This window comes from Klebsiella sp. EMBS2024 (assembly GCF_036233805.1).
Lineage (GTDB): Bacteria > Pseudomonadota > Gammaproteobacteria > Enterobacterales > Enterobacteriaceae > Klebsiella > Klebsiella pneumoniae.
Genome location: NZ_JAZARW010000001.1, coordinates 3,347,207 through 3,403,642 on the forward strand (window position 1 = coordinate 3,347,207; position 56,436 = coordinate 3,403,642).

Below are 56,436 nucleotides of genomic sequence, written 5' to 3' on the forward strand. Positions count from 1 at the left end.
CATGGTATCGCCCAGCGATGCGGGGCGGTGGCAGATCAGTACCCTATTGATAAACAGGATAAAATCCGATGTCGAAAAATTATGCAGCCCTGGCGCAACAGATAGTCGCGGCAATCGGCGGGGTCGACAACGTCGCCGCCGTTACCCACTGTATGACCCGTCTGCGCTTCGTGGTTAAAGACGACGTACAGGTCGATAGCTCTACCCTGAAAGGCCTGGCCGGGGTGCTCGGCGTCGTGCGCAGCGATAACCAGTGCCAGGTGATCATCGGCAACACTGTCTCCCAGGCCTACCGCGAGGTGGTGAATCTGCTGCCAGGCGACCTGCGCCCGGCTGAGCCGCAGGGCAAAGCGCCGCTGACCCTGAAACGCATCGGCGCCGGGATCCTCGACGCGCTGATCGGCACCATGTCTCCGCTGATCCCGGCGATTATCGGCGGATCGATGGTCAAGCTGCTGGCGATGATCCTCGAGATGAGCGGCGCGTTGCCGAAAGGCTCGCCGACGCTGACCCTGCTGGCGCTTATCGGCGACGGCGCATTTTTCTTCCTGCCGCTGATGGTGGCCGCCTCCGCGGCGGTGAAATTCAAAACTAATATGTCGCTGGCTATCGCCATCGCCGGGGTGCTGGTGCATCCTGGGTTTATCGAATTGATGGCCAAAGCCGCCCAGGGAGAACACGTTGAATTCGCCTTTATTCCGGTTACCGCGGTGAAATACACCTACACGGTGATCCCGGCGCTGGTGATGACCTGGTGCCTGTCGTATATCGAGCGCTGGGTGGATCGCATTACCCCGGCGGTGACGAAAAACTTTCTGAAGCCGATGCTGATCGTGCTGATCGCCGCCCCGCTGGCGATCCTGCTGATTGGCCCGCTGGGCATCTGGATCGGCAGCGCCATTTCCGCGCTGGTGTATACGATCCACAGCTATCTCGGCTGGCTGTCGGTGGCGATCATGGGCGGGCTGTGGCCGCTGTTGGTGATGACCGGTATGCACCGCGTCTTTACGCCGACCATCATTCAGACCATCGCCGAAACCGGCAAAGAGGGTATGGTGATGCCGTCGGAGATCGGCGCCAACCTGTCGCTCGGCGGCTCTTCGCTGGCGGTAGCGTGGAAAACCAAAAACCCGGAGCTGCGCCAGACGGCGCTGGCCGCCGCGGCATCGGCGATTCTGGCCGGGATTTCCGAACCGGCGCTGTACGGCGTGGCGGTGCGCCTGAAGCGCCCGCTGATCGCCAGCTTAATCAGCGGCTTTATCTGCGGCGCGGTGGCAGGCATTGCCGGACTGGCCAGCCATTCGATGGCGGCGCCGGGGCTGTTTACCAGCGTGCAGTTTTTCGATCCGGCCAATCCAATGACCATCGTCTGGGTGTTTGGCGTGATGGCGCTGTCGGTGGTGCTGTCGTTTGCCCTGACGCTGATCCTTGGCTTTGAGGACATTCCCGTTGAGCAGGCCGCTGCCGACGCCAGAGCGCGCCAGGCCCGGGCCCAGGCATCCCACGCCTGAATACACTATTGATAATGAGGTAATGCATGGCGAGTTTCCCACAGGGATTTTTATGGGGCGGCGCACTGGCCGCCAACCAGTCTGAAGGCGCTTATCTTGAAGGCGGTAAGGGGCTGACCACCGTGGATACCCTTCCCCACGGCGCCCATCGCCTGCCGGTAAAATTAGGCCTGGAGAAGCGCTTTACGCTGCGTGAAGACGAATTTTACCCCAGCCACCAGGCGATCGATTTTTACCATCGCTATAAAGAAGATATCGCCCTGATGGCCGAGATGGGGTTCAGCGTCTTTCGCACCTCCATCGCCTGGAGCCGCCTGTTCCCACGCGGCGACGAACAGCAGCCGAATCCGCAGGGCATCGCCTTCTATCGCTCACTGTTCGAGGAGTGCAAAAAGCACGGTATCGAGCCGCTGGTCACCCTGTGTCATTTCGACGTGCCGATGCATCTGGTGATGGAGTACGGCTCCTGGCGCAACCGCAAAATGGTGGATTTTTTCAGCCACTACGCCCGCACCTGCTTTGAAGCTTTTGACGGCCTGGTGAAATACTGGCTCACCTTCAATGAAATCAACATCATGCTGCACAGCCCCTACTCCGGCGCCGGTCTGGTGTTTGAAGAGGGTGAAAACCAGGAGCAGGTGAAGTATCAGGCCGCGCATCACGAGCTGGTGGCCAGCGCGCTGGCGACGAAAATCGCCCATGAGATTAACCCGCAAAATCAGGTCGGCTGTATGCTGGCCGGCGGTAATTTCTACCCTTACTCCTGCAAGCCGGAAGATGTATGGATGGCGCTGGAGAAGGACCGCGAAAACCTGTTCTTTATCGATGTCCAGGCCCGCGGCGCCTATCCGGGGTGGGCCGCACGGGTGTTCCGGGAAAAAGGGGTCACGATTGCGAAACAGCCGGGCGATGACGAGATCCTCAAAAACACCGTCGATTTCGTCTCCTTTAGCTACTACGCGTCGCGCTGCGCCTCGGCGGAGATGAACGCCAGCAACACCAATGCCGCCAACATCGTCAAGTCGCTGAAGAACCCGCACATTCCGGCCAGCGAATGGGGCTGGGGCATCGACCCGCTGGGCCTGCGCATCACCATGAACATGATGTACGACCGCTATCAGAAACCGCTGTTCCTGGTGGAAAACGGGCTTGGCGCCCGCGATGAGATCGATGCCAATGGGGACATCAATGACGACTATCGCATCAGCTACCTGCGCGAGCACATCAGGGCGATGCGCGATGCTATCGGCGACGGCATTCCGGTGATGGGCTACACCAGCTGGGGCTGCATCGATCTGGTCTCGGCGTCCACCGGCGAGATGAGCAAGCGCTACGGCTTTGTCTATGTCGATCGCGACGATGCCGGCAACGGCACCCTGGCGCGTAAGCGTAAAAAGTCATTCTTCTGGTACCAGAAGGTGATAGCCAGTAACGGCGCCGATCTCGACTAAGCACCCTCGCCCACGCGCGCCCGTTCCCCGCGATAACCGGGGGACGGACGTCGGCTATCTGTTGCATCCATTACATGCTTTTTTCTCGAGCCTGATTCCAGTTTCTGGTTTGCCACCTGTTTACAATAACTGGTATTTTATCCAGTACTTTTACAGGGGTATCTTCAGCAAGGAGCACATCATGAGCGCACAGCACCCTACCGCAGCCAGAGGGATAGCCAGGGCCATTCGCCAGTTAACCGTGGGATATGTCAGAAAACGCCATGAGGATCGCAAAACGCGGGAGACGCGGCGCTACACCCGCCACGCGGCATTAAGCTTAAACGGCGACTGGCTGGAGCAGGCGGGGTTTCCGGTCGGCACGCAGGTCAGAGTCTCGGTGTCGCCCGGTAAATTAGTGATAGAGAATCTTGAGCTGGCAGCGCCGGGAACGGGGCTCCCTTCCGGCCAGTCGTGCGCCGGCGGAGAGCCCGGTTCGCCGCAGGGCTAGTCGTCCGCGGCCTCCAGCTGAGTAAAGCCGCCCTTGCCCTGCCAGCCTGCCAGCTGCTGATACACCCGGGCAACGGCCTCTTTCACCGGCTGGGTCATCGGATAATAAAAACCGACGATATCCGGCTGAATGCCGAGGAAAATCACCTCGCCGACGTCTTCTTTCAGCTGATCGACCAGATAGTTGAGCGGCATGTTATGGGTGGTCATCATAAACATCTCGGCGATGTCGTCGGGATCGATGATGCGAATGTCGCCGGGGTTTAGGCCCATATCGGTGGCATCGACAATCAGCAGGCGTTCGGGGCGTAATTCGCGGATCGCCACGATGTCGTTTTCCGGCGCGCTGCCGCCGTCGATGACCACCCACTGGCCGGCCGGGTTCGCCGCGCACATCTCCGCCAGCAGCGGGCCGGCGCCGTCGTCGCCCATCATGCTGTTGCCGACACAGAGTAAAACGTCAGTCACGTAATCTCCTCACCATCAGGTAGATGGCGCTCTCCTGGTGAATATCATGCAGCATGCTGAGCAGGGTTTTGCTCCACGCCTGCTGCTGCGGGGTCTGCGCGGACTGCGCTTTATCAAAGGCATTGGCCAGCATCGCCACATGACTGCTGTCGATGACGATTTCGCCATACTTCGGCACGCCCTCCATTTTGCGCCGCGCGGCGCTTCCGGCCTCAAGGGTGGCGATCCATGCCAGATACGCGTCCCATGGGCAGCTCAGCGCCGCCTCCAGACAGTCGATGACGCCGAGGTGGTGGCCAATCGCCAGGCTGTAATAGACCACCTGCTGCGCCTGATCCGGCGTGGCGTCGTTCTCATCAATAAATTTACGGCTCAGCTGACTGAACACCACCGTCTCGCTCATCGGATACGCGCCCCCTCGACCACCTGGTTGAGATGGGTGACGATCTCGGTCAGACGCGGATCTTTCTCCGCCTCCAGCCAGCGCAGCACCTGGCTGTCGCCCTGGCCAAGCAGACGCATATAGTCATCGGCAATCTGCCGTCCATAGCGATAGCCCGCCAGACGCCGCGCTTCGCGATCGATGCGCACCCGCAGAGGCTGCACCATATCGGCATGCAGCAGCTCGGTCGGCTGTTCGTCGAGCTCACCCGGCAGACGGGCATGAATTTTCTGCTCCAGCAGGCCAAGCGCCATGGCGAAGCCGTACAGCGTGGCGGCTGGCGTCGGCGGGCAGCCCGGAATATAGACGTCGACCGGTACGATTTTATCGGTACCGCCCCAGACGCAGTACAGGTCGTGGAAGATGCCGCCGCTGTTGCCGCAGGCGCCGTAGGAGATACAGATCTTCGGATCCGGCGCCGACTGCCAGGCGCGCAGCGCCGGGGAGCGCATCGCGCGAGTCACTGCCCCGGTAAACAACAGAATATCGGCATGGCGCGGCGAAGGCACCACCTTAATCCCGAAGCGTTCAGCGTCGAACAGCGGCGAAAGGGTGGCGAAAATTTCGATTTCGCAGCCGTTGCAGCCGCCACAGTCGACGCGGTAGACGTAGGCCGAACGTTTAATCTTCTTCAGTAGCGAGGCCTTCATGCTGGCGATGGATTCATCCACCGTCATCGGCACGGGAATGCCGTTTTCATCGCGCGGGCCAAGTAAAGTACTCATCAGCTGGCCTCCCTCATATGGCGGGTCAGTTCAATACGATCGGACGGCACCAGGCATTTCTGGCGCTTGCATTCCGGGCAGGTTTCGAAGCTTTCGCGGTGCAGCTCGGCGCGGGTATCGCCGTTATGCTTGAGCAGCGCGATGGCGTAGTCGATCTCCTTCTGCACCGCGAACGGACGCTGGCACTCCCGGCAGTGGCAGATAGCGAAGCGCGACTGCTGGAGGAAATCCTCTTTCTTCCACACCGCCAGCTCATACTCCGGCGACAGCTTAATGGCCGCCGTCGGGCAGACCTCTTCACAGCGACCGCAGAAGATGCAGCGCCCGAGGTTAAACTGCCACGCCAGCTGGTTAGTGGCCAGATCGATCTCGACCGTCAGGGCGTTCGACGGGCAGGCGTTCACGCAGGCCGCGCAGCCGATACACTGCTGTGGCGTATGCTCCGGCTTGCCGCGAAAGTTTTTGTCCACCGGCATCGGCTCCAGCGGGTAGGCGTGCGTCGCGGTGCCGGTCTTAATAACTTTTTTAATAAAGGTAAACATGGCGATTCCTTATTTCAGCGGCGAGTTTTTACGCTCGATGCTGTAGCGCTCCAGCTCTTTGTATGGCACCACTTTGCTCTTCTTCTTGCGTACATCGACCACGGTCATGCGGTCAGTACAGGAGTAGCACGGGTCGAGGCTGCCGATGATCAGCGGCGCATCGGAAACGGTGTTGCCGCGCAGCATATAGCGCAGGGTCGGCCAGTTGGCGTAAGTCGCCGCCCGGCAACGCCAGCGGTACAGTTTCTGGTTGTCGCCGGTCATGCTCCAGTGGATATCGTCGCCGCGCGGCGCCTCGGAGAAGCCCAGCGCGAAGCGGTGCGGAATATAGGTGAACCCCTCCACCATCAGCGGGCCGCCCGGCAGGTTATCGAGACCGAAATCAATCATATTCAGCGCGGTGTAAACCTCGTTGATCCGCACCTTGAGGCGAGATATCACGTCGCAGCCCTGCTCGCTGTGGACTTCCATCGGCAGCAGGCCGTAACCGACAAACGGGTGGTCGGCGCGGGTGTCACGGGCGTGACCGCTGGCGCGCACCATCGGGCCGACGTTGCTGAAGTCGCGGGCGATTTCCGGGTCCAGACGGCCAATACCGACGGTACGCTGTTCCATATTCGGCGTGCTGAGCAGCATATCCACCAGCTCCTGCACGTCGCGACGCATCTGCTGCGCCAGCTGACGGGTCTGGATCATGTCCTCTTTCAGCAGGTCGCGGCGGATCCCGCCGATCAGGTTCAGGCCGTAGGTTTTACGCGCGCCGGTAAGGATCTCTGCCATCTTCATCGAGGTTTCGCGCACGCGGAAGAACTGCATAAAGCCGGAGTCAAAGCCGGTAAAGTGGCAGGCCAGACCGAGGTTCAGCAGGTGCGAGTGCAGGCGTTCCACCTCCAGCAGAATGGCGCGGATCATCTGCGCCCGCTCCGGCACCACGATGCCCATCGCGTTCTCCACCGAGGTGGTGTAAGCGGTGCTGTGGGCGAAGCCGCAGATGCCGCACACCCGGTCCGACAGGAAGGTCACTTCGTTATAACCCATGCGGGTTTCCGCCAGCTTTTCCATCCCGCGATGGACGTAGAACAGGCGGTAGTCGGCGTCGATAATGTTCTCGCCGTCAACGAACAGGCGGAAGTGGCCAGGTTCATCAGAGGTGACGTGCAGCGGGCCAATCGGCACCACGTTGTTTTTCTTGCTGCCGAGCTCGTTAATAAACTCGTAGGTTTCGGCGTCGGTGGTCGGCGCCGGACGCTGGCGATAATCCATGCTGTCTTTGCGCAGCGGATAGAGTTCGTCCGGCCAGTCGTCCGGCAGCACCAGCCGGCGTTCGTCCGGCAGGCCGACCGGCACCAGGCCGTACATATCACGCACTTCGCGCTCGCCCCATACCGCCGCCGGGACGCGCGGCGTCACCGACGGGTATTCCGGTTTGTTGGCGTCCACTTCCACGCGCACGGTGATCCAGCATTTGGTGCCCTGCTCCATCGACAGCACGTAATAGACCGCGTAGTGGCCGTTGAGCTTACGTTCATCGTTGCCGAACAGCACCGACAGCCAGCCGCCCTGCTGGTAGTAGAGAAACTCCACCACTTCCGGCAGGTAGTTGACCTTCACGGTGATGGTTAACTGGTCTTTGGTCTGCCAGGCTTCGTCCAGCACCACGCCGGGAAAGGCCTGGTGCAGCGCCGCAAGGTAGTGTTGACCGATTTTTTCTTCAGACATGCTCAAACTCTCTTAATCACGCCACCAGCAAGGAGACGAAAGCTAAAAAGGCGAAACCAAACCCGGCCCAGGTGACGCGGGAGGTGGCACAAAAACGCAGACGCGCCATGCTGTTTTCAAACAGCGCGATAATTAGCACCCCAACCACCAGCTTAACGATGGCGACCACCAGCGCCAGCAGCAGGCCGCNGACGCTGAAGCTGGTCATCTGGCCCCACGGAAAGAAGACCCCGACAAACATCTGCAGCACCACCAGCTGTTTGAGGCTGATGCCCCACTTCAGGATGCCAAAGCCGCTACCGCTGTATTCCGACAGCGGCCCTTCCTGCAGCTCCTGCTCCGCTTCCGCCAGATCGAACGGCAGTTTGCCCATCTCGATAAAGGTGGCGAAGGCGCAGGCGCATAACGCCAGAATCAGTGGAATGCTGCGCGCCGCCGGCCAGTGGTAAAGGGTATCGGTGATGGCGCTGATATGGGTCGAGCCGGCGACCTGCGCCGCCACCCACAGGCCCAACAGCAGGATCGGCTCCACCAGCACGCCGAGCATCGCTTCGCGACTGCTGCCCAGCGCGGTAAACGGGCTGCCGGTGTCCAGACCGGAAATGGCAAAGAAGAAACGGGCGATGGCGAACAGGTAGATCAGGGTGATGAGATCCCCCAGCACCGGCAGCGGGGAGTCTACCGTCACCACCGGCAGCGCGGTGGCGATGGTCAGCATCACGCCCACCATGACGTACGGCGTCAGGCGAAACACCCAGCCCGAGGCGTCAGGACCGACGCTCTGGCGGCCCAGCAGTTTCAGGATATCGCGATACTCCTGCAGTACCCCCGGTCCACGGCGGTTATGCAGCCGCGCGCGGGCGACGCGAACGATCCCGGACAACAGCGGCGCGACGGCAAACAGCACCAGCGCCTGTAGCAATGCAATTAACAGACTCATTCTCAGGCTCCTCGCGAAATGACAATCACCACCAGCACCGCCAGCTCAACCAGCGCGATCCCGCGTAGCAGCGCCGGCGCCGAGGCCGATTGCCAGCCCGGCACCAGACGCACCGGGTTCAGCCAGTGACGCAGCTTCAGCAACGGCGCAAAGGCCTCTTTCACCGGCATGGCAAAGCCGTGGGCCGTTACCACCATCGACTGCTCGTGGTCGTAACCGCAGACCCACGCCGCGCCGCGCGAGCGCGCCGCCAGGCGATCGCCTTTAAAGAAGATCATCAGCAGGAACGGCAGCAGCGGGCAGGCAATAAGCAGCAGCGCGATCATCGGCTGCGACACCACGCTCGATACCTGAGCCTGCACCGGGAAGGCGCCGCTCACCAGCGGCAGCAGCCACGGCGCGGCGATGCCGCCAACGAGGCAGAAGACCGCCGCCAGCACCACGCTCAGGGTCATCAGCCAGGGGGCGCAGGTGGCGTTTTCCGCCTCTTTCGTCCGCGGCGCGCCGAGGAAGGTCACGCCGTAGACTTTCGCCATACACATCACCGCCAGTGCGCCAGTGATCGCCAGGCCAACGGCCAGTAGCGGCCCCAGCAAACGGCCGATAAACAGGTCGCCAGTGCTCATTTTGAAGAAGGATTGATAGATAACCCACTCGCCGGCGAAGCCGTTCAGCGGCGGCAGGGCAGCCATTGCCATCAGCCCCACCAGCATGGCGAGGGAGATCAGCGGCATTTTTTTACCGATGCCGCCCAGCTTCTCGATATCGCGATGACCGGTGCGGAACCACACCGCTCCGGCACCGAGGAACAGCGTGGTTTTGAACAGGCTGTGGTTAATCAGGTGATACATGCCGCCGATAAAGCCCAGCACCATCAGCGTGCTGTTGCGGGTCGCCACGCCGGTGACGAAGGCGCCCAGCCCCAGCAGGATAATGCCGATATTCTCCAGGGTGTGATAGGCCAGCAGGCGCTGAATGTTATGCTCCATCAGCGCATACAGTCCGCCGATAAAGGCGGTGATCATCCCCAGCGCCAGCAGCATCACGCCCCACCACAGCGGCGGCACGCCGCCGGCCAGCGAAACGGTCAGCATGCCGTACAGACCAACCTTCATCACCACCGTGGAAAACAGCGCGGCGGCCGGCGCGCTGGCCCCGGCGTGGGCCTGCGGCGCCCAGCCGTGCAGCGGGATCGCCCCGGCCAGCAGGGCGAACCCCACCAGACCCGGCAGCCAGAGCAGCGGGTTCTGCATCATATCCACCGCCTGAAGGTTGATCTGCGCCAGCTCGAGGGTGCCGTAGGTTGACCACACCAGCCAGCAGGTCCAGGCCATCAGCAAAGTACCGAGACGCCCCAGGGCAAACCACAGCTTACCGGAGGCGGCGCAGCCGGTGAGAAACGCCGCGCAGAGCGCCATGATCTCCGCCATCACCACCAGTGAACCGATATTGGTCACCACCACCGCGCAGGTCGCGGCGGCCAGCAGCAGGTTGACCAGCGGGCCGTTGGCCTTCACCTGCGGGTGGCGATGCCAGCTAATATTAAACAGCGACACCGGCAGCGCCGACAGGCCGATGGCCAGCAGCCACAGCGCGTTGACGCCCCCTACCCGTATCGTCAGGTGGAGAAACTGCAGCATGCCGCCGTGGATCCGCTCCGGCATCAGCAGCGCGGCGCCGCCGGCGACCACCAGCATGGCGCTGGCCACCGCGCCGCCGATCCCGGCAATGGCGCCGCTGAGCGGTTTGCGCATGGCAAACAGAAAGGCCAGTACGGCGCTGGCGGCATACCACGCCACCGCCTGATTCACTAATCCAATTACACTCATTCCCTCTCCCCCTGTTGCGCCTGGAACAGCGACAAGTCGCCAAGGTCGGTATTAAAGGTCAGCTGACGTTTACGCTTGCTGGCCTGGGCGATATCACGGCTATCCACCAGCATCAGCGCGTTGGTCGGACAGGTCCGCACGCAGGCCGGGCCCTGGTCATCGAAGTGGCAGAGGTCGCATTTCACGGCAATAGCGCGCACGCCCGGTACCCAGTCGAGCAGCGAGCTGACGCGCGCCGGCGCCGGCGGCGCGGGGGGCGCCAGCCGGGTATTGGCATTCGCCGGGATATCCAGCGGGCGGCTGCCGGAAAATTCAATGGCGCCGAACGGGCAGGCAATGCCGCACAGTTTGCAGCTTACGCACAGGCTCTCGTTGAGCTGGACCGCGCCATCGACGCGCTGGATGGCGTTAACCGGGCAGACGGTGGCGCAGGGAGCATCTTCACAGTGGTGGCACATCTGCGGTGCCGATTCTTTTTCATTACGCATCACCTGCAGCCGCGGCATAGCCTGCAGGCCGTGCTGGCGATGCGTCTCAGAGCAGGCGGCTTCGCAGGTGCGGCAGCCGATACAGACAGTGGAGTCAGCAATTACAAAACGGTTCACCGGGTCATCCTCGGGTGAAAGTCATTTTTGACGAAATCAGGTTGCGCAGGTGTCATTTTCGACACGTGTCGACACCTTACGATCAGTGGGTCAGCGCCAGATGGCTTAAATCCACCGGTTGGTCTTGTTCCATGGCGTCATACAGACGGTCATAGACGGTGGCGATAATCGCCAGATAGTGCTCCAGCACCTGGTCGCGGGAGCGGTTGCTGATGCGGCCGTCCACCGTGCCATCCATTGCGAGGGTGGCCTGAGCAATCAGATACTTATCACCGCCGTTTTTGTTTTCGACGTAGTACTCGATGGTGTGGCTGTTGAAGCCTTCCGCGAGGGCGACGAACACCTGAAAATGGCCGAACAGCACGAAGCACAGCTCTTTGTCCGGCGCGCAGCTCATCGCGTGATGCAGGCGGGCCTTCGACAAGGTGATCCCCTGAACCAGCGAGTTACAGTAGATGTGCCACTGCTCCTGCTGCTGCCGGTGACGGTCGGCGATGTAATCCGCCTTTTCACTTATTTCCCAAATAGTCATATCGGTTTCTCCGTAGCATGAGATGCACCCTCTAAGCATTTTTCATGCCAGATTTTATTTAATTGATTTAACTATGTTTTTATATCGCCCTCTGCCGATACGACATGTCGATGACAGCCCCGGGGCGTCGACATCGACATTGACTGCCACGACGATTTCATTCTGGCATCGTTATTGCATAGAAGGCGCATCGCGATACGGAGGCGACTATGCACGAAATCACCCTCAGCCAGCGGGCGCTGGAAATTATTGAACAACAGGCGCAGCAGGCCGGCGCGCGGCGGGTTACCGGCGTGTGGCTCAAGGTCGGCGCATTTTCCTGCGTGGAAGCCAGCGCCCTGACCTTCTGCTTTGAGCTGGTCTGCCGCGGCACGCTGGCGGAGGGGTGCGAACTGCATATCGCCGAACAACAGGCTGAATGCTGGTGCGATCGCTGTCAGCAGTACGTCCATCTTGTCTCGCAGCACGTTCGCCGCTGCCCGCACTGCAATAACGACCAGCTGCAGATCGTGGCGGATGATGGCTTACAGATTCAGCGTTTAGAATTGGAGTAAATTATGTGTACAACATGCGGCTGTGGCGAAGGCAACCTCTATATTGAAGGAGACGAACGAAACCCGCATTCCGCGTTCCGCAGCGCCCCCTTCGCGCCCGCCCCACGCCAGACGATGACCATCACCGGTGTCAAAATCGACCACTTCGCCCCCACCCGCACGCCAGAGGGCGACCTGCATTACGGCCACGGCGAAGCGGGTACCCACGCCCCGGGGCAGAGCCAGCGGCGGATGCTGGAAGTGGAGATCGACGTGCTGGATAAAAACAACCGCCTGGCGGCACGCAACCGCGCACGCTTCGCAGCAAAACAGCAGCTGGTGCTGAATCTGGTTTCCAGCCCCGGCTCCGGCAAAACCACCCTGCTCACCGAAACCCTCACCCGGCTGAAAGGACGCGCCGACTGCGCGGTGATTGAAGGCGATCAGCAAACGGTCAATGACGCCGCCCGCATTCGCGCCACCGGCACCCCGGCGATTCAGGTCAATACCGGGAAAGGCTGCCATCTCGACGCCCAGATGATCGCCGACGCCGCCCCGCGCCTGCCGCTGGCTGACCGCGGCATTCTGTTTATCGAAAACGTCGGCAACCTGGTCTGCCCGGCCAGCTTTGATCTCGGCGAGCGCCATAAGGTGGCGGTGCTGTCGGTCACCGAAGGCGAAGACAAACCGCTGAAGTATCCGCATATGTTCGCCGCCGCCAGCCTGATGCTGCTCAACAAAGTCGACCTGCTGCCGTATCTCAATTTCGACGTTGAGCGGTGCCTGGCCTGCGCCCGCGAGGTCAATCCGCATATTGAAATTATTCTTGTCTCCGCCACCAGCGGCGAAGGCATGGAGCAATGGCTCACCTGGCTGGAGACGCAGCGATGTGCATAGGCATTCCGGGACAAATTTGCGCCATCGACGGCGTGCTGGCGAAGGTGGAAGTTTGCGGTATTCAGCGCGACGTCGACCTGACGCTGGTCGGCGCCGTTGATGAGCAGGGCCAGCCGCGGCTCGGCCAGTGGGTGCTGGTGCACGTCGGCTTCGCCATGAGCGTCATTAATGAAGCCGAAGCCCGCGACACCCTCGAGGCGCTGCAAAATATGTTTGACGTGGAGCCGGACGTCGGCGCGCTGCTGTACGGCGAGGAGCGATAATGCGTTACGTAGATGAATACCGCGCCCCCGAACAGGTGATGCAGCTGGTGGCCCATCTTCAGCAGCGTGCTCGTCTGCTGCCGCACACCGCCGCGCGACCGCTGCGCATCATGGAGGTCTGCGGCGGCCATACCCATGCCATTTTTAAATTCGGGCTCGACCAGCTGTTGCCGGAGAACATCGAATTTATTCATGGTCCCGGCTGCCCGGTGTGCGTCCTGCCGATGGGGCGCATCGACGCCTGCATTGAGATTGCCAGCCGCCCGGGAGTGATCTTCTGCACCTTCGGCGACGCCATGCGCGTGCCGGGTAAAAACGGCTCGCTTCTGCAGGCGAAAGCCCGCGGCGCCGATGTCCGCATCGTTTACTCGCCGATGGACGCTCTGCGGCTGGCGCAGCAAAATCCGCAGCGCGAGGTGGTCTTTTTTGGTCTTGGTTTCGAAACCACCATGCCCGCTACCGCCCTGACCCTGCGTCAGGCGCGAGAGCGCAACGTCGATAACTTCTACTTTTTCTGCCAGCACATCACCCTGCTGCCGACCCTGCGCAGCCTGCTGGACCAGCCGGACAACAGTATCGACGCCTTTCTCGCCCCGGGCCACGTCAGTATGGTGATCGGCACCGAGGCCTACGGCTTTATCGCCAGCGACTATCACCGTCCTTTAGTGGTCGCCGGTTTCGAACCGCTTGATCTACTGCAAGGCGCGGTGATGCTGGTTGAGCAGACAATAGCGCAGCGCAGCGATGTGGAAAATCAGTACCGTCGCGTGGTGCCGGATGCCGGCAACCCGCTGGCGCAGGCGGCGATGGCCGACGTCTTCCGCCTGGATGGCGACAGCGAATGGCGCGGCCTGGGGGTCATCAGCGACTCCGGCGTGCAGCTTACGCCAGCCTATCAGCGCTTCGATGCCGAGGCGCATTTTCGCCCGGCGCCGCAGCGCGTGTGCGACGACCCGCGCGCCCGCTGCGGCGAGGTGCTGACCGGCCGCTGTAAACCGCACCAGTGCCCGCTCTTCGCCAGCACCTGCAATCCGCAAAGCGCCTTTGGCGCGCTAATGGTCTCCTCTGAAGGGGCCTGCGCCGCCTGGTATCAATATCGCAGTCAGGAAAATGAAGTATGAAAAGCGTCCAGTTAGCCCACGGTAGCGGGGGACAGGCAATGCAGCAGCTGATCGGCGACCTGTTTATGCAGGCCTTCGCCAACCCCTGGCTGGCGGAGCAGGAGGATCAGGCGCGCCTCGATCTGGCGGCGCTCGCCGCCCAGGGGGACCGCCTCGCCTTCTCCACCGACAGCTACGTGATTGACCCGCTGTTCTTTCCCGGCGGCAATATCGGCAAGCTGGCCGTCTGCGGTACCGCCAACGATGTGGCGGTCAGCGGCGCCATCCCGCGCTATCTTTCCTGCGGCTTTATTCTCGAAGAGGGGCTGGAGATGGCCACCCTGGAAGCGGTGGTCGCCAGCATGGCCGACACCGCCCGGGCGGCAGGGATCGCCATCGTCACCGGCGACACTAAAGTGGTGCCGCGCGGCGCGGCGGATAAGCTGTTTATTAACACCGCCGGCATCGGCGCCATCCCGGCGGACGTTCACTGGGGGACGCAGCAGATTAGCGCCGGTGATGTGCTGCTGGTCAGCGGCACGCTGGGGGATCATGGCGCCACCATCCTTAACCTGCGCGAGCAGATGGGGCTGGACGGCGCGCTGTCCAGCGACTGCGCGGTGCTGACGCCGCTTATCCAGACCCTGCGCCCGCTGAGCGGAGTGAAAGCCCTGCGCGACGCCACCCGCGGCGGGGTTAACGCGGTCGCCCATGAGTTCGCCGCCGCCAGNGGCTGCGGCATCGAACTGCAGGAGGCAACGCTGCCGGTCAACGACACGGTGCGCGGCGTCTGCGAGCTGCTTGGTCTGGACGCCCTGAACTTCGCCAATGAAGGCAAGCTGGTGCTCGCCGTCGCCCGCGACGAGGCGGAAAACGTGCTGGCGCATTTGCGGTCTCACGCGTTAGGACGCGATGCGGCGATAATCGGCGAAGTGGTCGTCCGCCCGGGCGTACGTTCCGTTGGGCTGTACGGCGTGAAGCGGACGCTCGATCTTCCCCACGCCGAACCGCTGCCGAGAATTTGTTAACGACGGCGTCGGGTCCCGGATAGCGGCTGGCGCCTTTTCCGGGCTACAAAACTGCGCGCACATGTAGCCCGGCTAAGCGCAGCGCGAGCCGGGAAAAAGCCAGCGTAATTATTTTGCCCAAACCAGCGGGCGCCCATGGATGGGTTAAAGCGGCAATAACCGCTTTATTAACATACTATTATTTGTACCATCATTTTCTTATGCGCCGCGTTGTCGGCGCGTTTTGGACGTAAGCAATGTCGTATACACCGATGAGCGATCTCGGCCAGCAGGGGCTGTTCGATATCACCCGGCTTTTATTACAGCAGCCCGATCTGGCCGCGCTAAGCGAAACCCTGACCCGTCTGGTGCAACAGTCCGCGCTGGCCGATGAGGCGGCCATCATCCTGTGGAACGCGGGTAATCACCGCGCGGCCAGGTACGCCTGCGATGAGGCCGGCCATCCGGTAAGCTACGAGGATGAAACCGTCCTGGCCCACGGTCCGGTGCGTCGCTTACTCTCCCGGCCGGATGCCCTGCATTGCGATCATGAAACCTTTGCCGACACCTGGCCGCAGCTTATCCGCAGCGGACTGTATCGTCCGTTCGGTTACTACTCGCTGCTGCCGCTGGCGGCGGACGGGCGGATCTTCGGCGGCTGCGAATTCCTCCGCCGTGACAACCGGCCGTGGAGCGAGAAAGAGTTCCAGCGGCTGCATACCTTCGCGCAGATCGTCGCCGTCGTCACCGAACAGATTCAGAACCGGGTCAGCAATAACGTCGATTACGATCTGCTGTGCCACGAGCGCGACAACTTTCGCATCCTGGTGGCGATCACCAACGCGGTGCTCTCGCGACTGGATATCGACGAGCTGGTCAGCGAGGTGGCGAAAGAGATCCATCGCTACTTCCGGATCGACGCCATCAGCGTGGTGCTGCGCAGCGACCGCAAGGGGAAGCTCAACATCTATTCCACGCATTATCTTGACGCCAGCCACCCGGTTCACGACCAGAGCGAGGTGGATGAAGCCGGCACCCTCACCGAGCGCGTGTTCAAAAGCAAAGAGATGCTGCTGCTTAATCTGCACGAACATGACACTCTCGCGCCGTATGAGAAAATGCTCTTCGAGATGTGGGGCAATAAGATCCAGACCCTGTGCCTGCTGCCGCTGATGTCCGGCAATACCCTGCTCGGGGTGCTTAAGCTGGCGCAGTGCGACGAACAGGTTTTCACCACCACCAATCTCAAGCTGCTGCGGCAGATCGCCGAGCGGGTGTCGATCGCTATCGATAACGCCCTCGCCTACCGCGAAATTCAGCGCCTGAAAGAGCGGCTGGTGGATGAGAACCTCGCGCTCACCGAGCAGCTCAATAATGTCGAGAGCGAATTCGGCGAGATTATCGGCCGCAGCGAGGCGATGAACAATGTGCTCAAGCAGGTCGAGATGGTGGCGCAGAGCGACAGCACCGTGCTGATCCTCGGCGAAACCGGCACCGGCAAAGAGCTTATCGCCCGCGCTATCCACAACCTCAGCGGACGCAACGGTCGGCGGATGGTGAAGATGAACTGCGCGGCGATGCCCGCCGGGCTGCTGGAGAGCGATCTGTTCGGCCACGAACGCGGCGCGTTCACCGGGGCCAGCGCCCAGCGTATCGGCCGCTTCGAACTGGCGGACAAAAGCTCCCTGTTCCTCGATGAAGTGGGCGATATGCCGCTGGAACTGCAGCCCAAACTGCTGCGCGTCCTCCAGGAGCAGGAGTTCGAACGTCTGGGGAGCAACAAGCTGATTCAGACCGACGTTCGATTGATCGCCGCCACCAACCGCGATCTCAAGCAGATGGTTATCGACAGGGAATTCCGTAGCGATCTCTACTACCGGCTCAACGTGTTCCCGATCCATCTGCCGCCGCTGCGTGAACGTCCCGACGATATCCCGCTGCTGGTGAAGGCGTTTACCTTTAAAATCGCCCGCCGCATGGGGCGCAATATCGACAGCATTCCGGCGGAAACCCTGCGCACTCTGACGCGTATGGAGTGGCCGGGCAACGTGCGCGAGCTGGAAAACGTTATCGAACGGGCGGTATTGCTCACCCGCGGCAACGTACTGCAGCTCTCCCTGCCGGAGCGGGATATCGTGGAAGCCCCGCGGACGCCGGCGGTCCTGCCTGAGGAAGGTGAGGATGAATATCAGCTGATCGTCCGGGTGCTGAAGGAGAGCAACGGCGTGGTGGCCGGGCCGAAAGGCGCCGCCCAGCGGCTGGGGCTCAAGCGCACCACGCTCCTGTCACGCATGAAGCGGCTGGGTATTAATAAAGACGAACTGGTGTAACCTCGCGCGCTCCCCCTTTCCGCGCCGGTGAGAGGGAGCGCTGGCGCAGCGCGCTATTTATCGCTGGTAAAACCGTTGCTGGTCGCCAGTTCGGCAAACCACAGCGCATTGCGTTTTATCTGTCGCTCGCCGGTCTCCAGATCCAGTCGCCAGAAGCCGTAGCGCCGTTTGAAGGCATTGATCCACGACCAGTTGTCGATAAACGTCCACTGGTGCACGCCAAAGCAGTTCGCGCCGTCGGCTATCGCCCGATGCAGCTGCACCAGATGCTCCTCCATCAGCTGGATGCGGAAAGTATCGTCTATCACCCCGTCCGCCCCGGGCTCGCCCTCTGATTGTCGATCCATCGCGATGCCGATTTCCGCGAGATACCACTTAATATTGCCGTAGTTATCGCGAATATTGGCGGCAATGTCATAGATCGCCTGCGGCAGGATCTCGTTGTTATCACGATAAGGATTAAAGCGGCCCTGCGGGTTCACCGCGTTTTCGAAATAGTATTCCGGGGTGAAATAATCGAGGTCATATTCGCTCTCACGCGCTTTTACCCGCCGCGGCACATAATAGTTTACCCCAAGAAAATCGATATCCGCGCTGAGGATCAACGCCGCGTCGTCTTTGCTGGTCGTCGGCAGGCAGTCGTGGGCGGCAAGGATCTCGCACAGCGCTTTGGGGAATTCATGTTTTACCAGCGGGTCAAGGAAGCTGCGGTTAAAAAACAGGTCGGCATACCCGGCGGCTTTTTTATCCGCGTCGCTGTCGGTGAGGGTATAGCTCGGGGTCAGGTTGAGCACCACGCCGATCTCGCCCGCCAGCGCCAGTTCACGATAAGCCGTTACCGCTTTGGCGTGCGCCAGCATAATGTTAAACGCCACCTGCGCCGCCAGCCGGCCATCTTTCTTACATGGATAGTGGAAGTCGTACAGGTAGCCTCCCTCAACCGGCACAATCGGCTCGTTGAAGGTTATCCAGTATTTAACCTTATGGCCAAACAGGCTAAAGGCGGTGCGGGCAAAGCGGGCAAACAGCTCGGCTACGTGCGCCGATTCAAAGCCGCCGTACTGTTTCTGCAGCGCTTCCGGCATATCAAAGTGGTAGAGATTGATCATCGGCTCAATGCCGTTGGCGATCATCTCATCCAGATAGGCGTGATAAAAACGCACCGCGTCCGGGTCCGGCGCGCCGGTTTCCAAATCAGCGATCAGTCGTGACCACTGTATCGAGGTACGAAATGAGTTGAAGCCGGTCTGTTTCATCAGCGCTACGTCCTGCGGATACTGATGATAAGTATCACACACGGTCTGCGGCCCTACCTGCTGATAAAATCGCTCCGGCTGTTCGGCAAACCAACTGTCCCAGATGGAACGATGGCGCTTATTGGTGACCCCTTCCGTTTGCGGGCCGGACGCCGCCGCCCCCCACAGGAACCCTTGCGGAAACTGATACTGCTGCATAACCTCTCCTTCGAAAAAAGGCTGCGCCCGTCTGGCGCAGCCTGAACGTACTACTCAGCGACCACTTCGATCGATTTAATGAACATATAGCCCCAGTCGCCGGTGAAGCGGCCGAAGTCAATCTGATTAGTCCCCGCGTTAAGCGTCACCGGTATCCGCAGCTGCTGGCCCTGCTCATCCGTCTGCGGGAAGGCCACCGCCTGCGGAGCGCCCCCGTTGACGACAAACGAGTTCTGCTTACCGCCCCATTTGCCGTTGAAGGTCACATTGAGCAGGAACTGACCGCTCCACGGCGCCTGCACCTGCCAGCCGATCTTATCCCCCTCGTTGGCGAATGGGCCAAGGAAGCCGTCCTCGCCAACTGCCAGCGCGTCTTTATCACTCTTCATCACCGTCAGCCGCCCCTCAGCCACGCCATAAACTTCGCCGTGATAACGACAAAAATCCGCTGGCGCTTTCCCCGTCGCCTCGCCCACCGTCACGGTCACGGTTTTGCTGCTTTTCAGCAGCCCATCGTCCGCCGTGAACGTCAGCGCATAGGTGCCTGGCGCCGTAAACCAGGCCCGGGTTTGAGCCCGATCGGCATGGCAGAAATGCACCTGGCCATCGCCGGCGTGCTGCCAGCCCACCTTAACCTCTCGCGACGGCAGGCCATCGTCCTGCCAGCTGGCCGTAAGCTCGACGCCCTGGTCCTGCGTGGTGGTTAGGGCCGGCTCCAGCGTGACAACCGGTGGCTGATTCTCCTCGCTATGCTGCACGCTAATCACATTGGAATGAGCCGAACGACCACTCTCGTTTTTCGCCGTCACCCGGTAGTAATACGTGTGCCCGAGCTGAAGCTGACGATAATCGTCGCGGAACAGAACCATGGTTTCTGGATTCCATTCGTTAACGCCATCGGAGATATCCCGGCCCACCACCGTCCACGGCCCGGTCGGTGAGGCGGCGCGTTCGACATCGTAGCTGCGTCCTACCGCAGCGCCCATCCAGTTGATCGCGAAGGGCGAGGTGGTCTCGCGCAGCAAAGGCGCGTCCGGCTTCGGCAGCGGCGCCATCGTCTGCTGCCCGGCCATCTGCGCCGCGGCGGTGCGCACCAGATCGACCACCGCCTGCTCCTGGTTCGCTTCGCCTTCTTTGGCAAACCCCGGCAGGTGGTAACTGTAGTGCCCGGTCGACTCCTTATGCCAGTAGAAGCCGCCGTCGTGACGATGGCCGCGGAAGCCCCAGATAAGCCCGCCGGCGGCTTGCGCCCCGTTGACGTCGCTGTGAACAATCGACTGCATAATGGCGTTCAGTTGATCCGCCGGCAGCAGGCCAAACTCGCCGACGAGATAGACTTTTTGTCCGCCGACGGCGCGCAGATCCTGCGTCACCTGCCCGGGATGGTTATTATCGGCATTGGTGTAATAGTGATTGCTGACGATATCCACATTGGGGTCGGTCAGCGCAAAGGAATTGATTTTCTTATAGGTACCATCCACCACCAGCTGATGAGGGGCCCATTTTTTAATCCACGCCGCGGTCTGATGCAGGAAATCGGCGTTGGTATCCTCCAGCTCGTTACCGGTTTCCCAGGCCATGATCGCCTTTTCATCATAATAGGCGCGGCCGGTGACAGTATTTGTCCGGGTGATAACCTGGCGGATCACATCCAGATAGGCTTTGAAGGTCTTGCTATCGGTCCGATAAAAGTCTTCCGCTTTTTCATGATAGAACGCCGCCAGCTGCTCGCGCCCGCCCCACCACCACCAGTGGTCGATAAACGGCAGGATCAGACGCAATCCCTGTTTATCCGCTTCGGCAATCATGTTGTCATACACCCGCATGGCTTTCTCATTCAGCCGCGGCATGCCGTCCGCCGTTTCCGGCGCCAGAATATGGGTCTCGCGCCCGCAGGCCTTATCAAATTCCTGCTGCACCGACAGCACGTAGACGCGCTGGGCTTTCGCCCCGGTTTGCACCATCGCCTGGATCCAGTTTTGCTGCTCCTGGGCCGTTGGCCATTTAAAGTATTGCCCCCAGCCGCGCGGGTCTGCCCTGCAGGGGCCGCGGGCGTCGTCTTCAATGCGGTGTAGCTCCGGCGCGTGGATCCCGGCGAAACGAAACACCTTGTCGCCGTCCTTGAGGGTGGCGCCGTCGCGAGTGATAAAGTGCGTAAAGTGCGAGCGCTCGGCGGCCAGCGCCCCGCCGGCCGCCAGCGCGGACAGCAGCCCCATCAGCAGCAGGTTTTTCATCGGCTTCATCGTTCTCTCTCCTTAGAACCAGACCTCGGCCTGTACGCCGAAGTTAACGGTGTCGGTAGAGCCACTGCGGGAATACCCGCCGGCGGTGATGGTATTGGTATCCCAGTTGTAGTTACCGTCTAATGCATCGGAGACACCTTTATCCCACTTCGCGTAGGTGACGAAGAAGCGCAGCTGCGGACGCGCCCAGAAACCGGAGTCAAAGGTCAGCGTTGGCGCAACGGTGACTTTGGTCAGGCCGCCTTTGCCTTTGCCGTTTACTCCTTTGTAGTTTTTGTCATCCAGGTATTCGTAGCCCAGCTCGTACTGCATGGCAAAGTTGCGGGTGATCTGATGATAAGGGCGGATACCAGCGACCCACATCGAGCGTCCCCAGCCATTTTCATCTTCCGTCCACCAGCGGTAGTTTTTATCTTTCTGCCAGAAAGCGAAGGTCGAGATCTCCAGGTCGCCCATCGAGGCCACGCTATCCAGCACCACTCGCCAGGACTGGGTGTTTTCCAGATTGGCCCAGCCCCAGCCGTTTTTACCCAGCGAGTCACCCGCCGCCAGCCCTTTCCCGTACTGCAATGCGAGGCGGGAGTATCCTCCGGTCAGACCATAGAAGCCGTCAAAGTTATAAATACCGGTCACGCCATAGCCCTTCTCGGCGGAAGTCGGATGGTTTTCGTTACGGTTCATGTGGTGGCCGATCAGCTCCAGATCGAAGCCTGTCCCCGCGATCTTTTTCAGCCACAGGTTGAGGGAATAGTCATCCGGGTAGCCCTGATTTCCCTTATCCACCGGGTAGGCTTTGGTTTCATCGGTGGGTGAAAAGGCGTACACCCCGGCGTCGAAGCGGGCGAAGCCGAGATCCATGTTGTCGAAGCCGCCGCCGGTGCCGTTGTACTGAATGTACTCCCAGTCGAACTGATGGCTGGAGGTGTTGGAGCTGCTATAGCGCTTACCGGCCCAGAAGGTCATCTCCGGCGCAAAATCCAGATTGCTCAGCTCGGCGAACCCTTCACGAAACTGTACGTCATGGCCATCGTCATCCTGACAGTTCCAGTCGGAGGTGCATTTCGACTGGTGAGTGAGGTTGGCCTGCACTTTCGCCACCACGCCGCTGTCCGCCGTCAGCGTCACGGTGGGGATCAGTTCGATCTTGGTGTCTTCTTCGTTGCCCAGTCGCCACTTACCGTCCGGCATCAAGCCGACGGAGTCCGCGCGGTTGCCATCGGAGTTCGCCAGGATCCCGGAGCGGATATAGCCATGCAGCGCAAAATCATACTTCGGATCGGCGCAGGCCGGGCTGCTGGCCCCTGCCAGCGAGAGGAGAGCCAGAGGTATTGAGTGTTTCAGCTTTATCATTATTTTTTTCCCACGTTATGTTTGTTAACACGAACCGATAACGGAGGGGAAATTTACGGATCAAAAACGGAAATGTACATCCACTTACGGAAAGCGCTTTCCATAATTGCCTATCTGGTTCACAAAATTAGCTCTGCGGCGAATATATTCGTGAGACTGATCACATAAAATTACAAGAATGCCGCCGGGCGCCGGCAGTGGAGCGGAAGGAGGAGCAGATGAGCAGGTGCCGCCGGGGGATAAGCCGCCGACGGCGAGAGGATCAGCGTTCGGTTTCCGCGAGCTGACGTTCGTACACTTTGAAGAAGGGGCGATAGAGCATCCAGGCGTTAAACATCGCGAACAGGCTCATGCACAAATTTTTCCAGCTGCCGTTCGCCGACCATGCCGCCCCCAGCGGGGAAGGCATCGACCATGGCAGCATCGCCACCGCGCGGTCGAGGATACCCAGCTGAGTTAAATACCATGCGATACAGGCGTTTATCAGGGGAACAAAGAGAAACGGCAGTAAAAAAACCGGGTTCATGATCACCGGAAAACCAAACAGTATCGGCTCGTTGATATTAAACAGCGACGGCAGCAGGCCAATCTTGGCCACGCTTTTCAGCTGCCGCGAGCGGCTGCGCATCGCCATCAGCACCAGAGGCAAAGTGGAGCCAATACCGCCGATCAGCAGGTAAAAATCCCAGAACCCCTGCAGATAAACATGCGGCAGCGTTGGCGAACCCGCCGCCAGCGCCTGCTGATTTTCAAACAGATAGGTCATCCAGAAGGGGTTCATGATCCCGGTGATGATCAGCGCGCCGTGGATACCGATAAACCAGAGTAAGTTACAGATAAATAAAGAGATAAGTACCGCCATCAGCGTGTCGGACGCCAGCACCAGCGGCCGCACCGCTTCGCTGATCAACTCCGGTACGATGCGTCCGGTGGTCTGCAGCAGTATGGCATTCATCACGCTTATCGACAGCATCACCACCAGCAGCGGGATCAGCAGTTGAAAGCCATTGCGGGTCATCAGCGGCACTTCATCAGGCAAGCGAATACACCAGCCTTTTTTGTAGAAAAAGCGAATAATCTCAATGGAATAGGTGCTGGATATCAGAGCGGTAAATATCCCCATACCGCCGAGATAAACATTGCTCACCGCAGTCTCGCGAAAGCCGATAAACAGCAGAAAAGCCAGACACCCGGTTAAACCGCAGAGCCGTTCCGGCAGACGGTACTGCTTGGCGAGACTGGCGCTGGCGCCGAAGGCGACAATCAGCGCCACCAGGCCAATGGTTAGCTGAAAGGTCGGCAGCAGGATTGGCCGCAGCAGCAAATAGACCTGGCCGAAACGCGAGGCGCCGTCGATGGAAACGGGCGGAAACAAAATGGGAACCAACAGGCTGCCAACGATCACAAAGGGCATAGCCAGCGCAAAGCTATCGCGCATCGCCGTAATGTGGTTGTTGCGCGTCAGAACATTCGCCAGCGGCGCCAGCCGCTGCTCGATGATGTCCACGGCCACATTCATTAACTGAATGTTCATACTCCTACCTTTGCGAATGGTTGTCTCGCCGGGATGATCGCCCACAACACCGGAAAGTGAAAGCCTGCCATAGGTGATCATGGTCACAATTAATAAATCCACAAACGGAAAGCGCTTTCCGTAATGCATCCATTTTGACTATAGTCCGCTCATCCAACCTCATCAGGAGCGGTAATTATGAAAAAAATTATGTTGTGTTGTTCGGNAGGCATGTCCACCAGCCTGCTGATGAAAAAAATGATTGCGGAAGCCGAACAGCGGGGCCTGCCGGTAGAGATCAACGCCTATGGCGTAGCGGAGTTTGCCGAACAGGTCGGCCATTATCAGGTGGTGCTGCTGGGGCCGCAGGTGAAATACATGCAGCAGGACCTGCAAAAACAGGCGGATAAATACGGTATCCGCGTCGAACCCATCAATATGATGGACTACGGCATGCAAAAAGGCGCCGCGGTCCTTGATTTCGCCCTTTCCCTTATCGAAAACAAGAACTAAGGAAAGATCATGAGCTCTCTGTACGCTAAACTGATCGACGTGATCGAACGGCAGATCACGCCTATGGCCGGCGCGATCGGCCAGCAAAAATATGTCACCTCGATCCGCGATGGCTTTATCACTGCCCTGCCCTTTATGATCGTCGGCTCGTTCCTGTTGGTGTTTATCTTCCCGCCGTTTTCTCCGGATACGACGTGGGGGTTTGCCCGCGCCTGGCTGCAATTTTCGCTCGATCATCGCGATGCGCTGATGCTGCCGTTCAACTTCAGCATGGGGGTGATGACCCTGTTTATCGCCGTCNNNNATCGCCGCCAGCCTCGCCAAACACCATCATCTGGACTCGCTGACCGCCGGGATGCTGTCGCTGATGTCGTTTCTGCTGGTAGCCGCGCCGCTGAAAGATGGCCAGATCTCTACTGCCTACTTCTCCGGTCAGGGGATCTTTACCGCCATTCTGGTGGCCATCTATTCCACCGAGCTGTACGCCTTCCTCAAACGGCATAACATCACCATTCGCCTGCCGCCGGAAGTGCCTGCCGGGGTGGCGCGCTCGTTTGAAATCCTGATCCCGGTGCTGGCGATCATTCTGACGCTGCATCCGCTGAACCTGTTTATCGAAGCCCAGCTGGGGATGATCATTCCGGAAGCGATCATGTCGCTGGTGAAGCCGCTGGTCGCGGCTTCCGATACGCTGCCGGCGATCCTGCTGTCGGTGCTGGTCTGTCAGGTGCTGTGGTTCGCCGGGATCCACGGCGCGCTGATCGTCACCGGGATCATGAACCCGTTCTGGATGGCCAACCTGTCGGTCAATCAGGCGGCCATGGCCGCTGGCACCGCTATCCCGCACATCTATGTCCAGGGCTTCTGGGATCACTATCTGCTGATCGGCGGCGTCGGCTCCACCCTGCCGCTGGCGCTGATGCTGCTGCGCAGCAAGGCCGTGCATCTGCGGACGATCGGCCGGATGGGGGTCGTGCCGGGCGTATTTAACATCAACGAACCGATTCTGTTTGGCGCGCCGATCATCATGAACCCGCTGTTTTTCCTGCCGTTCGTGCTGGTGCCGATGGTCAACGCGACCCTGGCGTACTTCGCGCTGAAGCTGGACCTGGTCAGCCGCGTAGTGTCGATGACGCCGTGGACAACGCCGGCGCCTATCGGCGCCTCGTGGGCGGCGAACTGGAGCTTTAGCCCGGTGATCCTGTGCCTCATTTGTATGGCTACCGCCATGGTGATGTACCTGCCATTTCTCAAAGCTTACGAAAAACAGCTGCTGGCCCAGGAGCGTGAAAACGCCGTCGGCCAGGCTGACAACGCGGCGCAAACCGCTTAACGCTAACGATTCAGAGGATAATCATGGAATTAGAAGAACAGGTGATGGGGATCATCATCAATGCCGGCCAGTCACGTAGCCTGTGCTACGAAGCGCTGCACGCCGCTAAAGCGGGTGATTTCGCCACCGCCGACGCCAAAATGCAGGAAGCGGCGCACTATTCCCGCGAAGCTCACCTTGTACAGACCCAGCTTATCGAAGCTGACGAAGGCGAGGGAAAAACCAAAATGACGCTGGTAATGGTCCATGCTCAGGATCACCTGATGACATCCATTCTGGCGAAAGAGCTTATTGCCGAACTGATTGCGATTTACCGCGCGCAGCCGCTTCACGCCTAGCGCCTTGCCCGGCCAGACGCGCTGGCCGGGCCTGATTCCCCGAGGTCACTATGTTACATCTTGGAATAGATATTGGCGGCACCAAAATGGAAGCCGTACTGCTGGACCCGGCGGGCGAATGCGTCCAGCGCCTGCGCCGGCCGACCCACAAAGAGAGCTATGACGCCTTTATGCGTCAGCTGCTGACCCTGATTGCCGATATTCGCGCGGTCAGCCCGCAGCCGTTCACCCTGGGGATCGGCCTGCCAGGAGCTATCGATCCGCAAAGCGGACGCATTAAAAACTGCAACTGCCTGGTGCTCAACGGTCACGATCTGCGCCGGGATATCATGCAGCAGCTTGGCCAGCCGGTGTGGATGGCAAACGATGCCGACTGCTTCACCCTTTCGGAGGCGGTGGATGGCGCCGGCGCCGGAGCTACCACCGTCTTCGGGGTGATTATCGGTACCGGCTGCGGCGGCGGGATCGCCGTGCATCAACAGCTGCTCAGCGGCCCCAACGCTATCGCCGGAGAGTGGGGGCATAATCCGCTGCCGGGCTATACTCCTGAGCGCGATGGCCCGCCGCAGCCCTGCTACTGCGGCAAAACGAACTGCATCGAAAGCTTTCTCTCCGGCACCGGCTTCGCCCGCCGCTATGGGGAACAAGCCCGTGCGGAAGCCATTGTCGCCGCGGCGCAAAACGGCGATCCGCGCGCGCTGGCCCACTGGCGACACTTTATCGATGCCTTTGCCCGCAGCCTGGCGTCGGTGATCAATATTCTCGACCCGCAGGTGATTGTGCTGGGCGGCGGTCTGTCCAACGTCAGCCAGATCTATCGCGATCTACCTGCCGCCATCGTGCCGTGGATCTTCTCCGACACCTGCCGCACGCAGATCAAACCGGCCCGTTTCGGCGACGCCAGCGGCGTGCGCGGCGCGGCCTGGCTGCCCCGGCTTCCCGGCGCCGCGCAAGGGCAGCGGTAGACACTTTTTTCAGCAGGTATGTTAAGCTAGGCGAAAATGTTCAGACAGAAAAAGCCATGCCAACGATTGATGATGTTTCAAGATTAGCGAATGTCTCAAGAGCGACGGTATCCCGCGTGCTGACCGGCACCCGGGGCGTGCGCGAAGAGAGCCGGGAAGCTGTGCTGCGGGCCGTTGAAGAACTCAACTATCGCCCGAGCTTTGCCGCGCAAAACCTCGCCAGTCAGACATCCAGCCACGTTGGTCTGGTGATTTCCGCGCAGGACGAAAGCCACGGCGCACGTCTGCTGCCGCTGCTCTCTCAGGCGCTGAAAGGGCTGAATAAAAGCCTGCTGGTCCAGTACGTCAGCGACCCGGTAGAGCAGGCGGCGGTAATCGACGATCTGCAGCGCCAGTGCGTGGCGGTGGTGGTGCTGGGCGCCGTTGCCGCCGACGCGCCGCGCAACGTTATCGCCTTTGACCGCTTCGGCGTCGCCGGGAGCAACAGCCAGGGCTATGACTTCGCCTTTGCCACCGAAAGCGCCTGCCGCTATGTGATTGGCAAGGGACACCGCAACATCGCCCTGCTGGTGGACAGCGATAGCGACGATGCCAGCCGTCAGATGCTGGAAGGCTACCGCAACGTCCTGCAGAACTACTCCATTCCTTTTAACCGCCAGCTGGTGCTGACGGCCAACGATGACGTCGAGCAGGCGCTGCTGACCTTAATTAACAGCTTCAGTAAATACTCAGTCATTATCGTTAAACGCGACCGCTACGCGGCAGAGGCGATGCGTCTGCTGCGCGAATTCACCATCGCCGTCCCGCAGGAGGTCTCCCTGCTGAGCCTTGAGGATTCCCCGCTCGCCTCGCTGCTCTACCCGCCGCTGACCTGCATCTCCTGGCCACTGGAGGCGCTGCTGGATAACTGTATTCAGCGTATTCGCAGCCTGATTGACGACCGGCCAACATTCGCCACCGAGGGCCGCTCGCTGGCTGGCCGCCTGATCCCGCGCCAGTCGGTCGCCGATATTTCTTGATCTTCGCCCGGTTGGCGCCGGGCCAGACTTACCTCCCCTTTTCGCGCTTTCGTTTCCCGGCTCATTATTACCCACGCATGCAAATAAGAATTATTTTCATTTATAAATAGCTTGTGCTATATAACATAGCAATAGCTATAAACGCTGGGAAATTAACCACACCATTGCGAGGGATCCTATGCTACACCTGACACCGCTGAAATCATTGCTGCTGGCCAGCGCGCTGGCTCTGCTGGCCGCGACGCCGGCCTCGGCGCAGGAGAAATTCAGGGTTATCACCACCTTCACGGTTATCGCCGATATGGCGCAGAACGTGGCCGGCGACGCCGCCGACGTGAGCTCCATTACTAAACCGGGCGCGGAGATCCATGATTACCAGCCCACGCCCGGCGATATCAAACGCGCGCAGGGGGCGCAGCTGATCCTCAGCAATGGGCTTAATCTCGAACGGTGGTTTGCCCGTTTTTATCAGCACTTACAGGGCGTTCCGGAGGTGGTGGTCAGCGAGGGGATCCAGCCGGTGGGCATCAGCGCGGGCCCCTATAGCGGGAAGCCCAATCCCCATGCCTGGATGTCGGCAGATAACGCCCTGATCTATGTCGATAACATTCGCGATGCGCTGGTGAAGTACGATCCGCCTCACGCCGACACCTATCGCCGTAACGCCGAGGCCTACAAAGAGAAGATCCGTCAGACGATGGCGCCGCTGCAGGCCAGACTGGCGCAGCTGCCGGCGGATAAGCGCTGGCTGGTCACCAGCGAGGGAGCCTTCTCCTATCTGGCCCGCGACTATGGCCTGCGCGAACTGTATCTGTGGCCGATCAATGCCGACCAGCAGGGCACCCCGCAACAGGTGCGCAAGGTTATCGACACCATGAAGAAAGAACGCATCCCGACCATCTTCAGCGAAAGCACCATCTCCGATAAACCGGCGCGTCAGGTGGCGCGGGAAGCCGGGGCCCACTACGGCGGCGTGCTGTATGTCGATTCGCTGAGCGCCGCCGACGGCCCGGTGCCGACCTGGCTCGACCTGCTGCGCGTCACCACCGAAACCATCGTCAACGGTATCCAGGACGGGATGAGGAAGCAGCCATGAATGCAGCGCAAGCGGGACTGTATGTCGACCAGCTCACCGTCACCTGGCGTAACGGCCACACTGCCCTGCGCGACGCCTCGTTCAGCGTGCCGCGCGGCTCCATTGCCGCGTTGGTGGGGGTTAACGGCTCGGGTAAATCCACGCTGTTTAAAGCGCTGATGGGCTTTGTCCGCGTTGGTCACGGCGAGATCGCCATACTCGGCCAGCCGGTCAACCGCGCGCTGCGCCAGAACCTGGTCGCCTATGTCCCGCAGTCGGAAGAGGTGGACTGGTCCTTCCCGGTGCTGGTGGAGGATGTGGTGATGATGGGCCGCTACGGCCATATGGGCTGGCTGCGGCGGGCAAAGCCGCGCGATCGCGAGATTGTCGATGCCGCGCTGGCCCGCGTGGGCATGAGCGAGTTCCGCCATCGGCAGATTGGCGAGCTCTCCGGCGGGCAGAAAAAGCGCGTCTTTCTTGCCCGCGCCATCGCTCAGCAGGGTCAGGTGATCCTGCTGGATGAACCTTTCACCGGCGTCGATGTGCAGACCGAAGCGCGGATCATCAGCCTGCTGCGCGAGCTCCGCGATGAGGGCTGTACCATGCTGGTCTCCACCCACAACCTCGGGTCAGTGAGCGAATTTTGTGATTATACGGTGATGGTGAAAGGCACCGTGCTGGCCAGCGGCCCGACAGAAACCACCTTCACTGCCGAGAATCTGGAGCGGGCTTTCAGCGGCGTGCTGCGCCACGTCGCGCTCACCGGCGGGGAAGCGCAGGTTATCACCGATGACGAGCGGCCGTTTATCAGCCGGCGCGCGGCGGGAGGCCCACGATGAGCTGGCTGCTGGAGCCGTTTGGCTATCACTATATGCTCAATGCGATGTGGGTGTCGGCGCTGGTGGGCGGCGTCTGCGCCTTTCTCTCCTGCTACCTGATGCTCAAAGGCTGGTCGCTGATTGGCGACGCCCTCTCCCACTCGATTGTACCCGGCGTCGCCGGGGCCTATATGCTCGGCCTGCCCTTCGCGCTCGGCGCATTTCTCTCCGGCGGTCTGGCGGCAGGCAGCATGCTGTTTTTGCAACAGCGGTCGCGGCTAAAAGAAGATGCTATTATCGGGCTGATCTTCTCCTCCTTCTTCGGGATCGGGCTGTTTATGGTGTCGCTGAATCCGACGTCGGTGAATATCCAGACCATCATCCTCGGCAATATTCTGGCCATCGCCCCGGAGGATATTATCCAGCTGGCAGCGATCGGCTTTATCTCAATGGCGATTCTGCTGCTGAAGTGGAAAGACCTGATGGTGACCTTCTTTGATGAACACCACGCCCGCTCGATTGGCCTGAACACCCGCGGCCTGAAGCTGCTGTTCTTTACCCTGCTGGCCGCCTGCACCGTGGCGGCGCTGCAGACCGTCGGCGCCTTTCTGGTCATCTGCCTGGTGGTCACTCCCGGGGCCACCGCGTGGCTGTTAACCGATCGCTTCCCGCGCCTGCTGGCCATCGCCGTGGCTATCGGCAGCCTGACCAGTTTCTTCGGCGCCTGGCTCAGCTACTATCTCGACGGCGCCACCGGCGGCATTATCGTGGTCGCGCAAACGCTGCTGTTCCTCATCACCTTTATCTTCGCGCCGAAGCACGGCCTGCTGGCCAGCCGCCGCCGCGCCAGGGAGGCCGCATGCTGAACCTGTTCCTGGCCCCGTTCCAGTTTCCTTTTATGGTCAATGCGATAGCGATATCGATCGTCGTCGCCATTCCCTGCGCGCTGCTGTCGGTGTTTCTGGTGCTCAAAGGCTGGGCGCTGATGGGCGACGCCATGAGCCACGCGGTCTTTCCGGGCGTGGTGCTGGCCTACATTATCGGCATCCCCTTCGCCATCGGCGCGTTTATCGCCGGTCTGCTGTGCGCCGTGACGACCGGTTTTCTCGACGATAACAGCCGACTCAAGCGCGATACCATCATGGGGATTGTCTTCTCCGGCATGTTTGGCGCCGGACTGGTGCTGTACGTAGCGATCCAGTCCGATGTTCATCTCGACCATATCCTGTTCGGAGATATGCTGGGGATCTCCCTCCGCGATATTGGGCAAACGACGGCGATCGCACTGGTGATTGCGTTGATTATCGGTCTCAAATGGCGGGATTTTTTGCTGCACGCCTTCGATCCAACGCAGGCTAAAGCCAGCGGCCTGCGCGGCGGACTGCTGCACTACGGCCTGCTGTGCATGATCGCCCTGACCATCGTCGCGACGCTGCAGTCGGTGGGGATTATTCTGTCGATTTCGCTGCTGATTGCCCCCGGGGCGATCGCGCTTCTGCTGGTGAGACGCTTTATCCACGCCCTGCTGCTGGCGGTAGCGGTGGCCATCGGCTGCTCGGCGGGAGGGGTGTGGCTGGCGTTTTATCTCGACAGCGCGCCAGCGCCGACTATCGTGGTGCTGTTTACCGCGCTGTTTGTAGTCGCCTTTGTCGCAAGCACGATCCGCGATAGTCAGAAACAGAAAACTTCAGCAATTATCCCCGGTGGCGGCTAACGCCTTGCCGGGGCTACAAGAGCACGACTTGTCGCCCGGCTGCGCAGCGCTGACCAGGGAAAGCCGCTACTTTTTCGGTCGATATTTTTCCGGCAGCGGCGGCACCGGGCGCCTGTCGTCCAGCAGATGGCGAACAGTGAGGATCGGGTGGCGCCAGAGCATCCGCGGCCCGGCCCAGCGCATAATCTGCTTCATCTCCTCGCGCTTCGCCGGCTGGTAGCAATGCACCGGACACTGCTTGCAGGCCGGTTTGTTCTCGCCAAACACGCACTTATCAAGGCGCTTGTCAGCGTAGGCGTTCAGCGCCTGATAGTGCGCATTATCGGCCTGCGCCTCGGGACAGCGCCGCTGGTAGAGGGCAATCATCCGCTGAATCGTCATTTTTTCCCGTTCGATACGCTTCCCCATCTCCCTGCCTTTCGTCTTTTTTAAGATGCATTTATCATACACCTTAATATCCATACCCGACCAGACTCACTGCTTCAGATGCTGAATCAACTGCAGGGCCGCCCCGGACAGAACCCCGAAATGGCTGTAGGCATAGAAATCCCGGATAAAAACGCTGCCCTCGAGCTCAAACGGGCGCAGCAGGCCAAGCGCTTCTTCGTGTCGGTAAACCGGGGCCGGCATCGACGTTAACAGATCGCTCTCGCACAGAAAGGCCTTAATGGCCGAGGATGAGGCGCACTCAATAACCGGTTGCGGACAGGGCAACTGCCGGGCGCGAAAGATATCCGCCAGGATGTTCATTGGCGTACTAGACGGCGGCGGCATGATCCACGGATAGTCCAGCATCGCCTCCAGGGTGACGTCCGCCGCCTGATGCAGCGGGTGGTGCTGCCTGGCGACGATGCAGATCCGGTCCTGCCAGTTAATTTTGCCCCGCACCACGATTTTCTCATCATGCGGTAAGGGACCGCAGAGGGCGATATCGATGTCGTGCATCAGCAACAGCTTATACAGCTCGGAGTCAATGCGGTCGACGATCCGCAGATGGATCTGGGGATGGCGCTGATGGAAAGCCGCCAGCTTATCGATGAAATGGCTGGTCAGCAGACTGGAAACGCAGCCAATCCGCAGAATGCCTTTCCCGGCGCCGCGGATGAGCTCAATTTCCTCGCGCGCCTTTTGTTCGGTATTCAGCATCGTCAGCGCGTAGGGTAAAAAGGCGCTGCCATATTCGCTCAACGCCATGCCGTGCTTATGTCGTTCGAATAAGGATGCGCTCAGGTCCGCTTCCAGGCTCAATAGCAGTCGGCTCAGTCCCGACTGGGTGATCCCCATTTTCTCTGCGGCCAGGGTCATATTGCCTTCGCGGGCGACGGTAATAAATGCCTGAATCTGCTTAAATTTCATTGGCATGATATTTACTCATTGAATAAACGGTTTTTGCATTTCCCCTGCGCCCTTTTTTAGCGAATAAATATCGCTATCAATACGCTCAAAAATCACCGAAACGCATACTTCAAAAGGATTTATTTATCTCACCACCCCGGCAAAACACATTTCTGAACCGAAGATAATTTATAATGAGAATATATCACCATGACACAGAACAATATTCTATTAATTTCAGGCGCTATATTACCGGTCATCATTACCGTCATCATCGGCTATATTAGCGGTAAACGAAAAGACTTTAACTGGCAGCAGGCGGGAGACATCAATAAAATTGTGATGCTCTACGCATTGCCGCTAAGTATTTTCAGCAATATGGTGATGACGCCGCGACACATCGTCATGACCATGGGCCCGGTCGCCGTGGCTATCATCCTGGCGCTGATTCTCAGCTTCGTCATTCCCTTACTGGTCGCCCGCTATCTGTTTCGACGCGACCTCGCCCTCAGTACGCTGCAGGCGCTGGCCATCGGCTCGCCGGCAGTCCCGTTTATCGGCACCTCAGTGCTGGCCTTTTTATTTGGCACCGTCAGCGCGTCGCTGATCACCGTGTCCAGCATCACGCAAAACGTCTTCCAGCTGCCGCTGGTGATGATACTGATGTCGGTCGCCACCGGCGATAAGAGCCAGCATATTTCCTTTGGCGCACGGGTGGTGAACGCCATTAAACAACCCGTGGTCTGGTCGCCGGTAATCGCCTTGATCATCGTGCTGGCGGATATCCATATTCCGCAGACTATCTCGATGTCGCTGGGTCTGCTGGGCAAAGCCTCTGGCGGGCTGGCGCTGTTTGCCGCCGGGATCGTGCTCTATACGCGCAGCATTGTTATCACCACCGCTACCATTATCACCGTTATCGCCCGCAATATTCTGGTCCCCGGCGCCTGCTATCTCATTTTATTAAAAATGGGCTTCAGCATGGAGCAAATAAAGGAAGTCGTATTGACGATGGCTATCCCGGTAGGCTCCATCGCGATAATTATTGCTATGCAGTATAAAACCGGCGAGCAGGAAATGGCCTCGACGATGGCGCTGAGTATTATTGCCTCCATCATTACGATGGGCGGATTTATTTTCTTAACCTTTTAATTACCGCGATTACACCGCGTGAATACGGAGAGAATATGGCCTCTATCACATTATCGGCTGCTGAACTGTTACTGCATCGGCTACAGGCGCTGGACGTGGCGTATATTTTTATCAACTCGGGCACCGATTATCCTCCAGTCATTGAAGCCTGGGCAAAGGCCCGGGCGACCGGGCAAAAGGTACCGGAGTTAGTGATCTGCCCGCATGAAAACGCCGCCATCGGCATGGCCCATGGCTATTACCTCGGCACCGGCAAGGTGCAGGCGGTGATGGTTCACACCAACGTCGGGCTAGCCAACGCCGCCTGCGGCGTCATCAATCTGGCGAACAGCAATATTCCGGTGCTGATTTTTGGCGGCCGCACGCCGATAAGCGAACATTCCCACTTCGGCTGCCGTAATACGCCGATTGGCTACGGCCAGGAGATGCGCGACCAGGCGGCGCTGATCCGTGAATCCGTGAAGTGGGATTTTGAACTGCGGCTGGCCGATCAGATCGGCGAGCATGTTGACCGGGCCTGGGCGATCGCCAGCTCCCTGCCGAAAGGGCCGGTCTACCTGAGCTTACCGCGTGAGCCACTGTGCGAAACCTTTGCCGTCGATGAGGCCACGCTGCAGGCTGGCCCTTCGCAGCAGCCGGTCCGCTATGCGCCAGTCCGGGAAGATATCGCCCGCGCAGCCGAGGCAATCGCCTGCGCCAGACACCCGGTCATCTTCGCCCAGCGCGGCGCCCGAACGGCGGAAGGCTTTGCGCGCCTCGATAGTCTGGTGCGCGAATGGGCGATCCCTCTGGTGGAATACTGGGGCACCGAGGTTACCCTGAGCGCCGATAATCCCCTGCTCGCCGGGGCTGATCCCAGCGTCTGGCTCGCTGACGCCGATGTGATTCTGGTGGTCGACTCGCAGGCGCCATGGATGATCGCCGAGGGCGACTGTCGCCAGGACTGCACCGTGATCCAGATGGGCCCCGATCCGCTCTTCTCTCGCTACCCGGTGCGCGGCTATCGCGCGGACATCAACCTGGCGGGCGAGACCGATGAAGTCTTCAGCCTGCTGGAAGAGGCGCTGCGCCCGCTGCAGGCCGCCCGCCAGCAGCATGTGGCGGAGCGGGCGGCATATACGCAGAACCGCATCCAGCAACAGAAAAACCAGCGCGACGCGCTTATCCATGCCAGCCAGAGCGGGGCCATTACCAAACCCTGGCTCAGCTACTGCCTCGGCCATCTGGCTAATCAACACCGCGGCCGGATCGTTTCTGAACTGACCACGCTGCCGCAGTTTGCCGGACTGACCCATGCCGAGAGCTATTACCAGGAAGCGCTGGCCGGCGGCCTGGGCGAAGCCCTGCCCATCGCGCTGGGGCTGCAGCTTGCGCGCCGGGAAGAGCTGATTATTGCCGCCGTCGGCGACGGGTCGTACCTGTTCGCCAACCCTGCGGTCTGCCACCATATTGCGGAGGTAATGAAGCTGCCTGTCCTCGTCGTGGTCGGAAATAACGGCGGATGGGGCGCGGTCGCGGGCGGCACCAAAGCGCTCTACCCGGACGGCTACGCGGCCCGCGCGGAAACCATTCCGGCCACCGCCTTTACCACCTCGCCGGATTTCGCCGCGATCGCCGCCTCCAGCCGCGCGGCGGCCCTGTCGGTTTCCCGGGCCGAAGATCTCCCCGGCGTACTGGAAGAAGCGGTATCCCTCATACGCACCCGCCGACAGAGCGTGCTGGTTGACGTGCAGTTAGCCCGCTAACGGCTTCTCCTCCGGGCGCTTGTCGTCCGGAGGGGGTTGTCACCCCTTCTGGTCACCTTTATCCACATGGCCCAGCGGCTTCTCCGGGAAGCAGACATCGCGCACCCGGCGTTTCAGCTCGGCCGCATCCGGAAAACCGCCATCCTGCTTGCGCTCCCAGATCTGCTGACCGTCGACATCGATCGTGAAGATCCCACCGGTCCCCGGCACCAGCGTTACCGAGGCGATGTCGGTGCTGAAGGTATGTAACAGCTCCTGCGCCATCCAGCTGGCGCGCAGCATCCAGTTGCACTGGGAACAGTAGGTGATGGTGATGGCCGCTTTTGAGTTCATCGTCGTCTCGCTAAGTCTGAAAGGGCAAATTGTAAACAAAGTGCAGTTTAAATGAAGAACACATGATTATTTTGTTGCAAACGATAATACCTATCATTACCATTCGCAATCAACAAATGGAGTAAGACCCCATCCGCAACGGAAAAGACGGAGCAACCTGCATCTCTGGAAGTAACGCGTGAGCCGATACTAATAACGATCAAGGCGTGGCGACTATGTACAAATCGACTCCGTCAGCAGCATGGTGTAAAAAACGCCTGCTGGTGACCTCTTTGTTTGCAGCAATTTATCAGACTTCTGCCATCGCAGCAGACACTTCCGCCGTTAGCGGCGAGGCGGTGGATGACACCTCGGAACAAATGACCGTCACCGCCCCCGCGCCGGTGCAGAAAGCCGGTAGCGAACACAGCATCAGCGCCCGGGAGCTGGAGAATAAAGGCGCTAACGATTTCGGCTCAATCATGCGCTATGAGCCGCTCATTAGCGCCACCGGGGCCAGCGGCGGCTCCGGCAACGGCAAAAGCGGCTTCGACCGCGGAGGTTACACCGGCTACAACATTCGCGGTATGGAGAGCAACCGCGTCGGCATCGACGTAGACGGTATCGCGCAACCCAACGCCACCGGCCGCGGCTACGTCGGCCGCGCCGGGCTCAACACCTTCGGTATCGGCCGCGATTATATCGACCCGTATATGTACGGCAGCGTGGATATCCAGTCCGGCGCCACCTCGACGGAAACGGCCAACAGCGCTATCGGGGGGAATGTCTCCTTCCGCCCGAAATCGGCGGATGATTACCTGCGCCCGGGCAAGACCAGCGCCTTCGGCTACCGCAGCGGTTACGACTCTGCGGATCGCAGCTGGCACAACGGGGTGACCGTCGCCGGCGGCGATGAGTTCCTGCGCGGGATTTTGGTCTATAGCCGCCGTGACGGCCAGGAAACCGAAAACAACAGCGGCACCCTCGACGCCTACCCGGCGAACTGGCACTCCGATGCTTTTCTGGCCTCCGGGATCTGGCAGCCTAACGATGAGCACAAGCTGACCAGCACCTTCGACTATTACCATAAAACCAACCACACCCACTACGATACCTGGGACTCCAGCGGCAACAGCACCATCGGCACCGCCAACCAGACCAGCCAGACCCGGCGCTGGGGCCTGAGCCTGAAGGATGACTGGACGCCGATGAACGACTACCTCGACAGCGTCTCCACAAAAATCTACTACCAGCATACCGAAGCCCATGACTGGACTTATATGCCGGACAGCGTCACCCGCAGAATGCAGACGGTGAACTCTAACTACGATACCGACACCTGGGGCCTGCAGACCGCGCTGGCGAAAACCCTGGGCCGCCACGATCTGAGCGCCGGTTTCAACGCCAGCACCAGCAAAACCCAGCGGCCGTTCAGCCAGTCGCCGATCCCCAGCGTTTACAGCGAGATCATGCAGCCGGAGGCAGACAGCCGCAGCTACACCCTCGGCGGCTTTGTCCAGGATAAGATCAACTTCGATCTCGACAGCCACAACTTCGCCGTTATTCCCGGCGTGCGCGTGGTGCATCAATCGACTAAGCCGGAAAATCTGTCCGATCTCGCCGCCAACAGCAGCGTGCTGAGCGAATCGTCGGTGGCGAATCTGTACGGCAAAAACAGCGATACCCAGGTTCTGCCGTCGTTGACCTTCCAGTACGACCTCACCCCGCGCCTGATGACCTACCTGCAGTACCAGCGCGGGGCGCAGTTCCCCAACGCCAGTCAGCTGTATGGCTCCTGGAACCTCGGCTCCAGCTACGCCGGCAGCCAGCAGTATGCCCTGATCGGCAATACCGATCTGAAGACGGAAACCAGCGATAATCTCGAGTGGGGGCTGAAAGGGGAAGTTACCGAAGGCATCACCCTGCGCACGGCGCTGTTCTACAACAGCTATAAGAACTTTATCGCCTATACCCGCTATACCCGCGCCAACAATCCGGGCCAGTTCACGAATGTGCCGTCGAACATCTACACCATTTATCAGGCGGAAAACCGCGATAAAGCCTATATCTACGGCGGTGAGATTAGCACTAAATTTAACTTTGGCACCTGGTTTGAGCAGGTGGACGGCCTGAGCGCCACCCTCGCCCTCGGCTATAGCGAAGGGAAATCGAAATCCAGCTACAGCGGCGATAAATACGTCGACCTCGACAGCGTGGCGCCAATGAAAGCCATCGTCGGCGTGGCGTGGGACGATCCGGCGAAACGCTACGGCACCGCCCTGACGGCGACCTTTGTCAAAGGGAAACAGGCGACCGCCACCAACCGCGAAAGCTACAGCAACAGCGGATCCGCCATCACCGATGCCAGCAGCGACTATATGCGCGTGCCGGGCTACGGCATGCTGGACTGGACCGCGTACTGGCAGGTGGCGAAAAACGTGCGCCTCAATGGCGGGGTCTACAACCTCACCGATCGTAAATACTGGGATTACCTGAGCAGCCGCAATATCGAGACCGGCACCAACCAGGACGCCAACGATAAAGCGCTGGCGGTGATGCCGGGCCGCACCTGGCAGCTGGGCGTCAACGTCGACTTCTGATTGCCCGAATAATAACGCACCTGCCCCCGGCCCGCCGGCCGGGGATATTCATCGTCGAGAAGGATATGATTATGCCAAATGCACACCCTGACCTGTGGCAGCGCTACCAGGCCACCAAAGCGGCCAGTACCGCGAAATATGCCCGCGATATCGCCGCGGAAATGGGGATCAGCGAAGCCGAGCTGACCGCCGCCCGCCTCGGCCATGATGCCGTGCGCCTGAGCGATGACGCCCGGGCGCTGATTGCCGCCCTGGAGCGCGTCGGCGAAACCAAATGCATCTGCCGCAACGAGTATGCCGTGCATGAGCAGGTGGGCCAGTTCACGCACCAGCACCTCAGCGGCCACGCCGGGCTGGTGCTGAACCCGCGTGCGCTCGACCTGCGTCTGTTCCTCAGCCAGTGGGCCAGCGCCTTCCATCTGAACGATAATGGCCGTCAGAGCATCCAGTTTTTCGACCACCACGGCGACGCCCTGCTGAAAGTCTATGCGACCACGCAGACCGACATGGCGGCCTGGGAGACCCTGATCGCGGAATATCGGGTGGCGGCGCCGGCACCGCTGACCCTGCGCCCGCTGGAGCCGGTGAAATATGCCGATACCGCCGACGGCGCCGCCCTGGAGAACGACTGGCGCGCGATGACCGACGTTCACCAGTTCTTCGGTCTGCTGCGTAAATATCAGCTTTCCCGCCAGCAGGCCTTCCGTCTGGTGAGCGACGACCTCGCCTGCCGCGTGGATCGCCATGCGCTGCCGTCGCTGCTGGAGACGGTGCGCCAGGAGGGCAATGAAATCATGATTTTCGTCGGCAATCGCGGCTGCGTGCAGATCTTTACCGGCGCCCTGGAAAAGCTGGCCCCCATGCGCGGCTGGCTGAATATCTTCAATACTACTTTTACCCTGCATCTGCGCGAAGAGAGCGTCGATGAAGTGTGGGTGACCCGCAAGCCGACTTCGGACGGACACGTCACCAGCGTCGAACTGTTCGCTAAAGACGGCACCCAGATTGCCCAGCTCTACGGCCAGCGCAGCGAGGGGCACCCCGAGCAGACGCAATGGCGCCAGCAGGTAGACCGCCTGACCCGTGAAGGGCAGCCCGCATGATGCGCTGGTTACTGCTCTTGATCGCTTTCCCGCTGCTGAGTCACGCCGCCGTTGAGCGGCTCGTCACCCTCGGCGGAGATGTCACTGAGATCGTCTACGCCCTTCACGTGGAGGAGAGCCTGGTGGCGCGGGACAGCACCAGCAGCTGGCCCCCGGCGGCGCAAAAGTTGCCGGACGTCGGCTACCTGCGACAGCTGAACGCCGAGGGGATCCTCGCGTTACGCCCGCAGCTGGTGTTAGCGAGCGCCCAGGCGCAGCCCTCGCTGGTCTTACACAAAGTGCAGGCGAGCGGGGTGAAGGTGGTGAACGTGCCGGGCGGCGAAAGTCTGTCCGCGATCGATAACAAAGTGGCTGTCATTGCCGAAGCGTTAGGCAAAACGGCGGCAGGCGACGCGCTGCGCCAGCAGCTTCAGCAGCAGATCGCCGCCATTCCAACGCAGCCGGTTGCTAAGCGGGTGCTGTTTATTCTCAGCCACGGCGGAATGAATACCCTGGTGGCCGGACAGCATACCGCGGCCGATGGCGCCATTCGCGCCGCCGGATTGCAGAACGCGATGCAGGGCTTCGACCACTATCGCGCCATGTCGCAGGAAGGGGTCGCCGCCAGCCAGGCGGATCTGGTGGTGATCTCCGCCGATGGTCTCAAAGGGATGGGCGGCGAAGCCGGGCTGTGGAAACTGCCCGGCCTGGCGCAGACCCCGGCGGGGCGTCATAAACAGCTGCTGACGATCGACGATATGGCCCTGCTGGGCTTCGGGCCGCGCACACCGCAGGCGATAATCGCGCTGCGAAACAAAGCGGAGCAGTTGCCCTGATGCGCCCTGCCCTCGCTCGCCGTTTGCTGCTGATGACGCTGCTGCTGGTCTCCCTGACGTTGTTTGCCACCACCCTCGGCGCCATGCGCTTGCCGCTGGTCAACCTGCTGCCTTCCGGGGATGACATGCTGCGCCATATCTGGCTGACCATCCGTCTGCCGCGGGTGCTGCTGGCCCTGCTGGTGGGCGCGGCGCTGGCCCTCTCCGGCTGCGTGATGCAGGGGCTGTTTCGCAACCCGCTTGCCGACCCGGGCCTGCTGGGCATCAGCAGCGGCGCCGCGCTGGCGGTGGCCAGCTGGCTGGTGCTCCCGTTCTCCGCTGCGGGGCTGATCGCTCTGTATATGCCGATGCTGGCGGCGTTTATTGGCAGCCTGGCGGTGATGGTGGTGATTTTCATCCTCAGTCGGGCGGAGGAGGGTTCGCTGTCGCGCCTGCTGCTGGTGGGGATCGCCATCAACGCGCTGTGCGGCGCGCTGGTCGGCGTCCTGTCCTGGCTGAGCAATGACGCCCAGCTGCGCCAGCTGTCGCTGTGGGGAATGGGCAGTCTGGGCCAGGCCGAATGGCCGACGCTGCTGGTGGCCGCGACCTTGATTATCCCGGCTGCGCTGGCGGTGTGGTGGATGGCGTCCCGCCTCAATCTGCTGCAGCTTGGCGATGAAGAGGCGCACTATCTCGGGGTCAACGTGCAGGCGCTGCAGCGCTGGCTGCTGCTGTGCAGCGCGGTGCTGGTGGCCGCCGCGGTGGCCATCAGCGGAGTCATCGGCTTTATCGGCCTGGTGGTGCCGCACCTGATGCGCCTGTGGCTGGGACCGGACCATCGCGGACTGATCCCCGGCTCGCTGCTGGCCGGCGCGATCCTGCTTCTGCTGGCCGACACCCTGGCCCGCACCGTGGCGGCGCCGGCGGAGATACCGGTCGGTCTGCTCACCAGCCTGCTGGGCGCCCCCTGGTTTCTGTGGCTGGTCTTTCGTCGGGAGAACTCCAGACATGGTTAATGAATACTGCGCCCAGGGGCTGTCACTTCACCTTGGTAAACGACAGATTATCGACAACGTCTCCGTCGCGCTGCGCGGCGGCGAGATGACGGCGCTTATCGGGCCGAACGGCGCCGGGAAATCCACTCTGCTGCGCCTGTTGACCGGCTATCTGACTCCGGACAGCGGCACCCGCCATCTTGCAGGCAAGCCGCTGGAAGCCTGGTCCCCCGAGGCGCTGTCGCGCCGGCGGGCGGTCATGCTGCAGCGAACGGCCCTGCAGGCCGACTGGACGGTGGAAACGGTCATTGCCATGGGACGCTCACCGTGGGGCGCGACGGCGGATCCGGCGGTGCTGGCGGCGGTGATGGCCGTCACCGGCTGCGATGGCCTTGCCGGTCGCCGCTATCCCGGCCTCTCCGGCGGCGAGCAGCAGCGGGTACAGCTGGCCCGCTGTCTGGCGCAGCTATGGCGCGACGGCGCGCCGCAGGGCTGGCTGTTTCTCGATGAGCCCACCTCGGCGCTGGACCTTTACTATCAGCAGCACCTGCTGCGTTTGCTCAAACGGCTCACCGCCGGCGGGCAACTGCACGTCTGCGTGGTGCTGCATGACCTTAACCTCGCCGCCCTGTGGGCCGACCGCATTCTGTTGCTTCACCAGGGACATCTGGTCGCCCAGGGCACGCCGCAGGAGGTGATCCAGCAGCCGGTTATCCATCGCTGGTACGGGGCGGATGTCCGCCTCGTCCAGCACCCGGACAACGCGGTCCCCCAGGTTTATCTGGCGCCATAATCCCCGCGCGGCGCAACTGGAATCCGGATCGCGCCGCGCTTACGCTTTCTGGCAATAATTGCCTGCATTATATTATTGAGGGTCATTTATATTTAAAATCTATACCAATGGCGTAATAACCCAATGAAATATTTACGACAGCTATTTTTAAATATAAACCATCATTACAGAGAAGATATTTCCCGTATTAATCCAAAAACGACACATTGATTATTTACTGCGCTTAATCAACTCGATACACTGTTTTCTTACTAATGATAATAGAGGGAAGAAGAAGCATGGCTATTCCAGGTAATATGTGGATATACGACGACGGTGGGGCACTAATCAAAGGTGGTTGTGATGTTGCAGACAGGGAGTTCAGCATCGAATTTAAAGGGTTTCATCACAATCTCTCCATTCCCACTGATAATGCCACTGGCAAGCCTACCGGCACTCGTCAGCACTCACCAATGATCATCGTTAAAGAATTCGACTATTCCAGTCCATACCTCTACAAAGCAGTAGCTACTGGTCAGAACCTGAAATCTGCTGAAATCAAATGGTATAAAATCAGCGATGCTGGTCAAGAAGTGGAATACTTCAATATGCTACTTGAAGGCGTCCGAATCGTATCAATATCTCCTACAATGGCTTCCCCAGAAGACAAGAACAACAACCATCTTGAATCTGTCGAACTTAGATATGAGAAGATCACCTGGAAACATTGTGACGGAAATATAATTTTCACCGATGCCTGGAATGAAAGACAAACAGCATAATAGATGAGCAAATGGATACGACAGAAGAACTAAATGGAACCTATTTCTATCACGGACAATCCAATCTTTCGGCTGGTGAACTTTTTGATGTCATTTTTCTTGAACAATTTTGTGACGAACTTGGCATTGGTATTGAATCTGGTGCCGCTATCCTCGCCGGGCAACCTTGGCTAAAAACCAGAACAAAGCCAGGAGAGGCAATAAAAGGAACAAGTGTTGTTTCTAAATATGGAAGGATGCTTCTGAGAAATGCAAAAACTCCATTTGGTATTAGGGTTCCTACACCCGTTGGTGTAAGAATGAGAAAAACGAATAGTCTTGCTGCTGTTATCGCCCGTTATGTTCCGTGGTTAGGTTGGATAGGACTTGTAAACTCAATTTATCAAGTTTCAAGAAAAACTCAGGAAAAATACAACCTAATAGCTCGCCCCAAAGACCGTATACAATGGACATCCTTTTAATGAAAAGCATTCAAGATCAGGTTTTAGACTTGTTTAAAGATGAGATCTCAACCCGTTTAGATAAAAATTGGAAAGAAATCCCATTGGAACTTGATTATGACTTATTTGATGCTCCCGGCGACGATCTGCATGACGCTTTAAATAAATTTGAACAAAAATTTAATGTTGATCTTTCCAGTGTTAAATGGTCGTGTTATTTCCCTTGGGAGAATACTCCAATGCTAACTCGGTGGTTTAAAGTAAAACGAGAAGATGTAGAAAAAACGCGTAAACCTTTAACTATCAAAATGTTTGCCGAATCAGCAAAAGCAGGTAAATGGCTTTACGACTAGCAACCACAAGCCGTTGTCGTAACGAGGTCTACGGCCAGAAGGCAGAACAACATCGACGGCGAACGTAATGTATGAAGACGATCGCGTGGCGGCGGTTCAATTACTGTGACGGTACCCCGCCCCCTCTGCAACTGGAATCCGGATCGCGCCGCGTGCTTTCGTCGGTTTCCCTCACCTGCCCATCTCCGTTATTATGTCTCATCCATGTGATAACGACGACAACTACAAAATCGCAGCCATTTCAAATCAGGGATCTGGATAACACCCCATGAGCACAATTGACAATCTCGACGCCCACACGCCGATGATGCAGCAGTATCTCAAGCTAAAGGCGCAACATCCTGACATTCTGCTGTTTTACCGGATGGGGGATTTTTACGAGCTATTTTATGACGATGCGAAACGCGCCTCGCAGTTGCTCGATATCTCGCTGACCAAGCGCGGCGCCTCCGCGGGCGAACCGATACCCATGGCCGGCATCCCCCACCACGCCGTAGAGAACTACCTCGCCAAACTGGTCAATCAGGGCGAGTCGGTGGCCATTTGCGAGCAGATTGGCGACCCAGCCACCACCAAGGGGCCGGTCGAGCGTAAAGTGGTGCGTATCGTCACCCCGGGCACCATTAGCGATGAAGCGCTGCTGCAGGAGCGCCAGGACAACCTGCTGGCCGCCATCTGGCAGGACAGCAAAGGCTTCGGCTACGCGACGCTGGATATCAGCTCCGGGCGCTTTCGCCTGAGCGAACCGGCCGACCGCGAAACCATGGCGGCAGAGCTGCAACGCACCAACCCGGCGGAACTGCTGTATGCGGAAGATTTTGCCGAATCGTCGCTGATCGAGGGCCGCCGCGGTCTGCGCCGTCGCCCGCTGTGGGAATTTGAAATCGACACCGCACGCCAGCAGCTAAACCTGCAGTTCGGCACCCGCGATCTGGTCGGCTTCGGCGTCGAAAACGCCCCGCGCGGCCTGTGCGCCGCCGGCTGCCTGCTGCAGTATGTCAAAGATACCCAACGTACCTCGCTGCCGCACATCCGCTCCATCACCATGGAACGCCAGCAGGACAGCATCATTATGGATGCCGCCACCCGCCGTAACCTCGAGATCACCCAGAATCTGGCCGGCGGCACCGACAACACCCTGGCCTCGGTACTCGACTGTACGGTGACGCCGATGGGTAGCCGGATGCTCAAGCGCTGGCTGCATATGCCGGTCCGCGATACCGCCGTACTGGTGGAGCGCCAGCAGACCATCGGCGCGCTGCAGGAGCGCTATACCGAGCTGCAGCCGGTGCTGCGCCAGGTCGGCGATCTGGAGCGTATTCTGGCGCGTCTGGCGCTGCGTACCGCCCGGCCGCGCGATCTTGCCCGCATGCGTCATGCCCTGCAGCAACTGCCTCTGCTGCGTGAGCTGCTGGCCGACGTTGACAGTCAGCCGGTGCAAAAATTGCGCGAGAAAATGGGCGAGTTCACCGAACTGCGCGAACTGCTGGAGCGCGCGGTGATCGACGCCCCGCCGGTGCTGGTCCGCGACGGCGGGGTCATCGCCCCGGGCTATAGCGAAGAGTTGGACGAGTGGCGAGCGCTGGCCGATGGCGCCACCGATTATCTCGATAAGCTGGAGATCCGCGAGCGCGAGCGGCTGGGCCTCGATACCCTGAAAGTCGGCTACAACGCCGTCCACGGCTACTACATCCAGATCAGCCGCGGCCAGAGCCACCTCGCGCCGATCCACTACGTGCGCCGCCAGACGCTGAAGAACGCCGAACGCTACATTATTCCTGAGCTGAAGGAATACGAAGATAAGGTGCTGACCTCCAAGGGCAAAGCGCTGGCGCTGGAAAAACAGCTTTATGACGAACTGTTCGACCTGCTGCTGCCGCATCTCGCCGATCTGCAAACCAGCGCCAGCGCGCTGGCCGAGCTGGACGTGCTGGTCAACCTGGCAGAACGTGCGGAAACCCTGAACTACTGCTGCCCGACCTTTAGCGATAAGCCAGGCATTCGCATTAGCGAAGGCCGCCATCCGGTGGTCGAGCAGGTGCTGAAAGAGCCGTTTATCGCTAACCCGCTGCAGCTGGCGCCGCAGCGGCGGATGCTGATCATTACCGGGCCGAACATGGGCGGTAAAAGTACCTATATGCGCCAGACCGCGCTGATTGCGCTACTGGCCTATATCGGCAGCTACGTCCCGGCGCAGAAGGTGGAGATCGGGCCCATCGATCGCATCTTCACCCGCGTCGGCGCGGCGGATGACCTGGCCAGCGGCCGCTCGACCTTTATGGTGGAGATGACTGAAACCGCCAATATCCTGCACAATGCCACCGAGCATAGCCTGGTGCTGATGGATGAGATTGGCCGCGGCACGTCCACCTACGATGGGCTATCGCTGGCGTGGGCCTGTGCGGAAAATCTGGCCAACAAAATCAAGGCGCTGACCCTGTTCGCCACCCACTACTTCGAGCTCACCCAGCTGCCGGAGAAAATGGAAGGCGTCGCCAACGTCCACCTCGATGCGCTGGAGCACGGCGATACCATCGCCTTTATGCACAGCGTGCAGGACGGCGCGGCCAGCAAGAGCTATGGCCTGGCGGTCGCCGCGCTGGCGGGGGTGCCGAAAGAGGTGATCAAGCGCGCGCGGCAGAAACTGCGCGAGCTGGAGAGTATCTCGCCCAACGCGGCGGCGACCCAGGTCGACGGCACGCAGATGTCGCTACTCGCCGCCCCGGAAGAGACCTCGCCTGCGGTTGAGGCGCTGGAGAATCTTGATCCGGACTCCCTGACCCCGCGTCAGGCGCTGGAGTGGATCTACCGTCTGAAAAGCCTGGTCTAGCCACCCATTAAGGTGAAAAACGGCAGCGCTGTGAAGCGCTGCCGTTTTAGTAAACAAAAAAATGGGTGCTAGAGGATGCGTCCTGACAACCCATACGCGGGGTTGCCCCCGCGCGGATGCTACTTCTCCGATTCGTAAGCGAGAACAGCTTTAAACTCAATATTACGCTCTTTAATACTCAGCTCGCATAGTGAGCTGTGCACCAACAGCGTAAATCCCAGTACCGTAATACAGAGTACGATGATTGCCACAAGGGCATATTTTGTCAGCATATCTTGCCTCCCTGCAAAGAAGAGACTAACATCTGAATTGTCTATGTTCATTCGCTAGCCTCAGTTGATAGAAATATCTCCTGGGGCTTTCGTCTGTCTGGGGTCCTGGTAATGCTCAAGGCCAGACAGCCTCAAGCACCCGCCGCAATTCTACACTCGTCAGGGCGTGAAATTTATCTGCAAGGAATTAATCAGACGAATTTTATAATAATCTGGATGCAGGCTCGCAAAGTCATCCCGGTATATTAAACCTTCACGTAATTTTTTAATTTAATGAAAAAATAATTTCCATAATTGTACTAAATATAAAAAAGGCCCGACTTAGCGGGCCCCTTTCATTAACGCTTATCTTCCGGCAATAGCGGCGGTACGTGCGGCACCTGCGGCGCCTCATCGATATCTTTCTGCGTCATGCGGAACGCTTCCGGATAGTGTTCGCGGCTGGTGCGGCGCAGCGGCTCGGTATCTCGCCAGGTGTAAAGACAGTTCTGGCACTGATACACGGTCCAGACCCCTTTCACCGGCGAGGTCGCCATGACTTCAATCTTTTCATCGGCGCAACGTGGACAAATCATCTTCTTCTCCTTATTTACGGTTGGCCAGCATAGCGGTCAGTTTTTCAGCCCAGGCTTTGGTTTCCGGCAGATCCTGCACCGGCTGGCTGTAGTGACCGCGAAGGTCCGGCGCAACCGGGGTGGTGGCGTCGATAATCAGTTTGTCGGTAATGCCTGCCGGGCTGGAGCCTGGGTCAAGTTCAAGGACCGACATGTTCGGCAACTGCACCAGGTCTCCCGCCGGGTTAACCTTCGAGGAGAGCGCCCACATCACCTGCGGCAGGTTGAACGGGTCGACGTCTTCATCAACCATGATCACCATCTTCACATAGCCGAGGCCGTGGGGAGTGGTCATCGCCCGCAGGCCCACCGCGCGGGCAAAACCGCCGTAGCGTTTTTTGGTGGAGATGATCGCCAGCAGACCATGGGTGTACATGGCGTTGACCGCCTGCACCTCCGGAAATTCGGCCTTCAGCTGCTGATACAGCGGTACGCAGGTCGCCGGGCCCATCAGATAGTCAATCTCGGTCCACGGCATACCGAGGTAGAGCGATTCAAAAATCGGTTTGCTGCGATAAGAGACTTTGTCGATACGCACTACCGTCATGTTACGACCGCCGGAGTAGTGACCGGTAAATTCACCGAACGGCCCCTCGATCTCACGCTTACGCCCTTCAATGACCCCTTCGAGGATCACTTCCGAACCCCAGGGCACGTCAAAGCCGGTCAGCGGCGCGGTAGCGATGGGATACGGGCTCTCGCGCAGCGCGCCAGCCATCTCATATTCAGACTGATCGTATTTCAGCGGCGTGGCGCCCATTAGGGTAATAATCGGGTCGTTACCGAGGGTAATGGCGATCGGCAGATCTTCCCCACGCTCTTCCGCTTTGTGCAGATGCAGCGCGATATCGTGCATCGGTACCGGCTGCAGGCCGAGCTTGCGCTTGCCTTTCACTTCCATGCGGTAGATACCGACGTTTTGCTTACCGAAGTTATCTTTATCCAGCGGATCGCGTGAAACGACACAGGCTTTATCGAGGTAGAAACCGCCGTCACCATCATTGAGGCGGAACAGCGGCAGAATATCGAACAGGTTGATATCATCGCCATCAACAGTATTTTCTTCCCACGCCGGGTTGGCGCGGCGCTCTGGCGTCACCGGGAAGTTATCCCAGCGGCGAATGAACTCATCAATCTGCTTTTTCACCGGCGTGTTAGGCGGCAGGCCCAGCGAGATGGCATGGTTCTGCCACGAGCCGATGGTGTTCATCGTCACGCGAGCGTCGTTAAAGCCGCGAATATTATCGAACCACAGCGCCGGGGCACCGTCGCCGATGCGTCCGGTCGCATTGGCGGCCGCCGCCAGATCGGGCTCAGCGTTCACCTCTTCGCTGATTTTCAGCAGTTGTCCCTGGTCATCCAGCGCCTGCAAAAAGCTGCGCAAATCATCAAAAGCCATTATTCGATCTCCTGTGCAAATTGTTCTGCCGTGCGCAAGCCGTTCCAGCGGCGCGCTTTGTGATAGTCGAGGCCAAACTGATCCAGCACCCGGGTGACGATATGATTGGTGATATCGTCAACCGTCTCCGGGTGGTTGTAGTAAGCTGGCATCGGCGGGACCATCGCCACGCCCATGCGGGACAGCGCCAGCATGTTCTCCAGATGGATCGTGCTGAGCGGCATTTCCCGCGGGACCAACACCAGCTTGCGCCCCTCTTTGAGCACCACGTCCGCCGCGCGGCCCACCAGCCCTTCGGCATAACCCGCGCGAATGCCTGCAAGCGTTTTCATACTGCAGGGAATAACGATCATGCCGTCGGTACGAAATGAACCGGATGAGATGGTGGCGGCCTGGTCTGCCGGGCTGTGGGAAAAGTCCGCCAGCGCGGCCACTTCGCGCGCCGTCCAGGGCGTTTCCAGCTCGATGGTGGTTTTGGCCCATTTCGACATCACCAGATGGGTTTCCACCTCCGGCATACCGCGCAGCGCCTGCAGCAATGCCACCCCAAGCGGTGCCCCGGTGGCCCCCGTCATCCCAATAATCAGTTTCATTCCAGACCTCATCACCTTTGTTCGTATACGAACTTTATATTTAAACTACCCCCTCCAGCCCTTATTGGCAAGATCGTTCGTATACGTGCGCATTTTTAATCAAAACGCAGAAAGGGTATAAAAAGGCGTACGAACGGCTATCATAGAGGTGACAGTTTTGTTACGGAGTATTCATGGAGTTACGAAACGAAGCATTCCACCTGCTGCGCCAGCTTTTTCAACAGCATACCGCCCGCTGGCAGCAGGCGTTGCCGGACCTGACTAAACCTCAGTATGCGGTGATGCGCTCGGTAGCGGAGCACCCCGGGATCGAACAGGTGGCGCTGATTGAAGCGGCGGTCAGCACCAAGGCTACGCTGGCGGAGATGCTCAGCCGAATGGAAGCGCGCGGCCTGGTGCGCCGGGAGCACGATCCGGCCGATAAACGCCGCCGTTTTGTCTATCTGACCGACGAAGGCGAGGCGTTGCTTAACCGTTCCATTCCGCAGGGCAATGAGGTCGATGACGAGTTTCTCGGCCGCCTGAGCGATGACGAGCGCGAGCAGTTCTCCCGGCTGGTGCACAAAATGATGGCGCCCTGAACGGGCGCTTAACCGACCTTCTCGCGCAGGAAGTCAATAAATGCCCGCACCCGGGTCGGCAAATGCTGCGAGTCGGGATAAAGGGCATACACGCCCTGCTGTGGGAAATGGTATTCCGGCAGGAGCGGCACCAGCTCCCGCTGCGCCACCTTTTTGGCTACCAGCCATGCGGGCAGCAAGGCGACGCCGCATCCCGCCAGAGCAAAGCTCATCAGCGCCGTAGCGCTATCAGCAGAAAACCGCGGCGCGCTGGCTATCGAGAAATCCACCTCTGTCTGGTGATCCGTGCGCAGCTGCCAGCGCAGCGGCGTCGGCAGGCGCTCGTGAATAATCCACTCAGCTTGCGCCAGATCGGACAGCGTCTGCACCGGATGGCTTGCCAGCCAGGCCGGAGAGGCGACGGGCAGGATCGCGAAACTGGCTATCCGCGTCGCCCGATAGCGGGAATCGGCCAGCGTACCGAGGCGTATCGCCACGTCAAATCGTTCTGAAATGAGGTCGGCATGATGGGAGGAGGAGACGTGGCGCACCCGCAGCGCCGGATGACGACAGGCGAACGCGGCCAGCGCTGGAATGATAACCTGCGCGCCATACTCCGGCGTGGTGGTGATCCGGAGCTCCCCGCTTAAGCCGCTATGGCTGGCCCGCACTTCATCCTGGAGATTTTCCGCCGCGTTCAGGAGCGCCACCCCGCGCTGATAGAACAGCACCCCGGCGTCAGTGAGCCGCAAACGCCGCGTCGAACGCAGCAGCAGCGTCACCCCCAGCTCATTTTCCAGCTGCCGTACGTTAAAGCTGACCACCGCCTTGGTCTGCCCCAGCGCCGCTGCGGCCAGGGTGAAACTGCCGGCATCTACCACGGCGATAAACATGGTCACGCGCTGAAGATTAAGCATCGTCGTCCGGATGATTGTCAAAAATATTCAGACAGTATATCCCGATTAGTCCCGTTTATCCCTCGCTGCGGCAGGTTTACAGTAGCCGCCTGTCTGAGGGAGTGAACCATGACCTACCGCCACCGCGTTGCCACCGTTTTTCTGTTCGGCTTTTTTCTCGATTTGATCAATATGTTTATCGCCAGCATCGCCTTTCCGGCAATCAGCCGCGCGCTGGCGGTTTCCGTCTCGCAGCTGGCGTGGGTCAGTAATGCCTATATTCTCGGTCTGACGGTCGTTGTGCCGTTCAGCGCCTGGCTCAGCGAGCGCTGGGGGGCGAAACGGCTGTTTTTACTCTCGCTGGGGCTGTTCAGCCTCGGCGCGCTGGCGGCAGGGCTTGCCAACAGCCTGAGCGAACTGATTTTATGGCGGACGCTGCAGGGGATGGGCGGCGGGCTGTTAATCCCCCTCGGCCAGGCGCTGACGTGGCCGCTGTTTCAGCCGCATGAGCGGGCGAAGCTGTCGGCGGCGGTGATGCTGGTCGGCCTGCTGGCCCCCGCCTGCTCGCCGGCGATCGGCGGCCTGTTAGTCGAGGCGTTCAGTTGGCGCTGGGTCTTTTTCGCCAGCCTGCCTGTCGCTCTGCTAACCTTTGTGCTGGCGGTGCGATGGCTGAACGACACCCCCGGTCCGGTTCGCCCGACTCGCTTTCTTCCACTGTCGCTGCTGGCCGATCCCCTGCTGCGCTTCGCGATGCTGATCTACCTCTGCGTGCCGGGGATGTTTATTGGCGTCAACGTGGTGGGGATGTACTACCTGCAACGCGTCACCGGGATGGCGCCGGGGGCAATCGGTGCCCTGATGGTGCCCTGGTCGCTGGCCTCGTTTGCCGCCATCACCTTTACCGGCAGATATTTCAACCGCTTCGGGCCCCGGCCGCTGGTCGTCATCGGCTGCCTGCTTCAGGCGATGGGGATCATGCTGCTGCTGAAGATCGATGCGGACAGCCCGCTGGCGCTGTTGATTCTGGCCTTTACGCTGATGGGCGGCGGAGGCAGCTTATGCAGCAGCACCGCGCAAAGCAGCGCTTTCCTGCATACGCCTGCCGAAGAGATGCCTGACGCCAGCGCGCTATGGAATCTTAACCGCCAGCTCAGCTTCTTTGCCGGCAGCGCCCTGCTCGCCCTGCTGCTGAGGGTATTCCCGCCGGCCTACGCCTGGCAGGGGGTATTTATCAGCGCCGCCGTCATTACCCTGTTGCCGCTGCTGTTTTGCCTGCGGCTGAATAATCGGGCGATTATCCATCGCCTGCACACCACTCTGGAGAAGTCATGAATCCTTATCTGCAGGAAGTCCTCGATGCCCATGTCCTTATCGAACGCTGGTTAAGCCATGGCGAAGGAAGCGCTGAGGCGCTGATGAAGCGTTTTGCCGCCGATTTTACCATGATCCCCTTGAGCGGTGAGAAGATGGACTACCCAACGGTGAGCCATTTTTTCCACCACGCCGGCGGCAGCCGTCCGGGGTTAGATATCGTAGTGGATCAGATGGAAATCATCAGCGAGTGGCACGACGGCGCCGCAGTGCTATATCGTGAAAGCCAAACGCTGGCGGATAGCAGCCAGAACGTTCGCTGGTCGACGGCGATTTTTCAGCAAGCGGAAGGGAAAATCGTCTGGCGCCATCTGCAGGAAACCCGCCTCGGCTAGCCCAAAGAAAAAGGCCCCGACTTTCGAGGGGGCCTTTTTGACAGAAAACGTCTTATTCGCGGAAGAGCGCTTCGATATTCAGCCCCTGTCCCTGCAGAATTTCCCGCAGGCGACGCAGACCTTCCACCTGGATCTGCCGCACGCGTTCGCGGGTCAGGCCAATTTCACGGCCCACATCCTCCAGCGTGGCAGCTTCATAACCCAGCAGACCAAAACGACGTGCCAGAACTTCACGCTGCTTGGCGTTCAGTTCAAACAGCCATTTGACGATACTTTGCTTCATATCATCGTCCTGCGTGGTGTCTTCCGGGCCGTTCTCTTTCTCATCGGCCAGAATATCCAGCAGCGCTTTTTCTGAATCGCCACCCAGCGGAGTATCCACGGAGGTGATGCGCTCGTTCAGACGCAGCATACGGCTGACGTCATCGACCGGTTTGTCCAGCTGTTCGGCGATCTCTTCCGCGCTAGGCTCGTGGTCCAGCTTATGGGACAACTCGCGCGCGGTACGCAGATAGACGTTCAGCTCTTTAACAATATGGATCGGCAAACGGATCGTACGGGTTTGGTTCATGATCGCCCGTTCAATAGTCTGGCGGATCCACCAGGTCGCGTAGGTCGAAAAACGGAACCCACGTTCCGGGTCAAACTTCTCAACGGCGCGGATCAGGCCGAGGTTACCTTCTTCAATCAGATCCAGCAGCGCCAGACCACGATTGCTGTAACGACGGGCAATCTTCACCACCAGACGCAAGTTACTTTCAATCATGCGACGGCGTGAAGCGACATCACCACGCAGTGCGCGACGCGCGAAATAGACTTCCTCTTCCGCGGTCAGCAGTGGGGAATAACCAATCTCTCCAAGATAAAGCTGAGTGGCGTCAAGTACGCGCTGGGTTGCGCCTTGCGACAGCAGCTCTTCCTCAGCCAGATCGCTATCACTGGGTTCCTCTTCTACTAAGGCTTTCTCGTCGAAAACCTCAATTCCGTTCTCATCAAATTCCGCGTCTTCATTTAAATCATGAACTTTCAGCGTATTCTGACTCATAAAGGTGGCTCCTACCCGTGATCCCTGAGCAAAGCACCTTCCACGGCACATCAACAAACGACGCCTGGACGATTTCCCCTGCCCTCTCTGCGAGAGGAACGTAGACACCGCCCTGGCGCCTGTTAGCTGATGCTTCGCTTATCCGTACTTTGCCAAATTATCGCTGCGGTAAGTACTGCAGCGGGTTGACGGATTTCCCCTTGTAACGAATTTCAAAATGTAATCTTGTTGAGCTGGTTCCGGTGCTACCCATGGTAGCGATTTTCTGCCCCGCTTTGACTTCCTGTTGCTCCCGAACCAGCATGGTATCGTTATGAGCGTAGGCACTCAGGTAATCATCGTTGTGTTTGATGATAATAAGATTACCGTAGCCGCGCAGTGCGTTACCGGCATAGACGACGCGCCCATCGGCGGTCGCGACAATAGCCTGTCCCTTACTGCCTGCAATATCGATACCTTTATTGCCGCCTTCCGCGCCGCTAAAGTTCTCGATAACCTTGCCATCAGTCGGCCAGCGCCATGCTGAGATCGGCGAACTGGTTGACGTACTGCTTGCAGTCGGCTGGGTTGTGCTCACCGTTGTTGGTGCCGTCACCGGCGCGACAACCGTTGTGGTTGTAGTCGCTGGTTTATTATTAGGCAACATCTTGGTAGCACTCTGTTCACCTGAAGATTCAGAATACGTAATAGTCGGTTGTGAAGCAACCACCGCGGTCGATTTTTGTGCAGAAGTTGTGCTGGTCGTCGCACCGCCGCTCGCTCTTGCGCTGGCCTGAGAAACGGCGTTTTCGCCGGTGATCGGCTGGCCTGAGGCGTTACCGACCTGCAGTACCTGCCCCACGTTCAGCGCGTACGGGGCCGGGATATTGTTGCGTTGCGCCAGGTCGCGGAAATCGTTGCCGGTGACCCAGGCGATATAGAATAGCGTGTCGCCGCGTTTTACCGTATAGGTACTGCCGCCGGTATAGCTACCTTTCGGAATATCGCCATATTTGCGGTTGTAAACGATCCTGCCATTTACCGTCTGTACCGGCTCCTGCGCCACCGGCGCCGGCTGCGGCTGAATGCTCTGGGTCTGCATCGGCTGAATCGGCTGCGCCTGAGGAGCGGACTTGACGCCGGAGGGTGGCGGCGTAATCAGCATGCCGGAGTTGGTGCTGGAAGAGGCGGCGCCGCCGGCAGAGCTAACCGGCGCAGGCGGATTATTGGTGTTGGTACACCCGGCCAGCCAGAGTGAAACCAGTGAAAGAGCCGCAATACGGCTGACGGTAAATTTGGTGCTTCCCGCGCTCATTTATCCCCCAGGAATATGTTAACTGCCAATATCTTGCTTACCGGGCGGCGCCCGGCCAGGACACTGAAAAATGTGTCCACCCTACGCCTAAAGTCAGGCAAAAAAAACCTGGAATAATCCGGGTCTCAGGCCAGCTCCCCCTTCACCAGGGGAACAAAGCGAACGGCCTCGACGGTATCAATGATAAATTCGTTGCCCCGACGACGGATCCGTTTGAGAAACTGATGCTCTTCGCCGACCGGCAGCACCAGCACGCCGTCATCATCCAGCTGCGCCAGCAGCGCGGTCGGTATTTCCGGCGGCGCCGCCGTCACAATAATGGCATCAAACGGCGCCCGCGCCTGCCAACCTTGCCACCCATCGCCATGACGGGTTGAAACATTATGTAAATCAAGTTGTTTCAGGCGACGACGCGCCTGCCACTGTAAACTCTTAATTCGCTCTACCGAGCATACGTGATGCACCAGATGCGCCAGGATGGCCGTCTGGTAGCCGGAACCGGTGCCGATCTCCAGCACCCGCGACTCCGGCGTCAGCGTCAGCAGCTCGGTCATCCGCGCCACCATATACGGCTGGGAGATGGTCTGCCCCTGGCCAATCGGCAGCGCGGTGTTTTCCCACGCTTTATGTTCAAAGGCTTCATCAACAAACTTTTCGCGCGGGACCAGCGCGATCGCCTCGAGGACACGTTCATCGACGATGCCCTGCGTGCGCAGTTGATTCAACAAACTTTCAACACGTTTACTTACCATTGCCTGTCAACCCCGACACGTTCCAGCCAATCGGTGACCACCTCATGCGCCTGATGGGCGGTTAAATCGACGTGCAATGGCGTCACGGAAACATAGCCTTCATCCACTGCCGCAAAATCGGTGCCCGGCCCGGCATCGCGCTTATCGCCCGGCGGACCAATCCAGTACAGGGTGTTGCCGCGAGGATCTTGTTGCGGGATCACCTGGTCGGCCGGATGGCGGTTGCCGCAGCGGGTCACGCGAATGCCCTTGATTTGATCAAGCGGGAGATCCGGCACGTTGATGTTAAGGATCCGCCCGGTACGCAGCGGCTCGCGGCTTAAGGCGCGCAGAATGGTGCAGGTTACCGCCGCGGCGGTATCGTAATGCTGATA

56 protein-coding genes and 1 pseudogene (1 of these 57 running past the window's edge) are annotated in these 56,436 nt (G+C 59.6%); 32 read left to right on the forward strand and 25 right to left on the reverse strand.

Annotation, left to right across the window (positions count from 1 at the left end; translation table 11 throughout):
- Positions 1–68: 68 nt before the first annotated feature.
- The 3 genes from ascF (at position 69) to VZP09_RS15340 (ending at position 3,452) form a co-directional block, all read left to right on the forward strand.
- On the forward strand, positions 69–1,511 hold the full coding sequence (ascF, locus tag VZP09_RS15330) for a PTS cellobiose/arbutin/salicin transporter subunit IIBC (protein WP_004211588.1): 1,443 nt from the start codon (positions 69–71) through the stop codon (positions 1,509–1,511).
- A gap of 26 nt (positions 1,512–1,537) precedes the next feature.
- Positions 1,538–2,962 (forward strand): 6-phospho-beta-glucosidase, encoded by a 1,425-nt coding sequence (locus VZP09_RS15335; RefSeq protein ID WP_328795257.1) that lies wholly within the window; start codon positions 1,538–1,540, stop codon positions 2,960–2,962.
- A gap of 181 nt (positions 2,963–3,143) precedes the next feature.
- Positions 3,144–3,452: a SymE family type I addiction module toxin gene (locus VZP09_RS15340; protein ID WP_002914883.1), complete on the forward strand. Its 309-nt coding sequence runs from the start codon at positions 3,144–3,146 to the stop codon at positions 3,450–3,452.
- Here the strand turns inward: VZP09_RS15340 and hycI are convergent.
- The 9 genes from hycI to hycA all read right to left on the reverse strand — a co-directional run bounded on the left by hycI (position 3,449) and on the right by hycA (position 11,253).
- On the reverse strand, positions 3,449–3,919 hold the full coding sequence (hycI, locus tag VZP09_RS15345; protein WP_004174683.1) for a hydrogenase maturation peptidase HycI: 471 nt from the start codon (positions 3,917–3,919) through the stop codon (positions 3,449–3,451). The genes VZP09_RS15340 and hycI overlap by 4 nt on opposite strands.
- Positions 3,912–4,322, reverse strand: coding sequence for a formate hydrogenlyase maturation HycH family protein (locus tag VZP09_RS15350; RefSeq protein ID WP_002914887.1), 411 nt, complete (start codon positions 4,320–4,322; stop codon positions 3,912–3,914). Before VZP09_RS15350 ends, hycI begins: the two co-directional genes overlap by 8 nt.
- Entirely contained in the window at positions 4,319–5,086 is a 768-nt protein-coding gene (locus tag VZP09_RS15355) for an NADH-quinone oxidoreductase subunit B family protein (RefSeq protein ID WP_002914891.1), read from the reverse strand. The genes VZP09_RS15350 and VZP09_RS15355 overlap by 4 nt, the downstream gene beginning before the upstream one ends.
- On the reverse strand, positions 5,086–5,628 hold the full coding sequence (locus tag VZP09_RS15360; RefSeq protein WP_002914893.1) for a formate hydrogenlyase complex iron-sulfur subunit: 543 nt from the start codon (positions 5,626–5,628) through the stop codon (positions 5,086–5,088). Before VZP09_RS15360 ends, VZP09_RS15355 begins: the two co-directional genes overlap by 1 nt.
- A 9-nt stretch (positions 5,629–5,637) precedes the next feature.
- Positions 5,638–7,347: a formate hydrogenlyase subunit HycE gene (hycE, locus tag VZP09_RS15365; protein ID WP_004151044.1), complete on the reverse strand. Its 1,710-nt coding sequence runs from the start codon at positions 7,345–7,347 to the stop codon at positions 5,638–5,640.
- 16 nt (positions 7,348–7,363) lie between these two features.
- Complete coding sequence (locus tag VZP09_RS15370; protein ID WP_328795258.1) at positions 7,364–8,287, reverse strand: respiratory chain complex I subunit 1 family protein; 924 nt, start codon at positions 8,285–8,287, stop codon at positions 7,364–7,366.
- 2 nt (positions 8,288–8,289) lie between these two features.
- A complete protein-coding gene (hycC, locus tag VZP09_RS15375; RefSeq protein ID WP_004890213.1) occupies positions 8,290–10,116 on the reverse strand; it encodes a formate hydrogenlyase subunit 3 in 1,827 nt (608 codons plus the stop codon).
- Complete coding sequence (locus VZP09_RS15380) at positions 10,113–10,721, reverse strand: 4Fe-4S dicluster domain-containing protein (RefSeq protein ID WP_004151047.1); 609 nt, start codon at positions 10,719–10,721, stop codon at positions 10,113–10,115. Before VZP09_RS15380 ends, hycC begins: the two co-directional genes overlap by 4 nt.
- An 82-nt stretch (positions 10,722–10,803) precedes the next feature.
- A complete protein-coding gene (gene hycA / locus VZP09_RS15385) occupies positions 10,804–11,253 on the reverse strand; it encodes a formate hydrogenlyase regulator HycA (protein ID WP_002914925.1) in 450 nt (149 codons plus the stop codon).
- 209 nt (positions 11,254–11,462) lie between these two features.
- Between hycA and hypA the strand changes: the two genes are divergently transcribed.
- The 6 genes from hypA to flhA all read left to right on the forward strand — a co-directional run bounded on the left by hypA (position 11,463) and on the right by flhA (position 17,383).
- Positions 11,463–11,807, forward strand: a complete 345-nt coding sequence (gene hypA, locus VZP09_RS15390) for a hydrogenase maturation nickel metallochaperone HypA (protein ID WP_002914928.1) — start codon at positions 11,463–11,465, stop codon at positions 11,805–11,807.
- Between the two features lie 3 nt (positions 11,808–11,810).
- Complete coding sequence (gene hypB, locus VZP09_RS15395) at positions 11,811–12,683, forward strand: hydrogenase nickel incorporation protein HypB (protein ID WP_004890205.1); 873 nt, start codon at positions 11,811–11,813, stop codon at positions 12,681–12,683.
- Positions 12,674–12,946: a HypC/HybG/HupF family hydrogenase formation chaperone gene (locus VZP09_RS15400; protein ID WP_002914934.1), complete on the forward strand. Its 273-nt coding sequence runs from the start codon at positions 12,674–12,676 to the stop codon at positions 12,944–12,946. Before hypB ends, VZP09_RS15400 begins: the two co-directional genes overlap by 10 nt.
- A complete protein-coding gene (gene hypD / locus VZP09_RS15405) occupies positions 12,946–14,067 on the forward strand; it encodes a hydrogenase formation protein HypD (RefSeq protein WP_004174679.1) in 1,122 nt (373 codons plus the stop codon). The genes VZP09_RS15400 and hypD overlap by 1 nt, the downstream gene beginning before the upstream one ends.
- Positions 14,064–15,074 (forward strand): hydrogenase expression/formation protein HypE, encoded by a 1,011-nt coding sequence (gene hypE, locus VZP09_RS15410; protein WP_328795259.1) that lies wholly within the window; start codon positions 14,064–14,066, stop codon positions 15,072–15,074. Before hypD ends, hypE begins: the two co-directional genes overlap by 4 nt.
- Before the next feature lie 236 nt (positions 15,075–15,310).
- Positions 15,311–17,383 carry a formate hydrogenlyase transcriptional activator FlhA gene (gene flhA / locus VZP09_RS15415; protein ID WP_004185384.1) on the forward strand — a complete coding sequence of 691 codons (2,073 nt, stop codon included), beginning with the start codon at positions 15,311–15,313 and terminating at the stop codon, positions 17,381–17,383.
- 53 nt (positions 17,384–17,436) lie between these two features.
- On the opposite strand, the gene VZP09_RS15420 is transcribed toward flhA, so the two are convergent.
- From VZP09_RS15420 to VZP09_RS15435, 4 genes are all read right to left on the reverse strand, one after another.
- Positions 17,437–18,837, reverse strand: a complete 1,401-nt coding sequence (locus VZP09_RS15420) for a glycoside hydrolase family 1 protein (RefSeq protein WP_002914970.1) — start codon at positions 18,835–18,837, stop codon at positions 17,437–17,439.
- Between the two features lie 50 nt (positions 18,838–18,887).
- On the reverse strand, positions 18,888–21,080 hold the full coding sequence (locus VZP09_RS15425) for a CBM35 domain-containing protein (RefSeq protein ID WP_328795260.1): 2,193 nt from the start codon (positions 21,078–21,080) through the stop codon (positions 18,888–18,890).
- A gap of 12 nt (positions 21,081–21,092) precedes the next feature.
- Positions 21,093–22,430: a maltoporin gene (locus VZP09_RS15430; RefSeq protein WP_102001282.1), complete on the reverse strand. Its 1,338-nt coding sequence runs from the start codon at positions 22,428–22,430 to the stop codon at positions 21,093–21,095.
- Between the two features lie 262 nt (positions 22,431–22,692).
- Positions 22,693–23,964, reverse strand: coding sequence for a PTS sugar transporter subunit IIC (locus tag VZP09_RS15435; protein WP_023317224.1), 1,272 nt, complete (start codon positions 23,962–23,964; stop codon positions 22,693–22,695).
- 177 nt (positions 23,965–24,141) lie between these two features.
- On the opposite strand from VZP09_RS15435, the gene VZP09_RS15440 reads away from it, so the two are divergent.
- The 9 genes and pseudogenes from VZP09_RS15440 (at position 24,142) to VZP09_RS15480 (ending at position 31,718) form a co-directional block, all read left to right on the forward strand.
- A complete protein-coding gene (locus VZP09_RS15440; protein WP_328795261.1) occupies positions 24,142–24,456 on the forward strand; it encodes a PTS sugar transporter subunit IIB in 315 nt (104 codons plus the stop codon).
- Positions 24,457–24,465: 9 nt separating this feature from the next.
- A pseudogene (locus VZP09_RS15445) lies at positions 24,466–25,789 on the forward strand (PTS sugar transporter subunit IIC).
- A 23-nt stretch (positions 25,790–25,812) separates the two neighbouring features.
- Entirely contained in the window at positions 25,813–26,127 is a 315-nt protein-coding gene (locus tag VZP09_RS15450) for a PTS lactose/cellobiose transporter subunit IIA (RefSeq protein ID WP_002914983.1), read from the forward strand.
- A gap of 50 nt (positions 26,128–26,177) precedes the next feature.
- Positions 26,178–27,092: an ROK family protein gene (locus tag VZP09_RS15455; protein ID WP_004149504.1), complete on the forward strand. Its 915-nt coding sequence runs from the start codon at positions 26,178–26,180 to the stop codon at positions 27,090–27,092.
- A gap of 56 nt (positions 27,093–27,148) precedes the next feature.
- A complete protein-coding gene (locus tag VZP09_RS15460; RefSeq protein WP_004181055.1) occupies positions 27,149–28,111 on the forward strand; it encodes a LacI family DNA-binding transcriptional regulator in 963 nt (320 codons plus the stop codon).
- Between the two features lie 178 nt (positions 28,112–28,289).
- A complete protein-coding gene (locus VZP09_RS15465) occupies positions 28,290–29,207 on the forward strand; it encodes a metal ABC transporter substrate-binding protein (RefSeq protein WP_104456590.1) in 918 nt (305 codons plus the stop codon).
- On the forward strand, positions 29,204–30,025 hold the full coding sequence (locus tag VZP09_RS15470; protein ID WP_004181057.1) for a manganese/iron ABC transporter ATP-binding protein: 822 nt from the start codon (positions 29,204–29,206) through the stop codon (positions 30,023–30,025). The genes VZP09_RS15465 and VZP09_RS15470 overlap by 4 nt, the downstream gene beginning before the upstream one ends.
- Positions 30,022–30,870, forward strand: coding sequence for an iron/manganese ABC transporter permease subunit SitC (gene sitC, locus VZP09_RS15475; RefSeq protein WP_004145794.1), 849 nt, complete (start codon positions 30,022–30,024; stop codon positions 30,868–30,870). The genes VZP09_RS15470 and sitC overlap by 4 nt, the downstream gene beginning before the upstream one ends.
- On the forward strand, positions 30,864–31,718 hold the full coding sequence (locus VZP09_RS15480) for a metal ABC transporter permease (protein WP_002915035.1): 855 nt from the start codon (positions 30,864–30,866) through the stop codon (positions 31,716–31,718). Before sitC ends, VZP09_RS15480 begins: the two co-directional genes overlap by 7 nt.
- A 66-nt stretch (positions 31,719–31,784) precedes the next feature.
- Here VZP09_RS15480 and VZP09_RS15485 read toward each other — a convergent pair whose 3' ends face one another.
- Together VZP09_RS15485 and VZP09_RS15490 are read right to left on the reverse strand one after the other, a co-directional pair.
- Positions 31,785–32,126, reverse strand: coding sequence for a nitrous oxide-stimulated promoter family protein (locus VZP09_RS15485; protein ID WP_032412958.1), 342 nt, complete (start codon positions 32,124–32,126; stop codon positions 31,785–31,787).
- 66 nt (positions 32,127–32,192) lie between these two features.
- Positions 32,193–33,080: a LysR family transcriptional regulator gene (locus tag VZP09_RS15490; RefSeq protein WP_004151056.1), complete on the reverse strand. Its 888-nt coding sequence runs from the start codon at positions 33,078–33,080 to the stop codon at positions 32,193–32,195.
- A 183-nt stretch (positions 33,081–33,263) separates the two neighbouring features.
- Here VZP09_RS15490 and VZP09_RS15495 point away from each other — a divergent pair, with 183 nt between their 5' ends.
- Both VZP09_RS15495 and VZP09_RS15500 read left to right on the forward strand, forming a co-directional pair.
- A complete protein-coding gene (locus tag VZP09_RS15495; RefSeq protein WP_002915041.1) occupies positions 33,264–34,205 on the forward strand; it encodes an AEC family transporter in 942 nt (313 codons plus the stop codon).
- A gap of 35 nt (positions 34,206–34,240) precedes the next feature.
- A complete protein-coding gene (locus VZP09_RS15500) occupies positions 34,241–35,950 on the forward strand; it encodes a thiamine pyrophosphate-requiring protein (protein ID WP_023158737.1) in 1,710 nt (569 codons plus the stop codon).
- Between the two features lie 39 nt (positions 35,951–35,989).
- On the opposite strand, the gene VZP09_RS15505 is transcribed toward VZP09_RS15500, so the two are convergent.
- The gene (locus tag VZP09_RS15505) at positions 35,990–36,283 is read right to left on the reverse strand and encodes a SelT/SelW/SelH family protein (RefSeq protein ID WP_002915045.1); all 294 of its coding nucleotides are present in this window, start codon (positions 36,281–36,283) and stop codon (positions 35,990–35,992) included.
- Between the two features lie 215 nt (positions 36,284–36,498).
- On the opposite strand from VZP09_RS15505, the gene VZP09_RS15510 reads away from it, so the two are divergent.
- The 9 genes from VZP09_RS15510 to mutS all read left to right on the forward strand — a co-directional run bounded on the left by VZP09_RS15510 (position 36,499) and on the right by mutS (position 46,931).
- Positions 36,499–38,862 (forward strand): TonB-dependent receptor domain-containing protein, encoded by a 2,364-nt coding sequence (locus VZP09_RS15510; RefSeq protein WP_048332146.1) that lies wholly within the window; start codon positions 36,499–36,501, stop codon positions 38,860–38,862.
- A gap of 71 nt (positions 38,863–38,933) precedes the next feature.
- The gene (locus tag VZP09_RS15515; RefSeq protein WP_023328379.1) at positions 38,934–39,965 is read left to right on the forward strand and encodes a hemin-degrading factor; all 1,032 of its coding nucleotides are present in this window, start codon (positions 38,934–38,936) and stop codon (positions 39,963–39,965) included.
- Positions 39,962–40,780, forward strand: a complete 819-nt coding sequence (locus tag VZP09_RS15520) for a heme/hemin ABC transporter substrate-binding protein (RefSeq protein ID WP_032434703.1) — start codon at positions 39,962–39,964, stop codon at positions 40,778–40,780. The genes VZP09_RS15515 and VZP09_RS15520 overlap by 4 nt, the downstream gene beginning before the upstream one ends.
- Positions 40,780–41,775 (forward strand): FecCD family ABC transporter permease, encoded by a 996-nt coding sequence (locus VZP09_RS15525; protein WP_004185411.1) that lies wholly within the window; start codon positions 40,780–40,782, stop codon positions 41,773–41,775. The genes VZP09_RS15520 and VZP09_RS15525 overlap by 1 nt, the downstream gene beginning before the upstream one ends.
- A complete protein-coding gene (locus VZP09_RS15530) occupies positions 41,768–42,547 on the forward strand; it encodes a heme ABC transporter ATP-binding protein (protein ID WP_004149516.1) in 780 nt (259 codons plus the stop codon). Before VZP09_RS15525 ends, VZP09_RS15530 begins: the two co-directional genes overlap by 8 nt.
- A 278-nt stretch (positions 42,548–42,825) precedes the next feature.
- Entirely contained in the window at positions 42,826–43,308 is a 483-nt protein-coding gene (locus tag VZP09_RS15535; protein WP_002915094.1) for an Hcp family type VI secretion system effector, read from the forward strand.
- A gap of 11 nt (positions 43,309–43,319) precedes the next feature.
- Entirely contained in the window at positions 43,320–43,769 is a 450-nt protein-coding gene (locus tag VZP09_RS15540) for an STM2901 family protein (RefSeq protein ID WP_004188736.1), read from the forward strand.
- Complete coding sequence (locus VZP09_RS15545) at positions 43,754–44,101, forward strand: DUF1493 family protein (RefSeq protein WP_008806210.1); 348 nt, start codon at positions 43,754–43,756, stop codon at positions 44,099–44,101. Before VZP09_RS15540 ends, VZP09_RS15545 begins: the two co-directional genes overlap by 16 nt.
- 268 nt (positions 44,102–44,369) lie before the next feature.
- Positions 44,370–46,931 carry a DNA mismatch repair protein MutS gene (gene mutS, locus VZP09_RS15550; RefSeq protein ID WP_004151059.1) on the forward strand — a complete coding sequence of 854 codons (2,562 nt, stop codon included), beginning with the start codon at positions 44,370–44,372 and terminating at the stop codon, positions 46,929–46,931.
- Between the two features lie 119 nt (positions 46,932–47,050).
- Here mutS and VZP09_RS15555 read toward each other — a convergent pair whose 3' ends face one another.
- From VZP09_RS15555 to VZP09_RS15570, 4 genes are all read right to left on the reverse strand, one after another.
- A complete protein-coding gene (locus tag VZP09_RS15555; protein ID WP_021440632.1) occupies positions 47,051–47,203 on the reverse strand; it encodes a Hok/Gef family protein in 153 nt (50 codons plus the stop codon).
- A 338-nt stretch (positions 47,204–47,541) separates the two neighbouring features.
- The gene (locus VZP09_RS15560; protein WP_328795262.1) at positions 47,542–47,778 is read right to left on the reverse strand and encodes a non-oxidative hydroxyarylic acid decarboxylases subunit D; all 237 of its coding nucleotides are present in this window, start codon (positions 47,776–47,778) and stop codon (positions 47,542–47,544) included.
- A gap of 10 nt (positions 47,779–47,788) precedes the next feature.
- Positions 47,789–49,216: a non-oxidative hydroxyarylic acid decarboxylases subunit C gene (locus VZP09_RS15565; protein WP_023285499.1), complete on the reverse strand. Its 1,428-nt coding sequence runs from the start codon at positions 49,214–49,216 to the stop codon at positions 47,789–47,791.
- Positions 49,216–49,809 (reverse strand): non-oxidative hydroxyarylic acid decarboxylases subunit B, encoded by a 594-nt coding sequence (locus tag VZP09_RS15570; RefSeq protein ID WP_019704794.1) that lies wholly within the window; start codon positions 49,807–49,809, stop codon positions 49,216–49,218. Before VZP09_RS15570 ends, VZP09_RS15565 begins: the two co-directional genes overlap by 1 nt.
- 173 nt (positions 49,810–49,982) lie before the next feature.
- On the opposite strand from VZP09_RS15570, the gene VZP09_RS15575 reads away from it, so the two are divergent.
- Positions 49,983–50,390, forward strand: coding sequence for a MarR family winged helix-turn-helix transcriptional regulator (locus tag VZP09_RS15575; protein WP_002915102.1), 408 nt, complete (start codon positions 49,983–49,985; stop codon positions 50,388–50,390).
- A gap of 8 nt (positions 50,391–50,398) precedes the next feature.
- Here the strand turns inward: VZP09_RS15575 and VZP09_RS15580 are convergent, their stop codons facing one another.
- Positions 50,399–51,286 carry a LysR family transcriptional regulator gene (locus VZP09_RS15580; protein WP_032415452.1) on the reverse strand — a complete coding sequence of 296 codons (888 nt, stop codon included), beginning with the start codon at positions 51,284–51,286 and terminating at the stop codon, positions 50,399–50,401.
- 108 nt (positions 51,287–51,394) lie between these two features.
- Between VZP09_RS15580 and VZP09_RS15585 the strand changes: the two genes are divergently transcribed.
- Both VZP09_RS15585 and VZP09_RS15590 read left to right on the forward strand, forming a co-directional pair.
- Positions 51,395–52,597: an MFS transporter gene (locus VZP09_RS15585; RefSeq protein WP_004210571.1), complete on the forward strand. Its 1,203-nt coding sequence runs from the start codon at positions 51,395–51,397 to the stop codon at positions 52,595–52,597.
- Positions 52,594–52,971: a hypothetical protein gene (locus VZP09_RS15590; RefSeq protein WP_004900191.1), complete on the forward strand. Its 378-nt coding sequence runs from the start codon at positions 52,594–52,596 to the stop codon at positions 52,969–52,971. The genes VZP09_RS15585 and VZP09_RS15590 overlap by 4 nt, the downstream gene beginning before the upstream one ends.
- A 52-nt stretch (positions 52,972–53,023) precedes the next feature.
- Here VZP09_RS15590 and rpoS read toward each other — a convergent pair whose 3' ends face one another.
- The 4 genes from rpoS to surE form a co-directional block, all read right to left on the reverse strand.
- Positions 53,024–54,016 (reverse strand): RNA polymerase sigma factor RpoS, encoded by a 993-nt coding sequence (gene rpoS / locus VZP09_RS15595; protein ID WP_002915106.1) that lies wholly within the window; start codon positions 54,014–54,016, stop codon positions 53,024–53,026.
- A gap of 157 nt (positions 54,017–54,173) precedes the next feature.
- Positions 54,174–55,310 (reverse strand): murein hydrolase activator NlpD, encoded by a 1,137-nt coding sequence (nlpD, locus tag VZP09_RS15600; RefSeq protein WP_032415453.1) that lies wholly within the window; start codon positions 55,308–55,310, stop codon positions 54,174–54,176.
- Between the two features lie 125 nt (positions 55,311–55,435).
- Positions 55,436–56,062, reverse strand: coding sequence for a protein-L-isoaspartate(D-aspartate) O-methyltransferase (locus VZP09_RS15605; protein ID WP_002915108.1), 627 nt, complete (start codon positions 56,060–56,062; stop codon positions 55,436–55,438).
- A protein-coding gene (surE, locus tag VZP09_RS15610; protein WP_004174648.1) for a 5'/3'-nucleotidase SurE crosses the window boundary here: on the reverse strand, positions 56,056–56,436 show its 3' end. 381 nt of this gene lie beyond the right edge of the window; the window shows 381 of its 762 coding nt (coding positions 382–762); its start codon lies beyond the right edge, outside the window — the gene reads right to left on this strand; its stop codon occupies positions 56,056–56,058. The genes VZP09_RS15605 and surE overlap by 7 nt, the downstream gene beginning before the upstream one ends.

Coding starts and splice junctions, on each gene's coding strand:
- ascF (WP_004211588.1), top strand. CDS start 69: ATGTCGAAAAATTATGCAGCCCTGGCGCAACAGATAGTCGCGGCAATC.
- VZP09_RS15335 (WP_328795257.1), top strand. CDS start 1,538: ATGGCGAGTTTCCCACAGGGATTTTTATGGGGCGGCGCACTGGCCGCC.
- VZP09_RS15340 (WP_002914883.1), top strand. CDS start 3,144: ATGAGCGCACAGCACCCTACCGCAGCCAGAGGGATAGCCAGGGCCATT.
- VZP09_RS15350 (WP_002914887.1), bottom strand. CDS start 4,322: ATGAGCGAGACGGTGGTGTTCAGTCAGCTGAGCCGTAAATTTATTGAT.
- VZP09_RS15355 (WP_002914891.1), bottom strand. CDS start 5,086: ATGAGTACTTTACTTGGCCCGCGCGATGAAAACGGCATTCCCGTGCCG.
- VZP09_RS15360 (WP_002914893.1), bottom strand. CDS start 5,628: ATGTTTACCTTTATTAAAAAAGTTATTAAGACCGGCACCGCGACGCAC.
- hycE (WP_004151044.1), bottom strand. CDS start 7,347: ATGTCTGAAGAAAAAATCGGTCAACACTACCTTGCGGCGCTGCACCAG.
- hycC (WP_004890213.1), bottom strand. CDS start 10,116: ATGAGTGTAATTGGATTAGTGAATCAGGCGGTGGCGTGGTATGCCGCC.
- hycA (WP_002914925.1), bottom strand. CDS start 11,253: ATGACTATTTGGGAAATAAGTGAAAAGGCGGATTACATCGCCGACCGT.
- hypA (WP_002914928.1), top strand. CDS start 11,463: ATGCACGAAATCACCCTCAGCCAGCGGGCGCTGGAAATTATTGAACAA.
- hypB (WP_004890205.1), top strand. CDS start 11,811: ATGTGTACAACATGCGGCTGTGGCGAAGGCAACCTCTATATTGAAGGA.
- VZP09_RS15400 (WP_002914934.1), top strand. CDS start 12,674: ATGTGCATAGGCATTCCGGGACAAATTTGCGCCATCGACGGCGTGCTG.
- hypD (WP_004174679.1), top strand. CDS start 12,946: ATGCGTTACGTAGATGAATACCGCGCCCCCGAACAGGTGATGCAGCTG.
- flhA (WP_004185384.1), top strand. CDS start 15,311: ATGTCGTATACACCGATGAGCGATCTCGGCCAGCAGGGGCTGTTCGAT.
- VZP09_RS15420 (WP_002914970.1), bottom strand. CDS start 18,837: ATGCAGCAGTATCAGTTTCCGCAAGGGTTCCTGTGGGGGGCGGCGGCG.
- VZP09_RS15425 (WP_328795260.1), bottom strand. CDS start 21,080: ATGAAGCCGATGAAAAACCTGCTGCTGATGGGGCTGCTGTCCGCGCTG.
- VZP09_RS15430 (WP_102001282.1), bottom strand. CDS start 22,430: ATGATAAAGCTGAAACACTCAATACCTCTGGCTCTCCTCTCGCTGGCA.
- VZP09_RS15435 (WP_023317224.1), bottom strand. CDS start 23,964: ATGAACATTCAGTTAATGAATGTGGCCGTGGACATCATCGAGCAGCGG.
- VZP09_RS15450 (WP_002914983.1), top strand. CDS start 25,813: ATGGAATTAGAAGAACAGGTGATGGGGATCATCATCAATGCCGGCCAG.
- VZP09_RS15455 (WP_004149504.1), top strand. CDS start 26,178: ATGTTACATCTTGGAATAGATATTGGCGGCACCAAAATGGAAGCCGTA.
- VZP09_RS15460 (WP_004181055.1), top strand. CDS start 27,149: ATGCCAACGATTGATGATGTTTCAAGATTAGCGAATGTCTCAAGAGCG.
- VZP09_RS15465 (WP_104456590.1), top strand. CDS start 28,290: ATGCTACACCTGACACCGCTGAAATCATTGCTGCTGGCCAGCGCGCTG.
- VZP09_RS15470 (WP_004181057.1), top strand. CDS start 29,204: ATGAATGCAGCGCAAGCGGGACTGTATGTCGACCAGCTCACCGTCACC.
- sitC (WP_004145794.1), top strand. CDS start 30,022: ATGAGCTGGCTGCTGGAGCCGTTTGGCTATCACTATATGCTCAATGCG.
- VZP09_RS15480 (WP_002915035.1), top strand. CDS start 30,864: ATGCTGAACCTGTTCCTGGCCCCGTTCCAGTTTCCTTTTATGGTCAAT.
- VZP09_RS15485 (WP_032412958.1), bottom strand. CDS start 32,126: ATGGGGAAGCGTATCGAACGGGAAAAAATGACGATTCAGCGGATGATT.
- VZP09_RS15490 (WP_004151056.1), bottom strand. CDS start 33,080: ATGCCAATGAAATTTAAGCAGATTCAGGCATTTATTACCGTCGCCCGC.
- VZP09_RS15495 (WP_002915041.1), top strand. CDS start 33,264: ATGACACAGAACAATATTCTATTAATTTCAGGCGCTATATTACCGGTC.
- VZP09_RS15500 (WP_023158737.1), top strand. CDS start 34,241: ATGGCCTCTATCACATTATCGGCTGCTGAACTGTTACTGCATCGGCTA.
- VZP09_RS15505 (WP_002915045.1), bottom strand. CDS start 36,283: ATGAACTCAAAAGCGGCCATCACCATCACCTACTGTTCCCAGTGCAAC.
- VZP09_RS15510 (WP_048332146.1), top strand. CDS start 36,499: ATGTACAAATCGACTCCGTCAGCAGCATGGTGTAAAAAACGCCTGCTG.
- VZP09_RS15515 (WP_023328379.1), top strand. CDS start 38,934: ATGCCAAATGCACACCCTGACCTGTGGCAGCGCTACCAGGCCACCAAA.
- VZP09_RS15520 (WP_032434703.1), top strand. CDS start 39,962: ATGATGCGCTGGTTACTGCTCTTGATCGCTTTCCCGCTGCTGAGTCAC.
- VZP09_RS15525 (WP_004185411.1), top strand. CDS start 40,780: ATGCGCCCTGCCCTCGCTCGCCGTTTGCTGCTGATGACGCTGCTGCTG.
- VZP09_RS15530 (WP_004149516.1), top strand. CDS start 41,768: ATGGTTAATGAATACTGCGCCCAGGGGCTGTCACTTCACCTTGGTAAA.
- VZP09_RS15535 (WP_002915094.1), top strand. CDS start 42,826: ATGGCTATTCCAGGTAATATGTGGATATACGACGACGGTGGGGCACTA.
- VZP09_RS15540 (WP_004188736.1), top strand. CDS start 43,320: ATGGATACGACAGAAGAACTAAATGGAACCTATTTCTATCACGGACAA.
- VZP09_RS15545 (WP_008806210.1), top strand. CDS start 43,754: ATGGACATCCTTTTAATGAAAAGCATTCAAGATCAGGTTTTAGACTTG.
- mutS (WP_004151059.1), top strand. CDS start 44,370: ATGAGCACAATTGACAATCTCGACGCCCACACGCCGATGATGCAGCAG.
- VZP09_RS15555 (WP_021440632.1), bottom strand. CDS start 47,203: ATGCTGACAAAATATGCCCTTGTGGCAATCATCGTACTCTGTATTACG.
- VZP09_RS15560 (WP_328795262.1), bottom strand. CDS start 47,778: ATGATTTGTCCACGTTGCGCCGATGAAAAGATTGAAGTCATGGCGACC.
- VZP09_RS15565 (WP_023285499.1), bottom strand. CDS start 49,216: ATGGCTTTTGATGATTTGCGCAGCTTTTTGCAGGCGCTGGATGACCAG.
- VZP09_RS15570 (WP_019704794.1), bottom strand. CDS start 49,809: ATGAAACTGATTATTGGGATGACGGGGGCCACCGGGGCACCGCTTGGG.
- VZP09_RS15575 (WP_002915102.1), top strand. CDS start 49,983: ATGGAGTTACGAAACGAAGCATTCCACCTGCTGCGCCAGCTTTTTCAA.
- VZP09_RS15580 (WP_032415452.1), bottom strand. CDS start 51,286: ATGCTTAATCTTCAGCGCGTGACCATGTTTATCGCCGTGGTAGATGCC.
- VZP09_RS15585 (WP_004210571.1), top strand. CDS start 51,395: ATGACCTACCGCCACCGCGTTGCCACCGTTTTTCTGTTCGGCTTTTTT.
- VZP09_RS15590 (WP_004900191.1), top strand. CDS start 52,594: ATGAATCCTTATCTGCAGGAAGTCCTCGATGCCCATGTCCTTATCGAA.
- rpoS (WP_002915106.1), bottom strand. CDS start 54,016: ATGAGTCAGAATACGCTGAAAGTTCATGATTTAAATGAAGACGCGGAA.
- nlpD (WP_032415453.1), bottom strand. CDS start 55,310: ATGAGCGCGGGAAGCACCAAATTTACCGTCAGCCGTATTGCGGCTCTT.
- VZP09_RS15605 (WP_002915108.1), bottom strand. CDS start 56,062: ATGGTAAGTAAACGTGTTGAAAGTTTGTTGAATCAACTGCGCACGCAG.